The organism is Lutibacter sp. (assembly GCF_021647475.1).
In the GTDB taxonomy this organism is placed as follows: domain Bacteria; phylum Bacteroidota; class Bacteroidia; order Flavobacteriales; family Flavobacteriaceae; genus Lutibacter.
Map to the genome: position 1 here is coordinate 1 of NZ_JAKIUR010000004.1, position 57,671 is coordinate 57,671.

At 28.6% G+C, this 57,671-nt stretch carries 55 protein-coding genes and 1 pseudogene (1 of these 56 running past the window's edge); 28 read left to right on the forward strand and 28 right to left on the reverse strand.

What is annotated here, in order from left to right:
• Nucleotides 1-120: 120 nt before the first annotated feature.
• The 3 genes and pseudogenes from L3J60_RS13435 to L3J60_RS01550 form a co-directional block, all read left to right on the forward strand.
• Nucleotides 121-201 (forward strand): annotated as a pseudogene (locus tag L3J60_RS13435) (two-component regulator propeller domain-containing protein); the annotation flags it as partial.
• A 243-nt stretch (nt 202-444) separates the two neighbouring features.
• Entirely contained in the window at nt 445-2,703 is a 2,259-nt protein-coding gene (locus L3J60_RS01545) for a sensor histidine kinase (protein ID WP_291973670.1), read from the forward strand.
• Between the two features lies 1 nt (nt 2,704).
• A complete protein-coding gene (locus L3J60_RS01550; protein ID WP_291973672.1) occupies nt 2,705-3,466 on the forward strand; it encodes a LytTR family DNA-binding domain-containing protein in 762 nt (253 codons plus the stop codon).
• Here L3J60_RS01550 and L3J60_RS01555 read toward each other — a convergent pair.
• On the reverse strand, nt 3,455-5,878 hold the full coding sequence (locus L3J60_RS01555) for a YfhO family protein (RefSeq protein WP_291973674.1): 2,424 nt from the start codon (nt 5,876-5,878) through the stop codon (nt 3,455-3,457). The two genes, L3J60_RS01550 and L3J60_RS01555, sit on opposite strands and share 12 nt — an antisense overlap.
• Nucleotides 5,879-5,880: 2 nt before the next feature.
• The gene (locus L3J60_RS01560; protein ID WP_291973676.1) at nt 5,881-6,156 is read right to left on the reverse strand and encodes a DUF4834 domain-containing protein; all 276 of its coding nucleotides are present in this window, start codon (nt 6,154-6,156) and stop codon (nt 5,881-5,883) included.
• A 73-nt stretch (nt 6,157-6,229) separates the two neighbouring features.
• Here L3J60_RS01560 and L3J60_RS01565 point away from each other — a divergent pair, with 73 nt between their 5' ends.
• From L3J60_RS01565 to L3J60_RS01590, 6 genes are all read left to right on the forward strand, one after another.
• Nucleotides 6,230-7,204 (forward strand): transporter, encoded by a 975-nt coding sequence (locus L3J60_RS01565; protein ID WP_291973678.1) that lies wholly within the window; start codon nt 6,230-6,232, stop codon nt 7,202-7,204.
• A 12-nt stretch (nt 7,205-7,216) separates the two neighbouring features.
• Complete coding sequence (locus L3J60_RS01570; protein WP_291973679.1) at nt 7,217-8,335, forward strand: GNAT family N-acetyltransferase; 1,119 nt, start codon at nt 7,217-7,219, stop codon at nt 8,333-8,335.
• Complete coding sequence (locus L3J60_RS01575; protein ID WP_291973681.1) at nt 8,336-9,043, forward strand: 16S rRNA (uracil(1498)-N(3))-methyltransferase; 708 nt, start codon at nt 8,336-8,338, stop codon at nt 9,041-9,043.
• A gap of 4 nt (nt 9,044-9,047) precedes the next feature.
• Nucleotides 9,048-9,740, forward strand: coding sequence for a DUF4159 domain-containing protein (locus L3J60_RS01580; protein WP_291973682.1), 693 nt, complete (start codon nt 9,048-9,050; stop codon nt 9,738-9,740).
• Between the two features lies 1 nt (nt 9,741).
• Nucleotides 9,742-10,647, forward strand: a complete 906-nt coding sequence (locus tag L3J60_RS01585) for a bile acid:sodium symporter family protein (RefSeq protein ID WP_291973683.1) — start codon at nt 9,742-9,744, stop codon at nt 10,645-10,647.
• A 133-nt stretch (nt 10,648-10,780) separates the two neighbouring features.
• Nucleotides 10,781-11,863, forward strand: coding sequence for a lysophospholipid acyltransferase family protein (locus L3J60_RS01590; RefSeq protein WP_291973686.1), 1,083 nt, complete (start codon nt 10,781-10,783; stop codon nt 11,861-11,863).
• On the opposite strand, the gene L3J60_RS01595 is transcribed toward L3J60_RS01590, so the two are convergent.
• The 9 genes from L3J60_RS01595 to L3J60_RS01635 all read right to left on the reverse strand — a co-directional run bounded on the left by L3J60_RS01595 (nt 11,856) and on the right by L3J60_RS01635 (nt 22,031).
• Nucleotides 11,856-14,780, reverse strand: coding sequence for a glycoside hydrolase family 3 N-terminal domain-containing protein (locus tag L3J60_RS01595; protein WP_291973687.1), 2,925 nt, complete (start codon nt 14,778-14,780; stop codon nt 11,856-11,858). The two genes, L3J60_RS01590 and L3J60_RS01595, sit on opposite strands and share 8 nt — an antisense overlap.
• Nucleotides 14,781-14,809: 29 nt before the next feature.
• The gene (locus L3J60_RS01600) at nt 14,810-15,295 is read right to left on the reverse strand and encodes an ABC transporter ATPase (RefSeq protein WP_291973689.1); all 486 of its coding nucleotides are present in this window, start codon (nt 15,293-15,295) and stop codon (nt 14,810-14,812) included.
• A gap of 2 nt (nt 15,296-15,297) precedes the next feature.
• Nucleotides 15,298-16,116: a 3'-5' exonuclease gene (locus tag L3J60_RS01605; protein WP_291973690.1), complete on the reverse strand. Its 819-nt coding sequence runs from the start codon at nt 16,114-16,116 to the stop codon at nt 15,298-15,300.
• Between the two features lie 71 nt (nt 16,117-16,187).
• Complete coding sequence (locus tag L3J60_RS01610) at nt 16,188-17,036, reverse strand: PPK2 family polyphosphate kinase (protein ID WP_291973691.1); 849 nt, start codon at nt 17,034-17,036, stop codon at nt 16,188-16,190.
• Between the two features lie 3 nt (nt 17,037-17,039).
• Nucleotides 17,040-18,203 (reverse strand): sigma-54 dependent transcriptional regulator, encoded by a 1,164-nt coding sequence (locus L3J60_RS01615; RefSeq protein ID WP_291973692.1) that lies wholly within the window; start codon nt 18,201-18,203, stop codon nt 17,040-17,042.
• Nucleotide 18,204: 1 nt separating this feature from the next.
• Nucleotides 18,205-19,035: a mechanosensitive ion channel domain-containing protein gene (locus tag L3J60_RS01620; protein WP_291973694.1), complete on the reverse strand. Its 831-nt coding sequence runs from the start codon at nt 19,033-19,035 to the stop codon at nt 18,205-18,207.
• Between the two features lie 3 nt (nt 19,036-19,038).
• On the reverse strand, nt 19,039-20,349 hold the full coding sequence (locus L3J60_RS01625; RefSeq protein WP_291973697.1) for an ABC transporter permease: 1,311 nt from the start codon (nt 20,347-20,349) through the stop codon (nt 19,039-19,041).
• On the reverse strand, nt 20,342-21,268 hold the full coding sequence (locus tag L3J60_RS01630; RefSeq protein ID WP_291973699.1) for an ABC transporter ATP-binding protein: 927 nt from the start codon (nt 21,266-21,268) through the stop codon (nt 20,342-20,344). Before L3J60_RS01630 ends, L3J60_RS01625 begins: the two co-directional genes overlap by 8 nt.
• A 70-nt stretch (nt 21,269-21,338) precedes the next feature.
• Complete coding sequence (locus L3J60_RS01635; protein ID WP_291973701.1) at nt 21,339-22,031, reverse strand: hypothetical protein; 693 nt, start codon at nt 22,029-22,031, stop codon at nt 21,339-21,341.
• A 126-nt stretch (nt 22,032-22,157) separates the two neighbouring features.
• Between L3J60_RS01635 and L3J60_RS01640 the strand changes: the two genes are divergently transcribed.
• From L3J60_RS01640 to L3J60_RS01665, 6 genes are all read left to right on the forward strand, one after another.
• Nucleotides 22,158-22,598: a MarR family transcriptional regulator gene (locus tag L3J60_RS01640; protein WP_291973703.1), complete on the forward strand. Its 441-nt coding sequence runs from the start codon at nt 22,158-22,160 to the stop codon at nt 22,596-22,598.
• A 44-nt stretch (nt 22,599-22,642) separates the two neighbouring features.
• A complete protein-coding gene (locus tag L3J60_RS01645) occupies nt 22,643-25,042 on the forward strand; it encodes a 3-hydroxyacyl-CoA dehydrogenase/enoyl-CoA hydratase family protein (protein WP_291973705.1) in 2,400 nt (799 codons plus the stop codon).
• Between the two features lie 36 nt (nt 25,043-25,078).
• Nucleotides 25,079-25,459, forward strand: coding sequence for a four helix bundle protein (locus L3J60_RS01650; RefSeq protein WP_291973706.1), 381 nt, complete (start codon nt 25,079-25,081; stop codon nt 25,457-25,459).
• Nucleotides 25,460-25,472: 13 nt separating this feature from the next.
• Nucleotides 25,473-26,657, forward strand: a complete 1,185-nt coding sequence (locus L3J60_RS01655) for an acetyl-CoA C-acyltransferase (protein WP_291973707.1) — start codon at nt 25,473-25,475, stop codon at nt 26,655-26,657.
• 30 nt (nt 26,658-26,687) lie between these two features.
• Nucleotides 26,688-28,481, forward strand: a complete 1,794-nt coding sequence (locus tag L3J60_RS01660) for an acyl-CoA dehydrogenase family protein (RefSeq protein WP_291973708.1) — start codon at nt 26,688-26,690, stop codon at nt 28,479-28,481.
• Nucleotides 28,482-28,617: 136 nt separating this feature from the next.
• Nucleotides 28,618-29,034 carry a hypothetical protein gene (locus tag L3J60_RS01665; protein ID WP_291973709.1) on the forward strand — a complete coding sequence of 139 codons (417 nt, stop codon included), beginning with the start codon at nt 28,618-28,620 and terminating at the stop codon, nt 29,032-29,034.
• On the opposite strand, the gene L3J60_RS01670 is transcribed toward L3J60_RS01665, so the two are convergent.
• Nucleotides 29,024-30,295 (reverse strand): DUF2851 family protein, encoded by a 1,272-nt coding sequence (locus tag L3J60_RS01670; RefSeq protein ID WP_291973712.1) that lies wholly within the window; start codon nt 30,293-30,295, stop codon nt 29,024-29,026. The two genes, L3J60_RS01665 and L3J60_RS01670, sit on opposite strands and share 11 nt — an antisense overlap.
• 115 nt (nt 30,296-30,410) lie before the next feature.
• Here L3J60_RS01670 and L3J60_RS01675 point away from each other — a divergent pair, with 115 nt between their 5' ends.
• The 9 genes from L3J60_RS01675 (at nt 30,411) to L3J60_RS01715 (ending at nt 38,120) form a co-directional block, all read left to right on the forward strand.
• Nucleotides 30,411-31,043 carry an NAD(P)H-dependent oxidoreductase gene (locus L3J60_RS01675; protein WP_291973714.1) on the forward strand — a complete coding sequence of 211 codons (633 nt, stop codon included), beginning with the start codon at nt 30,411-30,413 and terminating at the stop codon, nt 31,041-31,043.
• Between the two features lie 21 nt (nt 31,044-31,064).
• Nucleotides 31,065-32,522, forward strand: coding sequence for an aminoacyl-histidine dipeptidase (locus tag L3J60_RS01680; protein WP_291973716.1), 1,458 nt, complete (start codon nt 31,065-31,067; stop codon nt 32,520-32,522).
• 124 nt (nt 32,523-32,646) lie between these two features.
• Nucleotides 32,647-33,411, forward strand: a complete 765-nt coding sequence (locus tag L3J60_RS01685; RefSeq protein ID WP_291973718.1) for a ParA family protein — start codon at nt 32,647-32,649, stop codon at nt 33,409-33,411.
• Between the two features lies 1 nt (nt 33,412).
• Nucleotides 33,413-34,312, forward strand: coding sequence for a ParB/RepB/Spo0J family partition protein (locus tag L3J60_RS01690; protein ID WP_291973720.1), 900 nt, complete (start codon nt 33,413-33,415; stop codon nt 34,310-34,312).
• Nucleotides 34,312-34,890, forward strand: coding sequence for a DUF5683 domain-containing protein (locus tag L3J60_RS01695; RefSeq protein WP_291973722.1), 579 nt, complete (start codon nt 34,312-34,314; stop codon nt 34,888-34,890). The genes L3J60_RS01690 and L3J60_RS01695 overlap by 1 nt, the downstream gene beginning before the upstream one ends.
• 2 nt (nt 34,891-34,892) lie before the next feature.
• Nucleotides 34,893-35,597 carry a 4-hydroxy-tetrahydrodipicolinate reductase gene (dapB, locus tag L3J60_RS01700; RefSeq protein WP_291973725.1) on the forward strand — a complete coding sequence of 235 codons (705 nt, stop codon included), beginning with the start codon at nt 34,893-34,895 and terminating at the stop codon, nt 35,595-35,597.
• A 17-nt stretch (nt 35,598-35,614) separates the two neighbouring features.
• Nucleotides 35,615-37,153, forward strand: a complete 1,539-nt coding sequence (gene lepB / locus L3J60_RS01705) for a signal peptidase I (protein WP_291973727.1) — start codon at nt 35,615-35,617, stop codon at nt 37,151-37,153.
• A 28-nt stretch (nt 37,154-37,181) separates the two neighbouring features.
• Nucleotides 37,182-37,799, forward strand: a complete 618-nt coding sequence (locus L3J60_RS01710; protein WP_291973728.1) for a WbqC family protein — start codon at nt 37,182-37,184, stop codon at nt 37,797-37,799.
• Nucleotides 37,800-37,802: 3 nt separating this feature from the next.
• On the forward strand, nt 37,803-38,120 hold the full coding sequence (locus L3J60_RS01715) for a DUF6122 family protein (protein WP_291973731.1): 318 nt from the start codon (nt 37,803-37,805) through the stop codon (nt 38,118-38,120).
• On the opposite strand, the gene L3J60_RS01720 is transcribed toward L3J60_RS01715, so the two are convergent.
• From L3J60_RS01720 to L3J60_RS01740, 5 genes are all read right to left on the reverse strand, one after another.
• On the reverse strand, nt 38,117-38,284 hold the full coding sequence (locus tag L3J60_RS01720; protein WP_291973732.1) for a hypothetical protein: 168 nt from the start codon (nt 38,282-38,284) through the stop codon (nt 38,117-38,119). The genes L3J60_RS01715 and L3J60_RS01720 overlap by 4 nt on opposite strands.
• Nucleotides 38,285-38,344: 60 nt before the next feature.
• On the reverse strand, nt 38,345-40,036 hold the full coding sequence (gene ettA / locus L3J60_RS01725; RefSeq protein ID WP_291973735.1) for an energy-dependent translational throttle protein EttA: 1,692 nt from the start codon (nt 40,034-40,036) through the stop codon (nt 38,345-38,347).
• Between the two features lie 74 nt (nt 40,037-40,110).
• Nucleotides 40,111-40,287, reverse strand: coding sequence for a CAL67264 family membrane protein (locus L3J60_RS01730; protein ID WP_291973737.1), 177 nt, complete (start codon nt 40,285-40,287; stop codon nt 40,111-40,113).
• Between the two features lie 175 nt (nt 40,288-40,462).
• The gene (locus L3J60_RS01735) at nt 40,463-40,900 is read right to left on the reverse strand and encodes a MarR family transcriptional regulator (protein WP_291973739.1); all 438 of its coding nucleotides are present in this window, start codon (nt 40,898-40,900) and stop codon (nt 40,463-40,465) included.
• A gap of 1 nt (nt 40,901) precedes the next feature.
• Complete coding sequence (locus L3J60_RS01740) at nt 40,902-41,432, reverse strand: NAD(P)H-dependent oxidoreductase (protein ID WP_291973741.1); 531 nt, start codon at nt 41,430-41,432, stop codon at nt 40,902-40,904.
• 132 nt (nt 41,433-41,564) lie between these two features.
• Between L3J60_RS01740 and L3J60_RS01745 the strand changes: the two genes are divergently transcribed.
• Together L3J60_RS01745 and L3J60_RS01750 are read left to right on the forward strand one after the other, a co-directional pair.
• Complete coding sequence (locus L3J60_RS01745) at nt 41,565-43,193, forward strand: carboxyl transferase domain-containing protein (RefSeq protein WP_291973743.1); 1,629 nt, start codon at nt 41,565-41,567, stop codon at nt 43,191-43,193.
• A gap of 19 nt (nt 43,194-43,212) precedes the next feature.
• The gene (locus L3J60_RS01750) at nt 43,213-44,634 is read left to right on the forward strand and encodes an MATE family efflux transporter (RefSeq protein WP_291973745.1); all 1,422 of its coding nucleotides are present in this window, start codon (nt 43,213-43,215) and stop codon (nt 44,632-44,634) included.
• A gap of 283 nt (nt 44,635-44,917) precedes the next feature.
• On the opposite strand, the gene L3J60_RS01755 is transcribed toward L3J60_RS01750, so the two are convergent.
• The gene (locus tag L3J60_RS01755; protein ID WP_291973747.1) at nt 44,918-46,096 is read right to left on the reverse strand and encodes an MFS transporter; all 1,179 of its coding nucleotides are present in this window, start codon (nt 46,094-46,096) and stop codon (nt 44,918-44,920) included.
• Nucleotides 46,097-46,704: 608 nt separating this feature from the next.
• Here L3J60_RS01755 and L3J60_RS01760 point away from each other — a divergent pair.
• On the forward strand, nt 46,705-47,421 hold the full coding sequence (locus tag L3J60_RS01760) for a YebC/PmpR family DNA-binding transcriptional regulator (protein WP_291973748.1): 717 nt from the start codon (nt 46,705-46,707) through the stop codon (nt 47,419-47,421).
• On the opposite strand, the gene L3J60_RS01765 is transcribed toward L3J60_RS01760, so the two are convergent.
• The 3 genes from L3J60_RS01765 to L3J60_RS01775 form a co-directional block, all read right to left on the reverse strand.
• The gene (locus L3J60_RS01765; protein ID WP_291973750.1) at nt 47,408-48,496 is read right to left on the reverse strand and encodes an AMP-binding protein; all 1,089 of its coding nucleotides are present in this window, start codon (nt 48,494-48,496) and stop codon (nt 47,408-47,410) included. The genes L3J60_RS01760 and L3J60_RS01765 overlap by 14 nt on opposite strands.
• Nucleotides 48,497-48,563: 67 nt before the next feature.
• A complete protein-coding gene (locus L3J60_RS01770; protein ID WP_291973752.1) occupies nt 48,564-49,523 on the reverse strand; it encodes a CPBP family intramembrane glutamic endopeptidase in 960 nt (319 codons plus the stop codon).
• 49 nt (nt 49,524-49,572) lie between these two features.
• Nucleotides 49,573-50,613: an o-succinylbenzoate synthase gene (locus L3J60_RS01775; protein WP_291973754.1), complete on the reverse strand. Its 1,041-nt coding sequence runs from the start codon at nt 50,611-50,613 to the stop codon at nt 49,573-49,575.
• Between the two features lie 69 nt (nt 50,614-50,682).
• Here L3J60_RS01775 and L3J60_RS01780 point away from each other — a divergent pair, with 69 nt between their 5' ends.
• The gene (locus L3J60_RS01780; protein WP_291973757.1) at nt 50,683-51,594 is read left to right on the forward strand and encodes a sterol desaturase family protein; all 912 of its coding nucleotides are present in this window, start codon (nt 50,683-50,685) and stop codon (nt 51,592-51,594) included.
• A 93-nt stretch (nt 51,595-51,687) separates the two neighbouring features.
• On the opposite strand, the gene L3J60_RS01785 is transcribed toward L3J60_RS01780, so the two are convergent.
• From L3J60_RS01785 to L3J60_RS01815, 7 genes are all read right to left on the reverse strand, one after another.
• Entirely contained in the window at nt 51,688-52,368 is a 681-nt protein-coding gene (locus L3J60_RS01785) for a metal-dependent hydrolase (protein WP_291973759.1), read from the reverse strand.
• Between the two features lie 107 nt (nt 52,369-52,475).
• Complete coding sequence (locus L3J60_RS01790) at nt 52,476-54,746, reverse strand: TonB-dependent receptor (protein ID WP_291973761.1); 2,271 nt, start codon at nt 54,744-54,746, stop codon at nt 52,476-52,478.
• 130 nt (nt 54,747-54,876) lie between these two features.
• A complete protein-coding gene (locus L3J60_RS01795; protein ID WP_291973763.1) occupies nt 54,877-55,257 on the reverse strand; it encodes a hypothetical protein in 381 nt (126 codons plus the stop codon).
• Between the two features lie 66 nt (nt 55,258-55,323).
• Complete coding sequence (locus L3J60_RS01800) at nt 55,324-56,229, reverse strand: 1,4-dihydroxy-2-naphthoate polyprenyltransferase (protein WP_291973766.1); 906 nt, start codon at nt 56,227-56,229, stop codon at nt 55,324-55,326.
• Nucleotides 56,230-56,259: 30 nt separating this feature from the next.
• A complete protein-coding gene (locus L3J60_RS01805; protein ID WP_291973768.1) occupies nt 56,260-57,039 on the reverse strand; it encodes a (Fe-S)-binding protein in 780 nt (259 codons plus the stop codon).
• An 18-nt stretch (nt 57,040-57,057) separates the two neighbouring features.
• Nucleotides 57,058-57,504 carry a phosphoheptose isomerase gene (locus L3J60_RS01810; protein WP_291973770.1) on the reverse strand — a complete coding sequence of 149 codons (447 nt, stop codon included), beginning with the start codon at nt 57,502-57,504 and terminating at the stop codon, nt 57,058-57,060.
• A gap of 20 nt (nt 57,505-57,524) precedes the next feature.
• On the reverse strand, nt 57,525-57,671 hold the end of the coding sequence (locus L3J60_RS01815; protein WP_291973772.1) for a (Fe-S)-binding protein. It continues 1,158 nt past the right edge of the window; only the last 147 of its 1,305 coding nucleotides appear in the window; its start codon lies beyond the right edge, outside the window; the stop codon is at nt 57,525-57,527.

A 57,671-nucleotide genomic window follows, 5' to 3' on the forward strand; every position in this document is an offset into this window, starting at 1 on the left:
GGTCTTGTTTTCTTGTAATAATGTTTCTATTACAACACGTTCTTTTAACGTTAATCGTACATATTTATTTACTTTCATACAACAAATCTAAGATTATGATTTGTTGCGTTAAGTTCTTGAATTCAGGCCTTTTTAAAAAAACTAGATTTTAACGGTTTTGTTCGTGATATCTATGAAGATTCTAACGGAAATCTTTGGTTTTGTAGAAGTTATAAAAGGATAAAAAAATTAGATAAAAATTTAAACATTGAAACCTTCAATTTTAATAAAGAAAATATTCCTAAGCTTACACCGTGTATTATTGAGGATAAAAACAACAATGTATTTTTATTTTCATATTATACTGCTAATAAAAAACTATTTTTAGTTACCAAACAACTTAATAAAAGTTATAAAACCAACAGTTGGCAACCATTTATTTATAAAAATTTCGATTCAAAATCAATGATTTCTCTTGAAAAAAATTTTGGTTTTTTATTAAAAAATGTAAATGATACTATTAAAAATATATATTCTAAATCTTCTAAACAAACCTTAAACTATTTAGCAAAAATTTATACTATTGACAACAGTTATTGGATAACTAATTTAAATCAAGGTGTACAAATTTATAATAAAGACAAACTAAATAAACCTTTAAAAATAATACTTCCAACTGTAAGAACCACTAGAGCTTTTGTGGATAATGAGAATAATATTTGGATTGGGAGCACTTCTAACGGATTGTATTTTTTTCCTAATTTGAATATTAATGGTATTCAGTTTAAGGATAAAGAAAAAAATAATTTATATACTATCAATTTTTTTGAAAATAAAATTATTATTGGAAATGAAAAAAGTGAACTTCTTATTTTAAATCCAGAAACACTAAGTACTGAACTCACATTGATTACCTCAAATACTTCTGAACGGATACGGCAGCTTAAACAACATAATAACAGCTTATATGTGGTTAGTGATTTAAGTTTAAAAACGTTAAATCCTCAATTTAAATTAGAGAATGTTAAGGAAATATCTAATCCAAGTTCTTCAATACCTCGATTAACTAATTTTAAGGATGTAACTTTTAACAATAAAAATTTATTCACAGCAAATGCTAACGGGGTAACTAAAATAAGTAGTAATACTCATAAGTTCATAAAGTTATGGGATAACCGAAGTACTTCTGTATATTATAAAAATGACAGCTTATGGATAGGCACCACTAATGGTATTTTTGTAAATGCTAAAAATACCATTAAAAAGTTCGATATAGGAGTTGAATTTAATAAAAGTATTATTTATGCTATAGAAAATTCCCCTTTTGGTTTGTTAATTGGTTCTAATTCTTATGGATTAGGAATTTTGAATAACGGAAAATTTACAAGTATATCCACAAAAAATGGATTGTTAAGTAACTATATCAAAAACATATTTGTAGATACTAAAAATAATATTTGGCTCTCCACTAATTTTGGATTAAATAAATTAGTTTTAAATAAAAATCTTTCCATTAAAAGCATAAAAAGCTACACCATTTCCGATGGTTTATATAGCAATGATGTCCGTGCATGTTATGTTAAAAACAATAAAGTATATGTTGCCACTTCAAACGGTTTAAACGTTATTGATTTAAGTAAAAAAACTAATACTACATTACCGCCTAAAGTCCATATCAATCAAATTTCTGTAAATAACCAAATAATTAAAAACATTAAAAAAAATACTTTCAATTATAAGAACAATAATATTCAATTTAATTTTTCTGGAATTTCATTTAAAAGTTTAGGAAATATTCATTTTAAATATCGCCTAAAAGGATTAGAAAAGGAATGGATTAAAACCACTAACCGCACTGTAAGATATTCTGCTTTACCCGCTGGAAAATATAGTTTTGAAATAAAATCCATCTCTAAAAGTAATATTGAAAGTCAAAAAACGGCAAGTTATTCATTCATAATTCATCCTGTTTTTTATACAACTTTGGGGTTTAGAATACTAATTCTATTTATATTTTTAAGTTTTATTGCTCTTATTTTTTATGCTAGATCTCAAAAACTAAAAAGAAAACATGCAATAAATGAGAAAATTACAACGCTAAAATATCAAGCATTAAATGCACAAATGAATCCACATTTTATGAATAATTTGTTGGTTAACATTAATGATTTAATAGTAAAAGGTTCTTTTGATTTAGCTCAAAAAAGCTTACATAATTTTGGACAATTAGTAAATTTAACTTTGCAAGCTACCAAATCAAATTTAATACGATTAGCTGACGAAATTGAAATGACTCGGTTATATTTAGAATTACAAAAAATTCGTTTTAATAAAAATTTGATATTTAATATTGATGTTTCTAAAATAGAAAATGATTTAGATTTTATAATGGTTCCACCAATGATTATTCAACCAATTGTTGAAAACTCATTACGGCACGGATTTAAAAACGGAGCTAAAGAAAACAGAATAAACCTCAATTTTACCATTGAAAATAACGAATTTTTAATTTGTGAAATAACAGATAATGGCATTGGAATTCAACAAAATAATACAAAAACAAGCGGTACTGGAATCTCTATAAAAAATATTAAGGAAAGGTTACAATACCTTAATGAAAATTCATCCAAAGAAAAATTTATAATTATTAGTAATATCAAAGATGAATTTAATACCTTGGTTGGTGCAAAAGTAACACTTAAAATTCCTTTAATTAATATTTAATATGTCGTCTCAAATAGTAACCGCAATTATAATAGAAGATGAAATTGCTGCATATAATCACTTACATCAATTAATAATAAATTCGTTTTCTGATAAAATTAAAATTGTTGGGAATGCAACCAGTGTTAAAGATGGAATTCATTTAATTAACCACTTAAAACCTACCTTAGTTTTTTTAGATATTCAGCTAGAAGATGGTGATGGATTTGAAATATTAGACAATGTAAAAACTTCTGAATTTGAAGTAATATTTACAACAGGATCAGCAGATTATAGAGAAAAAGCAATGGATTATTTTGCTTTTTATTTTTTAAATAAACCCATTTTAGAAACACAATTTATAACCGTAATAACTAAATTTTTAGAAAAACAAACCTCTTTTGATTTAGAAAAATATTTGGCTTTTAAAAATCAAATTGAACATAAACACCAAAACATTTCTTTACCTATAAAAAACGGATTTGAAATTGTAGCTTTAGATAAATTAATTTATTGTGAAGCTGAAGGAAGTTACACTTATTTTTATACTACTTCCAATAAAAAATATATGACTTCAAACAACTTAAAAAAAATTGAAAGTTTGTTACAACAAGCAACTTTTTTTAGAATACACCGATCTATTTTAGTGAATTTAAAACATATTGTAAAATATGAAAACTCAGGTAAAGTACATTTAACTAATGGCAAAGAATTAGTAGTTGCAGCACGTAACAAAAAAAACTTTTTACGTATTATTAAATTAATGAGTTTCTCAATTAGTTAATCTTTTCCTTCTTAAAAAATAGAATCCAATAACAATTAAAATTAATAAAGTATAAGAAACTACCATAATAATTGTTCCTGTTTTTATAACGGTTGGTTCAAATTTAAAAGTAATATTATGTTTCCCTTTTGGAATTTCCATTCCTCTTAAAACGTAATCTACACGATAATATTTAGCTAACTTTCCATCCAAATACGCATTCCAACCATTTTTATAATATATTTCTGAGAAAACAGTAAATTGTTTTTTATTTGCTTCACTTCTATAATTTAACTCATTTAATTTATGAAAAATTAATTTAATACTTGCAGTAGTATCTATTTTATACGTATTTAATAAATTTTCTTTAATAAATCGTTTATCTAAAATTGCTTCACTTTTAGTCCGTAAACTATCTAATCCTAAAATTTCATCATTAGCGTTGGTTACAAATTTTAAATGATGTACAAACCAAACATTTCCATTCGCATTTTTATTAGGTTGATAAACTTCTTGACCATTATCATTTGTAAATATAAAATACTTAGTATTTAGCATATTAAGCACTTCCATATTGTTTTTAGCAATTTGATAATCAAATAATTCCTGATAACGTCCTAATTTTGCTGCGTGATAACCACCAATAGACTTATGAAAATAAGACGTACTGCCATCATTCATTAAACTAGCAGCATAATTTGCAACTCTATAATAACTGGTATCTTTTAAAATTTCTTTATCAATTTCAGAAGCTATAAAAGGATGATTTATTTTTCTAGCAGATAAAAAATCATCATTATTCACATATTTTTTATCTACTGAAACTAAATCAAAAAGAATAAGTACTCCAAGTATAATTACAGATATATTTTTACTTAATTTTTCTTTTATAAAGAAGAATAAAACACTTGCAGCAAGTACAACTAATACTAAAGTCCTTAAGCTATCGCTAAAAAATATAGCTTTTCTATCGGCTATAATAGCATCTAATAATCCTGGAATTAATTTAGCGTAACCGCTATCATTTAATCCTTCAAAAGCAAACAAATTACTTCCAAACAAAACGAAAATTAATGCTAACCCACCCGTAATAAATAAACTTTTCTTTAAGGCTTTTAATTTGATATCCACAGCTATTTTATCAGAGAAAAAATCCTTTAAAGCTAAAATTCCTAACAACGGAATGGCTAATTCCGCAAGTACTTGAATAGAAGATACTGCCCTAAATTTGTTATACAAAGGCACATAATCAATAAAAAAGTTGGTTAAAAAATCTAAATTTTTACCCCAGCTTAACAAAATGGAAAATATAACTACGCCAACTAACCATTTTTTTAGTTTCCCTTTTACTAAAAATAATCCTAGCACAAATAAAAATATAAGAATAGCTCCAATATAAGCAGGTGCTTCCACTATTGGCTGTTTTCCCCAATACATAGGTGCATTTTCGGTAAATTGTTTTGCTTGAGATGGATTAACTTTTCCTTTTAAAAATTTATAAATATTAGAATCGAATCCTAAATTTTCACGATTTCCACCTCCCATAAAACGTGGAATAAACAAATCAAAAGTTTCCAAAATTCCGTAACTATACGTGGTAATATAATCTTTACTTAATCCGTTAGAAGCTATTTTTTTACTTCCATTTGTATTAATAGTTAATTCACTTTTACCTCGCGTACTGTATTTTGCATATTCTTTGGTAGCCAATAAGCTTGTAGCGTTAGTTCCAACGGCTAAAATAACCGCAGCAATTAAAACGATAATACTTTTAGAAAAGGACTTTAGTTGATGCTCTTTAAAAGCATCTATAGCATAAATTATTCCTAAAATAAGTACTGCAAACAGTAAATAATAAGTCATTTGAGGATGACTGGCATTTATTTCTAAAGACATTGCTAAAGCAGTCAACACAAAACCTAAATATCTCTTTTTTTGCAACACTAATAAAATACCTGCCAAAACCAATGGCATATAACCAATAGCATGAGCTTTTGCATTATGTCCAACGCCTAAAATAATGATATAATAGGTTGAAAACCCGAAAGCTAAAGCTCCTAAAATAGCTAGTTTATAGTCAATCTTTAAAACAATTAATAGTATAAAAAAGCTTAAAAAATATAGAAATAAATAATCTGCAGGACGAGGTAAAAACCGAATAATTTTATCTACTTTTTTAATATAATCATGTGGATATAAAGCACTTAAATTATAGGTTGGCATTCCACTAAATGCTGCATCAGTCCAATAAGGTTCGGTATGGTATTCCGCTCTAAAATCATTAATAGCTTTTGCCATTCCGATAAATTGTTTTATATCATTTTGATATAATTTTTTACCTTCTAAAACAGGAGAAAAATAAGCTACGGAAACTATAATAAAAATACCAATTGCAATGATAAACGGAATAATACTTTTAAAAATTTCTTTCATAATTATTCGTCAGTTACGTCTTCATAATCTACATAATCTCCTACGCTTTTGTTACTCTCTTTAACTTTTGGTGGTTTTTTTTCAATTATAGTTTCTCCAACTTTTCCTTCAGGTTTTTGTTGTTCTTGTTGCTGTTTATATTTTTTTTCTACATTACTAATTACCTTTTTAATAAATATTGGCATTATGTACCTGCCAATAAATTTAATTGCATAGTAAATTATAATAAAAATTGCTATTGTTCTTAACAAACCCATTTCAATAATTTTAATTTTCAAAAATAACAATTTGAACATAACTAAAACGTTTATTTATATAAAATCTTATATTTGAACAATATTCTATTTTAATATGAAAAAAGCCCTTTTACTGATTATACTATTTTTAAATATTCAATTAACAACTGCACAATACACGGAAATAATAAATTCAAAGCGACCAGGTTTTTCTGAAAGTCCGTATAGTATTGGCACTAATGTATATCAGTTTGAAACTGGTTTGTTTTACAGATCAAGTAACAATACCGAAATTAATGGTATTCCTAAAAGTTTTGGTGGAGATTTATTTTTTAGATATGGAAAATTTTCAGAAAAACTAGAATTCAATGCAAAAATAGCTTATCAAAAAGATCAATTTCTTGAATTTAATAATAATTCAACAGTACAAAAAACTAATATAAGTGGAATTAGTCATTTAACTATTGGAGCAAAATATTTATTTTATCAACAAAAATATACCGATAAAACTAAAGAAATAAGAAGTTGGAAACGTAAAATGGCATTTGATAAAAAACGTTTAATTCCTTCAGTTGGAGTTTATGCTGGAGTTAACACTAATTTTTTAAGTTCTGATTTTAAAGACGACGGCATTAGTTATAAAGCCGCTCTTTTACTTCAAAATGACTTTTCCGATAGATTGGTGGTGCTTACTAATATAATAGCAGACAAAATTACTTCCGATTTTAATTATTACTCCTATATTATCAGTATGACTTATGCTATTAGCAATAAATGGTCGTACTTTATTGAAAATCAAGGTTTATTTAACAAACGAAATGCTCCTAAATATAATTTTGGCTCGGGTGCAGCCTATTTATATTCTGATGATATTCAACTAGATGCTTCCATCAGAACTAATTTTTTTGATAATTATTCTTTTGTTTACGCTAGTGTTGGCGTGGCTTGGAGAATAGATAAGCATGAAGAAAAAATAAAAGAAAATTCTACATTATCAAAAAAATTAAAAACTAGAAAAAGAAATAACATAAAGCGAAAAAAAAGAAAAAGAGGAAATATATTCAATCGAATTTTTAAAAAACGACATTAATCAACTATTATAATGATTACCATAAAAGAAATGACCTCGAAAAAGGGAATGAAAGCCTTTGTGCAGTTTCCTTTTGAATTATATAAAAATAATAAGTATTGGGTTCCTCCTATTATAAAAGACGAACTAGAATCGTTTAATAAAAAGAAAAATCCCGTTTTTAAGCATGCCAATGCTCGTTTTTTTGTTGCCGTTAAAAACCATAAAATTGTTGGTAGAATTGCTACCATTATAAACTTTTTAGAAATTAATGAACAACGAATAAAAAAAATGCGTTTTGGATGGTTTGATTTTATTGATGATTATGAAGTTTCTAAATTATTAATTGAAAAAGTTAAAGAAATTGGTAATCAACATCAACTAGAATTTATGGAAGGACCTGTAGGTTTTTCAAATTTAGATAAAGTTGGCGTTTTAACAGAAGGATTTAACCATATTGGTACTATGATTACGTGGTATAATTATCCTTATTATAAAAATCATTATGAAAAATTTGGGTTCAAAGTAGAAAAAGAATACTTAGAAACTAAAATTCTTTTTAAAAATATAAATCCAAAATATTTTTCAAAAGCTAGTACCTTAATTAAAAAACGATACCAACTTAAAAAAATTAATTTTACAAAAACAAAAGACATTTTTCCTTATATAGATGAAATGTTTGATTTATTTAATTCAAGTTATGCATCTTTAGAATCATTTGTTCCAATTTCTGATATTCAAAAAGAATATTTTAAAAAAAAATACATCAGCTTCATTAATCCTGAGTACATTCAGTTTGTTTTAGATAAAGAAGATAAAATGGTTGCTTTTGCTATTACCATGCCTTCATTTTCAAAAGCATTACAAAAAGCTAAAGGCAAACTTTTCCCTTTTGGATTATTCCATTTATTGCAAGCCAAAAATAAAAGTAAAGACATTATTTTGTATTTAATTGGTGTACATCCTGATTATCAAAATAAAGGAGTTCACGCTATAATTTTTGAGGAATATTATAATACTTTTAAAGAAAAAGGAATTGAAAATTGTTACAGAACACCTGAATTAGCAACTAATACTGCAATTGCTGCCCTTTGGAAAAATTTCAAACCTGAACTTTACAAAAAACGTTGTACTTACCGAAAAGAACTATAAATGCAATTATTTTATAATCCAACCATTTCAAAAATTACTAAAAAAGTAATTTTCGACAAAACTGAAAGCAGACATATTGTTCGTGTGCTTCGTAAAAAAGAAGGTGATTTTGTTTTTATTACCAATGGATTAGGCTTGTTATTTACCGCAAAAGTAATCTTAGCAAACGATAAAAAATGTTTAGTTGAAGTTATCAAAATAGAAAACAAACCAACTGAGAGAAACTATTATTTACATATTGCCATAGCACCAACGAAATTAAACGACAGATTTGAATGGTTTTTAGAAAAAGCTACAGAAATTGGCGTTGATGAAATAACTCCTATTATTTGTGAACATTCTGAACGTAAGGTAGTTAAAATAGAGCGATTGGAAAAAATAATACATGCAGCAGCAAAGCAATCCTTAAAATTTTATTTTCCAAAAATTAATGAACCAACTACTTTTAAAAAATTTATAACAATTCCTTTTGACGGAAAAAAATTAATAGCACATTGTGAAAAAACAGAAAAAACCAGTTTAAAATCTATACTAAAAAAGCAGAATAAAACGCTTATTTTAATTGGTCCTGAAGGCGATTTTTCTCTTAATGAAATCCAGCAAAGTTTGGAACATAACTATATTCCTGTATCTTTGGGAAAAAGCAGATTACGAACTGAAACTGCAGGTATTACTGCTGTGCATAGTGTGGCTTTTATTAATGAATAACTAAATGATATTTTTAAAAAAATCATACTTTAAAAATTGTATAATTAGTAGAAATAAGTTTTTATTTCTTTTTCCCTTTATCCTTTTTCCTTTTTCCTTTATTCATGCCCAACAAGTTGCCAGTTTAAAATATAATGGTGGTGGCGATTGGTATGCGAATCCAACTTCAGTTCCAGATTTAATAACTTTTTGCAACAAAAATATCAATACTAAAATAGATAAAAAACTTATAAATGTTGAAGTTGGAAGTCCAGCTATTTTTAATTATCCTATTGTATTTATGACAGGTCATGGCAATGTTTTATTCTCAAATGAAGATGCTGAAAATCTCAGAAATTACCTTATTTCAGGTGGATTTTTAGAAATCTCAGATAATTATGGATTAGACAAATACATTAGACGAGAAATGAAAAAAGTATTTCCTAATTTAGAATTTCAAGAAATTCCGTTAAATCATCCTATATATCATCAAACTTTTATATTTGAAAATGGATTGCCAAAAATACATGAACACAATGGTAAACCTGCACAGGCTTTTGGAATTTTCTACAAAGGAAGATTAGTTTGCTTTTACGATTATGAATCAGATTTAAGTGATGGTTGGGAAAATAAAGAAGTGCATCATGATCCACAACAAATTAGAGAAAAAGCCTTAAAAATGGGTGCAAATATTGTAGAATACGCTTTCAAAAATTGATATGATTGAAAATTTAGATTCCTTAAAAATAAATTTTGATACTGAAGGGTTATGGGTTTTAAATATTACACTAGCAATTATAATGTTTGGTGTTGCCTTAGGTGTTAGCATAAATGATTTTAAAAGACTCCTAAAAAATCCGAAATTACTAATTGTTGGTATAATTTCTCAATTCATTTTATTGCCTTTAATGACTTTTATTTTTATAAAATTAGTAAACCCAATGCCAAGTATTGCATTAGGTTTAATGATGGTTGCTGCTTGCCCCGGTGGAAATATTTCTAATTTTATAACACAAATGGCTAAAGGAAATGCAGCATTATCTGTAAGTTTAACTGCTTTTGCAACGCTAATATCTTTAGTTATGACTCCTTTTAATTTGGAATTTTGGGGAAACATGTATGCTCCAACCGCTCAAATATTAAAAAGAGTTGAACTAAATCCGTGGGAATTGGCTAAATTGGTAACATTAATATTAGGAATTCCTTTAATTTTAGGGATGCTGGTTAGAAGCTACAATCCTATTTTATCAAATAAATTAGCTAAAATTCTTAAACCTATTTCACTTTCTATATTTTTAATATTTATAATTTTAGCATTTGCCAAAAACTTTGATATTTTTATTAATTATGTTCAATATGTATTAATATTGGTAATTGCTCACAACGGTTTAGCAATTTTAACCGGATTTTATTTTGCTAAGGTTATGAAACTCTCTTATAAAAATCAAAAAACGTTGGCTATAGAAACCGGAATTCAAAATTCTGGATTAGGACTTTTATTAATTTTTAGTTTTTTTAACGGTTTAGGCGGAATGGCTTTGCTAGTTGCGTTTTGGGCTATTTGGGATATAATTTCAGGATTATTAATTGCAACATATTGGTCTAAACAAAAAGTAAAAATCTAAATTGATTGTCCGTAATTAATCATAAAATGTTCGTCACCCTGAACTTGTTTCAGGGTCTCATCAATATAAATCGGTGATTAGTAAAAACTATGAGATGTTGAAACAAGTTCAACATGACGTATAAATATGAAATATGACACAAAACGAATATACATTAAATCTAATATTGAAAACTATTTGGTATCATATTATTAAATGTTATGTAAACCTTGGTTTATTTTTCACTTTAAAAAAAATTAAAGTAGTTGGTAAAGAAAATATTCCTAAAAAAGGAGCTATTATCTTTATTGGAAATCATCAAAATGCTTTAATTGATCCTTTGTTAATTCCTATAACTAACCATAGAAATACTTATTTTTTAACGCGAGCAAGTGCCTTTGTAAATAAATTTGTTGAATTTTTACTTTTTAGTGTAAATATGATTCCTGTTTATAGGATAAGAGACGGTATTAAAACCATCAAAAAAAATGTAGTAACATTTGAAAATTGTAGTAAAATTTTAAAAAAAGAGCAAACTCTAGTTATTTTTGCTGAAGGTAAACATCATTTAAAAAGAAAAGTGCTTCCCCTAAAAAAAGGTTTTGCAAGAATTATTTTAGCTACGCTTCAAAAATATCCTGAGTTACCAATACAAATAATTCCTGTTGGTATAAATTATGACAATCCTATAAAATACCCTTGCAGTGTTTCTTTGCATTATGGAAAACCTATTTTAGCGAATGAATTTATTAATACTAGTAATATTGATTTTAAATTTACAGATTTAATAAATAAAGTACATTCTTCACTAAAAAAGTTAACTACGCATATTGAAGATATAGAACAATATGATGAAATAATAAATCAACTAAATAAAAAACAGGTGGATTTTTTAAATCCTATAAAAATAAATGAACTTATTATAAATAAAGATAAATTAAATCTTAGAAAAAGCTATAACTCAAAGGAAATAAATTGGTTTGCTCCTATTCATTTTATTGCAAAAATCAATAGTATTTTACCATTATTAATATGGAAATCTATTAAAACTAAGATAAAAGATGAAATTTTTAATAACACTTACCGGTTTGCACTAATTTCAACCTTATTTCCTGTTTTCTACCTAATACAAACTTGGTTAGTAAATTATTTTTTTAGTTTAAAAATTGCAATTATATATTTAATAAGCGCTATTATTCTAGGTTTAATAACTACTAAAACAACAAAAATTACTTAATAATTGCATCCTGAATTATTTGCTGGATATTGGTTCTAATATCTTTATAAATCAATTCTTTATTTTTCATTGTTGGGTAAACTCTGTTGGACAAAAATACATATACAATTCCGCTTTTAGGATCTGCCCAAGTATAAGTTCCTGTAAATCCACTATGTCCAAAACTTGCATTTGAAACACAACCACAAGTTGCTTTTTCAATTTCCTTTATCTGAGGTTTATCAAAACCAACACCTCTTCTTACATTATCATTTGCATAATACCGATGATTGAATGTAGAAATTGTTTTAGACTTAAAATAGCGTTTACCTCCATAATATCCATTTTGCAAATACATTTGCATTATTTTAGCAATATCATTTGCGTTGGTAAATAAACCTGCATGACCTCCTATTCCACCCAACATAGCAGCACCCATATCATGCACATAACCTTGTAACAATTGATTGCGATAATACGTATCTTTTTCAGTAGGAACTATGCTGTTTTTTTTAAACTTATTTAGGGGTAAATAACTTGTTCTATTTGCTCCTAAAGATTTGTAAAAATGTTGTTGACTTAACTCATTTAAGTTTTTATGATAATAGTTTTCCAAATATTCTTTAAACAAATAGTAGGATAAATCGCTGTATTTATAACCACTTTTTTCTCTTTGGTCAACTTCTGCAATTCTTATATAAATAGAATCTTTATAATCTCTTCGTAAAAATAAATTTTCAGCAACTTTAATACTAAATTTTTTAGATTTTTTTGTCCGATAATATTTTTTTGATGGTTTACCCGTAATACTGTCAAGCGTTTTTAAATAAAAAGGAATCCAAGCTTTTAATCTACCAACATGAGAAAGCACTTCTTTTACCGTTAAAGTATCCTTATTTGTATTTTTTAAATTTGGCAACAGCTTTCCCATAGTAGTATCTAAATTTAAGACTCCTTGCTGTTGAAGTTCCATAATCAAAGGTAAGGTTGCTAATATTTTGGTAAGTGAAGCTACATCGTACACATCACTGTTTTTAACCTTAATTTTATCTTGATAAGTATGATATCCAAAACTTTTATTATAAACTACTTTACCGTATCTGGCAACTAAAACCTGTAATCCTGGAGCCATTTTTTGTTTAATTACTTCTTTTGCAACAGAATCAATTTTATTTAATTTAATACTGCTTAAACTAACATCTTCTGGAATTGAATAAGCCAATCTTTTTAATGAAGTTGACCAAATACCGTAACCTTCATCAAATTCATTTCTAATAGAAACCGGCAATTTTCCTTTTACATTAATGGCTCCAAAAATAGCTTGTGCACTTAATTCTTGTGCAATTTTACTATTTTGATAAGATATAATTAAGCCTTCAATATTTTCAAAAGTTTTAAGTTGTAATAAACTATACGGACTTGCAAAAATATCTAAAATAATAGTATTAGTTCTAGCCAATTCCTGCAACCAAACCAGTTCTTTATTAGTGAATTTATAACTTTTCCAAGGGTTTTTATTCGATTTGTGAAAACCAATAATTACTAAATTATATGATTTTAATTTGGTAATAAGTTCATCTAAATTTTCACTAGAAACAACATCTACTTTAGTATAATTTTTAAGCATTTTTACAAAAAAAGAGTTTGGTGCATCTCCTAATTTTACGTAGGCAACTTTTTTAGTTTCTAAATTTTGAATAGGTAGTATATTCTTTTTACTTTTTAATAACGTAAGAGAATTTTGAACTAATTTTCGGTTTAAAAATTTATTTTCCGTTGTATGCAAATCATTTTGCAAATTATTTAAACTTATATATTGATAGTTATTTAAACCTGCCCAATATTTTGCCATCAATATTTTTTTTACAGAAAAATTTAAACGTTCTTCAGTAACTATACTATCTAACACAGCTTTTTTAATATTAGCAATTGCTGATTTTACATCTTCAGGAAACAATAAAATATCGTTACCTGCCAAAAAAGCATCTAATTCTAATGCTCCAGGTTTTGCAAAATTAGAAGCTCCTTTCATATTTAATGCATCAGTAATTATCAACCCTTTAAATTTTAATTGATTTTGCAATAAATCAGTAACTACATTATAAGATAATGAAGTTGGCAAATTAGGGTTTGGTTCTAATGCTTTTACGCTTAAATGAGCAACCATTATACTTGTCAACTTTGTATGAACTAGTTTTTTATAAGGATATAACTCTATAGAATCTAATCTATTACGATTAAAACCTAAAACGGGTAACGAGGTATGAGAATCTGAAGAAGTATCTCCGTGCCCAGGAAAATGTTTAGCACAAGCCAACACCTTTTCACTTTGTAAACCTTTTATAAAAGCGGTTGCTTTATTGGTTACGTTTACTCTATTTTCTCCGAATGATCGATTACCAATAATTGGATTATCAGGATTAGTATTGATATCAACCACTGGAGCAAAATTTATATTTACCCCAATTCGCTTACATTGTTGAGCTAATTGTTTTCCAAATTGCTCAATTAATTGATTATTACGAATAGCTCCCAACGTCATATTCCAAGGAAACCGAAACATATTTTTTAATCTCATATCCAAACCCCATTCGGCATCTTGACCAATAAGTAAAGGTATTTTTGAAATAGATTGATATTTATTGGTGAGTTTGGCTTGTTTTAATGCGGTACCTTGCATAAAAATAAGTCCTCCAATATGCTGTTTTTCAATTAGATTTTCAATAGCGGCATAATGTTTTTCATCTTTATTAGAATATGCCTGTACCATAAATAATTGCCCTATTTTTTCATCTAAGGACATCAAATTCATAGTAGAATCTACCCATTTTTGCTGAGCTAAAGAATCCTTTGTTTGTAAAGGAAACGGTTTCTTTACCTGTGCATAGTTTAAAAAAGGAATACTAATAAAATATAAAAAAAATAATTTTTTAATCATTTAATAAGAAAAAGTTAAAGAAACTTTTATTAAGCAAAAAATCGTTTATGCCAACTATTAATTGCAGGCACTTCCCAATTTAATTCAAAATCTGCTTTTGTTGTAACCAGATTATTAAATACAACTGTATTTTTTGTTATTTTTCGTTGTTTTACAAAGTTTTTAAAATCTAGTAAACTAACTACATTTATGTTATTGTTATCTTTAAAAGAAACCTTCAATTTATTGGTTAAATCTAATTTTAAACTTTGTTCTAATTTTAAAATTAAATTAACAGAAGCATCAATGGAACAACCTGAAACTTCATTATAATCTTCATCAACTGCAATAACAATAAATTGATGATATTTAATTTGATATGATGCTTTTAAATCTTTGCCATGTACTTGCCAAGAAGTTATAAAATTTTCAATTTTAGCTACAATTTCTTCTTCTTCACTAGTAGAAAATACTCTATTTGCTTGGTACACCCAAACTCTTGAAGTATCTTCTAAACTATCAAAATCAACTAACATATTTATAATTTTTTATTGAATTTCTTTTGTAAATCTTCTAAAGTGTTTTCTTTTTTATTATGCAACACACGTTCTTTAATTCCTTTTAATATTTTTTTGGTGTATAATGGGAAATCGGCATTTTGAATCCAAGAAAAATAACCTTTATCTTTTAATAAAACATCTTCAACTTTTTGATTTTTATATTTTCCGAAAGTAAAAATTTCTTCATTTTCATCATTAAATAAAACAAAACCGGCAAAATCTGCACGTTTATGATATCTTGAATATTCACTTAAAAAATCAACATTATTTTCTAAATCGTCATATTTTTCAAGTTGAGCTTTCAAAATTTCATAAGTTGCTGTGGTATCTACCATAGCTGAATGTGCATTTTCCAAATCTTCACCACAATAGAATTTATAACCTGCACTTAAAGTCCGCTCTTCTTTTTTATGAAAAATAACCTGTACATCAATGGCAACTCTGTCATTCATATCAAAATTCACCTTGGCACGAATCATTTCCTCAGCTAAAAGAGGAATATCAAATCTATTTGAGTTAAATCCTGACAAATCACAACCATCAATAATTTTACTTATTTCCGGTGCTAATTCTTTAAAAGTTGGTTCATTTACAACTTGTTCATTGGTTATTCCATGAATAGCTGTGGTTTCTTTTGGTATCTCTATTTCAGGATTTACCAACCAAGTTTTACTTTCTTTATTTCCGTTAGGATATACTTTTAGCAAGGCTATTTCTACAATTCTATCTGTTGCTATGTTAATTCCTGTTGTTTCCAAATCGAAAAATACGATTGGTTTTGTTAATTTTAATTCCATTAGGTTAATTTATTTATTGCCGTTAAACTACATTGAAATGCCATTTTATACAGCTCTCTTTAGTCAATTTATTATTCGTTTTTAAGTTGTTTCTCATAATTACCAAGTTCTTTTTCGTATTTTTCAGGTAATTCAGGTTCTTGAAAGTTATATTTTTTTAAAGTATCTAAAATAGTTTGTGCAACAATTAATCTGGCTGTTGGTTTATCGTCTGCTGGAATAATGAACCACGGTGCTTTTTCTGTAGAAGTTCTATTTAGTAAATCTTGATAACAATAGTGGTATTTATCCCACATTTTACGCTCTTTTAAATCGGCAGGTGAAAATTTCCAATTTTTTTGTTTTAATTCTAAACGACGTAATAATCTGTTTTTTTGTTCTTCTTTAGAAAGGTTTAAAAAGAATTTTAAAATAATGGTTCCATTAGCTACTAAATTACCTTCAAAATTATTAATAGCCTCCATTCGTTGATGGTAAAAATCATCATTAATTTGATCAACATTGGTTATTTTAGGAATATTTTCACCTAAAATATATTCAGGATGCACACGTGTAACCAATACATTTTCATAATGCGTTCTATTAAAAACACCTATTTTACCTCGTTCTGGCAATACAATATAATGTCTCCATAAAAAATCATGTTTTAGTTCTCGCTCCGATGGAACTTTAAAACTGTGTACCTCAACTCCTGAAGCATTTACATCTTTAAATACTTCTCTAATTAAACTATCTTTACCTGAAGTATCCATGCCTTGCAAACAAATTAATGTAGCATAATTAGCTTCAGCGTACATTTTACTTTGCAATTTACTTAATTCTTTTCTTAATTTTTTAAGCTTTTTTTTCGCTTTAACAATAACTTCTTTTGTTTCTGTCTTTTTTAAGTCAATACTGTTTGTAACTTGATATTTTTTCATGATTTATTTACTTGCAAATAGTTGTACATCTTTTTCGGTTATTTCTTTTTCGCCTAATATTATCAATCGTTCTACAATGTTTCTAAGTTCTCTAATATTTCCTGTCCAATCATAATTTTGCAATAATTTTATGGCTTTTTCTGAAAATAATTTTACCACAGTACCTTGTTCATTGGCAATTTGATTTGTGAAAAATGAAATTAGCAAAGGTATATCTTCTCTCCGCTCATTTAAACTAGGAACCCTAATTAAAATTACGGCTAATCTATGATATAAATCTTCTCTAAATTTCCCTTTTGCTATTTCTTCTTTTAAATTTTTATTAGTAGCAGCAATTATACGAACATTTACTTTAATATCTCTATCGCTACCCACTCTTGAAATTTTATTTTCTTGTAAAGCTCTTAAAACTTTTGCCTGAGCAGAAAGACTCATATCTCCAATTTCATCTAAAAAAATAGTACCTCCATTAGCAGCTTCAAATTTACCTGCCCTATCTTTATTAGCACCTGTAAATGAACCTTTTACATGCCCAAACAATTCACTTTCAATAAGTTCCGAAGGAATTGCCGCACAATTTACTTCAATCATAGGGGCTTTTGTTCGTTCGCTTTTTTCGTGTAACCAATGGGCTACTAATTCTTTTCCTGTTCCATTTTCACCTGTAATTAAAACTCTTGCATCAGTGGGTGCTACTTTTTCAATGATAGTTTTAATCTGCAAAATAGGTTCACTATCACCAATCATTTCATATTTTTTACTTACCTTTTTTTTAAGGATTGTGTTTTCAACAACTAATTCTTTCCTGTCCAAGGCATTACGAACTGTATTTAAAAGTCTGTTTAAATCTGGTGGTTTTGAAATATAATCAAAAGCACCTAAACGCATTGTATTTACTGCTGTATCTAAATCACCATGCCCTGAAAGCATTACAATAGGAATTTCTGGTTTTAGCTTTTTTACCTTCTCAAGCACCTCTACACCATCCATTTTAGGCATTTTAATATCACACAAAATTAAATCATAATCAAATTTTGTAATCATATTGATTCCTATTAAACCGTCTTCTGCTTCTTCCACTTCATAATTATCATTTTCTTCAGAAATAATTTTTTTTAGTACTCTGCGAATTGTCGCTTCATCTTCAATTAATAAAATTTTTGACATGCTATTTTTTGTTTTCTATAATATGAATATCTCTTTGTGGAAAAGGAATTTGTATCTTATTTTCTCTAAATTTTTTATCAATGGCAAAACGTAATTCGCTTTTAATAATAGGTAAAATAAAACTTTGTTTGGTAGAAAATCTCAAAATAAATTCTAAGGAACTATCTCCAAAATTATTAAATAATACAGTTGGTTTTTTAATTTTAGCTACTTTTGGATTTTCAAGAGCTGCTTCAATTAATAATTCTTTTACCTTTTCTACATCCGATCCATAAGCAACACCAACACTAACCGATTCAACAATTGATCTTCCATTTTGAGTCCAATTATACAACTCATTAGTTAAAAATATATGGTTTGGTATAATTACTACTTTATCATCTAAAGTGTAAGCTCTTGTTGTTCGTAGGTTTATTTCAAAAACTTTACCAATTTTATTATCAACTTCAATAATATCATTTAATTGAATGGTTTTATCTAGCAACATAAAAATACCTGAAATAATATCTTGAAACAAGGTTTGCAACCCTAAACCTAAACCAACTAACAACGCTGCAGAACCAGCTAATAACACACTTATTTTAATACCTAATGAGTCTAAAGCTATGATAGTTACCAAGATGTAAATAAAGTATTTTAGAAATGAAAATAACGAATTAAACTTATCTTTATCCTCAGTATCTAGTTTCTTATTCGTAAATTTTTTAATTAGTTTTATGAGTTTACTTGTTATAAAAAACACAACAGTTAACACTAAAATTTCTTTAATAGAAATTTGAATTTTATCACTAAAACTAAAGGTATAATCTAGTATTTTATGTAACGTTTCCAATTGCTAATATTTTAACCATTTATACAATTCTTTATAGCTTGGTTTTTTGCCATACATTAAAATACCTACTCTATATATTTTTGCTGCAAACCAGACAATACCTATAAAGGTAACAATTAATAACAACATAGAAACTGCTATTTGCCACCATGGCACACCAAATGGAATTCTCATTAACATCACTATTGGCGAGGTTAGTGGGAATATAGAAAACCCAACTGCAATTGGACCATGTGGATTTTCAATAATAGAAAAACCTACATAAATAGCAATTACTAATGGCATTAAAACTGGCATCATAAATTGTTGCGTATCTGTTTCACTATCAACTGCTGCTCCAATGGCTGCATAGATAGAACTGTAGATTAAATAACCTCCAAAGAAATAAACTAGAAAAGAGAAAAATATAGTTAAAATTGGTAAGTTTTTTATTTCTTGAAGCACCAATTGAATATTATTATTTGAAGCTTCTTGTACTTGATGCACAACATCAGGAGTCATTGGCATTCCGTTGGTTGAATTTACAGCTTCTGGGCCTAAATAAATTGTTATAGCAAACAAAATTGCTCCACCAATAATCATCCAAATAATAAATTGTAATAAACCTGCAAATGCATTTCCCAATATTTTACCTAACATTAATTGAAATGGTTTTACTGAGGATATTATTATTTCAATTATTCTACTTGTTTTTTCTTCAATTACACTTCTCATTACAGAGGTTCCATAAATAATGATAAACATAAAAATTAAGTAACCAAAACCTCCACCGGCAAGCATTCGTAAAATACTTCCAATTTTAGAAGATTTTTCGCCTGTAAAATTTTCGGTAGCAATACTAATACTGGTTTCTGTTTCCTTTAATATTGAGACATCGATATTTAATTTTTCTATTTTTAAATCTCTTATCTTTTTATCTAACCCACTTTCAATAGAGCTTATTAAACTCAGACCTGGCGTTTCCTGTGAATAAAATTTTATACCTTTAGAGAGTTGATTTAAACTATCTATTTTAGGAATATATATTAAGCCATAGTAATCTTTTTCTGCAATAATTTTGGCTTCTTTAAAACCTAATTTAGTTAAATCTACATATTTTAGTGTTTTTGTACTTGTAAAAGCAGAAGCTAATTGACTGGTTTCATCTACATAGGCTACTTTTCTAACATCTTCACTATTTTTTTCACCCAAATAAAATATTAACGCTCCTAAAGCAACTACTAAAAATGGACTTAAAATAGTTAAAATAATAAAGGATTTATTTTTAACCTTAGCGTAAAATTCTCTTTTTATAATTAATAAAGTTTTATTCATGATTAGCAACGGATTTTAAAAAGATGTCATTCGCAGATGGAATAATTTCAGAAAAATGATTGATTTGAGCTTTACTGTTTAAATACTTAATTAAATCTTTAGTAGTGTCACCATTATTTAAAGTAACTATCATTCGTTGTTCATTATTTTCAGAATCTTTACTTAGGCTGGTTACTTCAAATTTTTCTTGCATTTCATTAATCAGATTCTCATTTTCACTAATTAAACCCACTTCAAATTTATTCTCTTTAAATTGATGTTTTATATCACTTAATTTTCCGTCCAATATTTTATTTGATTTGTTAATTAACGCAATATAATCACACATTTCTTCTACAGATTCCATGCGGTGCGTTGAAAAAATAATACTTGCTCCCTGATCTCTTAATTTTAGAATTTCATCTTTAATTAAATTTGCATTTATAGGGTCAAACCCACTAAATGGTTCATCAAAAATCAATAATTTTGGTTCGTGCATTACCGTTACAATAAATTGTACTTTCTGTGCCATTCCTTTAGATAATTCTTGAATTTTTTTATTCCACCAATCATTTATTCCAAATTTTTCAAACCACATTTGCAATTTTTGTTTAGCTTCTTGCTTACTCATTCCTTTAAGTTGTGCTAAATAAATTGCTTGTTCACCTACTTTCATGCTTTTATACAATCCTCTTTCTTCTGGTAAATAGCCAATATCTTGAATGTGATTTGGTTGCAATGGTTTCCCATCTATATAAATGGTTCCGCTATCAGGTAATGTAATTTGATTTATAATTCTAATTAGTGAAGTTTTTCCTGCTCCATTAGGACCTAATAAACCGAAAATACTTCCTTTAGGTATTGCAATTGATACCTTATTTAAAGCTGTAAAGTTACCATAGGTTTTAGTTATATTTTCAACCGTTAAAACATCTTTCATTGTAAAGTTTTTGATTTCCGGTACGAAAATATAGTTATTTTATTGAAATTTGGTTAATCTTTTAATAAAGTTATTCTAATTTTTTAAGATATTTTTCTTTAATAGTTTTTAGCATCTCTAAAGATATTTTTGGTCTATACACACGTAATATTTCAGTAATGCCACCATTATGGTAAAAAATACCTAAAGCGATATCAAAATTTTTATCTGCTATATTATTTTTTATTTCATAAGTCATCGTTCTAAAATCATCCCAATCTATGTGTTTTGGAATTTCAATAAAATAGGCATTTTCTTCTGTTCCTGAATGATAGAAGCCTTCATCTATTTTTTCAATATTCATAAATCTATTAATCCTTATTAAGGCTTCAACATCCTCAAATTTTTCACTTTTTGCAAAAACAAAACCCGCATCTTTATAATATTGCTGAATTTGTGGTATATCACTAAATCTATTTATTCCTCGTACTCTTATTCCATTAATTTTTCTTTTATTAATAGATACCTCACATTTGGCAGCTAGCAAATCTAAATTATAGGCCGTATTAATTTCACTTGTGGTTCTCAAAATATTTTCAAACGAATTTGGCGTTTTAGTTACAAATATTATAGACGAAGGTTTATGAATATGTGTAAATCTATTATAATATGATTTATAGGGATCAGGGATGTTAATTACAAAAGTATTTGGCAACTTGTTTTGATCAATAGATGAAATATTTTCTTGTTTAATAATCTTACCAATAACCTCTTTTGTTTTCATAATATTTAAAATTTTATATAATGTTTTAAACTTATCGCTTTTTTTTATAAAAAACAAGTAAAATAATTTAACAAAAGATTTTATTATTTTATTATGCATGCATAGTATTTTTTTATATATTTGAGAATGCAAAAAAATAATACCATTGACCATGTTTTAAGAGCCACTTGGCAAGCTGTTGCAAAAATGTATAATGAACAGGCTGCAAAACATAACAGTACCATGTCTATGGCTTTTGTATTATTAAATATTGATAGTAAACATGGAACACCCTCAACTGCTTTGGGACCACAAATGGGCATGGAACCAACTAGTTTGTCTAGAATTTTAAAAAAAATGGAAGATAACGGACAAATTTTTAGAGAAAAAAACCCAAATGACGGTAGAGGAGTTCTTATTAAACTTACTGAATTTGGAACAGAAAAACGTGAAATATCAAAACAACATGTACTTCAGTTTAATAAAACTGTAAAACAACATATTTCTAAAGAACAGTTCGCTAATTTTTGTGAAGTAACCGAAATAATCAATTATTTAATAAACACAAAACAAATTTTCAACAAATAATTAAAGTTTTCTAACATAAACTCGACTATATAAAAATTAATACAATGAAAAGACCAATAAAAAAAGTAGCAGTTATAGGTTCCGGTATTATGGGATCAGGAATTGCATGTCATTTTGCCAACATTGGTGTAGAAGTTTTGCTGCTCGACATTGTTCCTCGTGAATTAAATGCTGTAGAAAAAGCAAAAGGGCTTACGCTTGAAAATCCAATGGTACGGAACAGAATTGTTAATGATAGCCTAAAAGCTTCATTAAAATCAAAACCTTCTCCTATTTATAATAAAAAGTTTGCTAGTAGAATTACTACTGGAAATTTAGATGATGATTTACCAAAAATTAAAGATGTAGATTGGATTATTGAAGTTGTTGTTGAACGCTTAGATATTAAACAACAAGTTTTTGAGAAAATTGAAAAATATCGTACACCTGGAACGCTAGTTTCTTCTAATACTTCAGGTATTCCTATCAAATTCATGAATAAAGGCAGAAGTGAAGATTTCCAACAACATTTTGCGGTAACTCACTTTTTTAACCCACCACGTTATTTAAAATTATTTGAAGTAGTTCCCGGTCCAAATTGTAAACAAGAAGTTACTGACTTTTTAATGATGTATGGCGAAAAATTTTTAGGAAAAACTTCAGTTTTAGCCAAAGACACTCCTGCTTTTATTGGAAATAGAGTTGGTATTTTTGGAATTATGAGCTTATTTCACCAAGTAAAAGAGCTAGGTTTAACTGTTGAAGAAGTTGATAAACTTACCGGTCCTGTTATTGGCCGCCCAAAATCTGCCACTTTTAGAACGGTAGATGTGGTTGGTTTAGATACTTTAGTTCATGTAGCAAACGGATTGTATGACAACTGTCCTAATGATGAAGCTCATGAACTATTTAAACTGCCAGATTTTATCAATAAAATGATGGAAAACAAATGGCTGGGAAGTAAAACTAAACAAGGTTTTTACAAAAGAGTTGTTGAAAATGGCAAAAAATCTATTTTAGCTTTAGATCTAAATACTCTGGAATACAGACCAAGTAAAAAAGCAAAATTCGCAACACTTGAAATGACCAAAACTATTGATAATGTTATTGATAGATTTAAAGTTTTAGTAAAAGGAAAAGACAAAGCTGGTGAGTTTTACAGAAAGAATTTTGCTGCAATGTTTGGCTACGTTCAAAATAGAATTCCTGAAATTTCTGATGAATTATACCGAATTGATGATGCCATGAAAGCTGGCTTTGGTTGGGGACACGGACCTTTCCAAATTTGGGATGCTATTGGTGTTGAAGAAGGAATTAAATTGATGCAAGATGAAAATATTCCTATTGCTAAATGGGTTACTGAAATGCTTGAAAGTGGCAACAAATCTTTCTATACTATAAAAGATGGAGCTAAATATTACTATGCTATTCCATCAAAAAAACAAGAAAAAATACCCGGACAAGATAGTTTTATTATCCTTGATAATATTAGAGAAGCTAAAACAATTTGGAGTAATTCAGAAGCTGCAATTCAACATTTAGGTGACGGTATTTTAAACGTAGAATTCCGTTCAAAAATGAATACTATTGGTAGCGGCGTAATTCAAGCTATTAATAAAGGAATTGATTTAGCTGAACAAGAATACGAAGCTGTTATTATTGGTAATCAAGCACCTAATTTTTCTGTAGGTGCTAATTTGGCTATGGTATTTATGACTGCTGTTGAACAAGAATATGATGAGCTTGGTTTTGCCATTAAATCTTTCCAAGATACCGTAATGCGTTTGCGTTATTCAAGTGTGCCAACCATTGTTGCCCCTCACGGAATGACACTTGGAGGTGGTTGCGAAATGACTTTGCATGCAGATAAAGTTGTAGCAGCTGCTGAATCATACATTGGTTTGGTTGAATTTGGTGTAGGCCTATTACCCGGCGGAGCAGGAACAAAAGAAATGACTTTAAGAGCTGCTCAAACATTTAAAGATGGTGATGTTCAATTAAACAGGTTAAGAGAACACTTTTTAGCTATTGCAATGGCAAAGGTGAGTACTTCTGCTTATGAAGCATTTGATTTAGATATTCTAAAACCCGGAAAAGATTTAGTAGTTGTTAACAGAGATAGGCAAATTGCAACTGCAAAACGTTACGCGTTGCAAATGGTTAAAGATGGCTATACGCAACCTGCACCACAAAAAGTGAAAGTGTTAGGTAAACAATCACTAGGTATGTTTTTGGTTGGAACTGATGCCATGGAAAAAGGATTTTATATTTCAGAACACGATAAATTAATTGGTAATAAAATTGCCTACGTAATGTCTGGTGGAGATTTATCTGAACCAACTTATGTTTCTGAACAATATCTACTCGATTTAGAACGTGAAGCTTTTCTTTCATTATTAACTGAGAAAAAAACACTACAACGAATTGAGCATACGCTAAAAACAGGTAAACCATTACGTAATTAGTATTGAGAATAAAGTATTTAGTAATTAGAAGTAGTTATGCATAAAATTGAAGAATTAAAAATTTGGAAAAAATCGATAAAATTAACCATGTTAGTTTATCAGCTTGTTTCTGCTCTTCCTTCTGATGAAAAATATGGGTTAATTTCTCAAATTAAAAGGAGTTCTGTTTCAATACCTTCAAATATTGCTGAAGGTGCAGGAAGGAATTCAAATAAAGAATTTAAACATTTTTTGAGTATCGCAAATGGATCTGCATATGAACTTCATACCCAATTAATTTTAACTATAGAACTTGGTCTAATTACAAAAGAGATAGTTCAACCAGTTATAGATTTAATTGTTGAAGTTCAAAAAATGAACTATTCATTTCAAAAAAGTCTTGAAACTAAAATCTCAATACTCAATACTCAATCCTAAAATCTAATATAAAATGAAAACAGCATATATAGTAAAAGGATATAGAACCGCAGTAGGTAAAGCACCTAGAGGTGTTTTCAGATTTAAAAGATCTGATGATTTAGCTACAGAAACCATTCAATATTTATTAAAACAAGTGCCTCAACTTGACATTTCAAGAATTGATGATGTTATGGTGGGTTGTGCAATGCCTGAAGGTGCTCAAGGTTTAAATATGGGACGTTTAATTTCCTTAATGGGATTAAATTCTGTAGATATTCCTGGAGTTACCGTAAATCGTTTTTGCTCTTCTGGAATTGAAACCATTGCTATGGCTTCAGCTAAAATATCAGCAGGTATGGCAGATTGTATTATTGCAGGTGGAGCAGAAAGTATGAGTTCAGTGCCAATGGGAGGCTACAAACCAGAATTAAATTATGAAATTGTAAAAGCGGGTCATGAAGATTATTACTGGGGAATGGGAACAACAGCTGAAGCAGTGGCTAATAAATACAATGTTTCCCGTGAAGATCAAGATGTTTTTTCATTCAATTCACATCAAAAAGCATTAAAAGCAATAAAGGAAGGAACTTTTAAAGATGATATTGTTCCTATAACAGTTAATCAAACTTATGTAGATTCAAACGGTAAGCGTAAAGAAAAAAGTTATGTTGTTGATACCGATGAAGGTCCTCGTAAAGGAACTTCTATTGAAGCTTTGGCTAAACTTAGACCAGTTTTTGCACAAGGTGGAAGTGTTACTGCGGGTAATTCATCTCAAATGAGTGACGGAGCTTCTTTTGTACTAGTTATGAGTGAAGCCATGGTTAAAGAATTAAATTTAGAACCAATTGCTCGTTTATTAGCCTATACAGCAGTTGGTGTTGAACCAAGTATTATGGGAATTGGACCTATGCACGCTGTTCCAAAAGTTCTAAAACAAGCAGGTTTAACTTTAAAAGATATTGATTTAATTGAGCTTAATGAAGCATTTGCTTCTCAATCTTTAGCGGTAATTAGAGGATTAAAACTTAACCCTGATATTGTTAATGTAAATGGTGGAGCTATCGCTTTAGGACACCCACTTGGATGTACAGGAGCTAAATTATCAGTACAACTTTTCAATGAAATGAGAAGAAGAAAAAATAAATACGGTATTGTAACTATGTGCGTTGGTACTGGTCAAGGTGCTGCAGGTATTTATGAATTTTTAAAATAAAACATCTAACAATTTAAATAGTAATTTAAAATGGCAACAATAAAAGGAGGAGAATTCCTAATCAAAGAAATTAAATCTGAAGATATTTTTGTATCTGAAGAATTTAATGAAGAACAAAAAATGATGAAAGAGGCTGTTCAAGATTTTATAAATCGTGAAGTTTGGCCTTTGAAAGAGAGATTTGAAAGTAAAGATTACGCTTTAACTGAAGAAGTGATGCGTAAAGCTGGTGAAATGGGATTTTTAGGAGTTTCTATCCCTGAAGAATATGGTGGAATTGGAATGGGATTTGTTTCAACAATGCTAGTAACTGATTATATATCAGCTGCAACAGGATCTTTAGGAACTGCTTTTGGTGCACATACCGGAATTGGTACTATGCCAATTTTCTTATATGGAACTGAAGAGCAAAAACAAAAATATTTACCCGCCTTAACTTCTGGAGAAAAATTTGGTGCATATTGTTTAACCGAACCTAGTGCAGGTAGTGATGCAAATTCAGGTAAAACAACTGCAGAACTTACTGAAGATGGTAAACATTACAAAATTAACGGACAAAAAATGTGGATTTCAAATGCTGGTTTTGCTGAGATTTTTATTGTTTTTGGACGTATAGAAGATGATAAAAATATCACTGCATTTATTTTAGAGTTTGACAAAAACAATCCTAATGGCGTTACACTTGGTGAAGAAGAACACAAACTAGGAATTGTTTCATCTTCAACTCGTCAGGTATTTTTTAATGATACATTAATCCCTGTTGAAAACATGTTAGCCAAACGTGGTCAAGGATTTAAAATTGCATTAAACTCTCTAAATGTTGGTCGTATAAAATTAGGAGCGGCTTGTTTAGACGCAAGTAGAAGAATTATTACGGAATCTGTTAAATATGGAAACGAACGTAAACAATTTAAAACTGCCATTTCTAATTTTGGTGCTATCCAAAAAAAATATGCTGAAATGAGTGCAAAAACATTTGCCTTAGATGCTGGTTCTTACAGAGCTGCAAAAGACATTCAAAATATGATTGACTCCTTATTAGCCGATGGCAAATCGCACCAAGATGCAGAATTAACTGCTTTTAGTGAATATGCTATTGAGTGTGCTATCATTAAGGTTTATGGTTCAGAAGTTTCTCAATATGTATCTGATGAAGGTATCCAAATATTTGGCGGAATGGGATTCTCAAAAGATATGCCAATGGAAAGTGCTTGGAGAGATGCTCGTATTACCAGAATTTATGAAGGTACAAATGAAATTAATCGTTTATTAACCGTTGGAATGTTGCTAAAAAAAGCAATGAAAGGTAAAATTGATTTAATAACACCTGCTATGGAAGTTGGCAATAGTTTACTTGGAATTCCTTCTTTTGATACGCCCGATTTTTCTGAAACATTATCAGAAGAAAAAGCAATGATATCAAAATTGAAAAAAGCTTTTTTAATGATTTCAGGAAAAGCAGTACAAAAATATGGTGCAGACTTAGACAACCATCAGCAATTAATTTTAGCTGCTGCTGAAATAATGATTGAAATTTATATGGCTGAATCTACCATTTTAAAAGCTGAAAAAATTATCAATTTAACTTCTGAAAAAGAAGCTGAAAGTCAAATTGCAATGGCTAAATTAAATTTATACAACGCCGTTGAAAAAATAAATAGTTTTGGTAAAGAAGCTATTTTCTATTTTGCTGAAGGAGATGAGCAAAGAATGATGCTTATGGGATTGAAACGCTTTACTAAATATGTAAATAACCCTAACCCTATTGCACTTAGAAAAGTAATTGCAGAAAAAATTATAGCTGAAAATAGTTATTGTTTTTAATTAAATCTTAAATTTTTAAATAAAAAGTTGTCATTTAGTTATGATAGCTTTTTTATTTTAATTTATTTTGTATTTTTAAGGTAGTACAAACATTAACAAAGTTAACCTCAAAGTTTATAACTTTAATTCTATAAATATGTCAAAAAATGCAGGAGTTTGGATAGATACAAAAAGAGCAATTATTATTACTGTAATTGAAAATAAACCTACTACTAGTAAAACTATTGAATCAACCATTGAAACACGGGTACGAATTCAAGGTGAAACTAAAAAATTTGGAAGATTTGGAAACCAATACCTTACTTTAGAGAAAAAACGTAGAAATAGACGAGATGAACAAATTTCTACATTTTTTAAAAACATCTTAAAAGAACTAACTCTTTATGATAAATTTGTTGTTTTTGGACCTTCAAAAATGAAAAATCTACTAGAAAAAGAAATTTTTTTAAGCCCAAAATTACTGCCTAAATTTAAAGGTATTCATACTTCCGATAAACTTACTAAAAATCAAAAAGTGGCTTGGGTTTTAGATTATTTTAAAGCTAACGCTTAAGTATTTCTTTTCCAATTGCACATTGTAAACATAATTTATTATTACAATAATTATTTTTTAACTGCAATAAAGCTTGAGTTTGAAAGGCGTTTTCACTAGTAAATTTTAACGATTCAAAATTTGATATTATCTTGTTTTTTTCTGGTTTAATTTCACCTAATAAATTAAATAATTCATCAAACTCAATATTGCCTAAAGTTTTTAAATAAGTGAATTTTAAAGGAATAATAGTATTAATCAACAATAAATCTATAAAAGATTTGGTTAACTTTTTTACACTTTTTTTAGAGGTAGCCTCAAAAGTATAATGAGTTTCCCAAAATATTGAAGTTTGAACTAAAAATAATTTATAATAATCTTCCAAAACAGTTGCTTCCATAATTTTAGAAAACATATTTTGTTGTTTTGAAAATAACATAGCCAACTGAGATAAACGAATTGTAGGAAAATTTGCTGGGCGTAACCTAAAAAATTGCATTGAATTTTTTATAAGAGGTGATAATCTAAATTTATGAGATAAATACTGGTATTCCTTTTGTAAATTTCTAAAATAAGTAGCTTCTTTAATTCCCGTTAACAAACCTGCCTGTCCAAAAAAGAAAGCTTCCATTTCAAAAGGGTGCTCTCCTACTTTCCTAACTATTGAAAAATCAAATGAAGTCGCAAATTGTAAAAACGCATCACCATTAACTTTTAATCCAAAGTTTTTTGCCAACAAAATAAATAAAGTTGCTTCCCAATCTGAATTTGTGCTTTTTAAAATCTTATTAATAAAAATCGATTTTGCTTCTAATCGATCTAAATACAATCGTTCTATCCAATTTTTTTTAGTAAAATCATCAATATACTTTAATTCATTTTCACAATTAATCCATTTCTTATTAGAATTAAAAAGAACTCTATAATTTATAACCAATTTATTATCAATACTATTTTTCAACACTAAAGTTTCAATACTTTCATTAGTATTTCTAAAAACAGCTATGTCATGTTCCCAAACCACATGTAGAATTACCGCATCATAATTGCTGTCTTTTTGGTGATGATGAGCATACCAATCTGACGATAAAACATGAATTTCTACATTTCCTGACCAAAGTTGATTATCTAAAACAATTTTAGCATTTAAAAAATCTGGTCCCGAATTATAATTATGCGTTCCTGTAGAAATAATTTCTATTTTTTTTCCGCTAGCAGTTATCAAGTTATTCGTTGAAAATAATTTTAGTTTCCAAATAAAGTGCAATAAATTTTCTTTCATAGCTATAAATACTTCGGTAAGGTAAAAATTAACTTTTAGTTATAAAAATTGAAAGCTTTTTTTAACTATTTTTAACCAAAATTAACTTAATTTTGTAGTTAATAATATACCATATATGAACATTATTGATTGCTTAAATTGGCGTTATGCCACCAAAAAATTTGATAGCTCAAAAAAACTTTCTACACAACAACTAGATACTTTAAAACAAGCGTTTAATTTAACGGCTACTTCTTTTGGCTTGCAACCTATTAAATTAATAATTGTTAGCAACCAAGAATTAAAAGAAAAGATGATCCCCCTATGTTATTACCAAGAACAGATTGCACAAGCATCCCATGTTTTAGCAATTTGTATTGAAAAAAATACTTCAGAAGATGATATAAATGCCTATTTTGATTTAGAAAAACAAATTAGAGGTACTAAAGAAGAAGTAATTTCAAAGTTTAGAAGTCAGCTAATTGATATGTACAAAAACAAATCTCTTGAAGAAATTGAACAATCAGCAATTTATCAAACGTATATTGTACTTGGTAATTTAATGACGGTTTGTGCTATTGAAAAAATTGATGCATGCCCAATGGAAGGATTTATTCCTAAAAAGATTGATGAACTTTTAAATTTATCAGAAAAAAATCTGAAATCAGTTTTATTATTACCCGTTGGCTTTAGAGCAAATGATGATATTATGAACGGACTTAAAAAAGTACGAAAACCATTAAACAAAACTATTATAGAAATAAGTTAATATACTTAAACAAACATAATTATGAGTGAAGAAGTAAGAGCCTTAGAACCAAAAACATTATGGAATAATTTTTCCGATTTAAATGCGGTTCCAAGAGGTTCAAAAAAAGAAGAAAGAGTTCGACAATTTATGGTCGATTTTGGCAATAAGTTAAATTTAGAAACTATTGTTGATCCAATAGGAAATGTTATTATAAAAAAGCCTGCTTCCAAAGGAATGGAAAACCGTAAACCTGTGGTGTTACAAGGACACTTAGATATGGTTCACCAAAAAAATTCAGATTCAGATTTTAATTTTGATACTGATGGTATTAAAATGAAAGTTGATGGCGATTGGGTACGTGCTGAAGGAACTACCTTAGGAGCGGATAATGGTTTAGGAGTTGCTGCTATTATGAGTGTTTTGGAATCTAAAGAAGTTCTACATCCTGCTCTTGAAGCACTATTTACCATAGATGAAGAAACTGGTATGACAGGTGCTATGGGATTAGAAGCTGGCTATTTAAATGGTGAAATTTTATTAAACCTAGATACCGAAGAAGATGACGAAATTGATATAGGTTGTGCTGGTGGCATTGATATTACTGTTGAAAGTGATTATCATAAAGTAAGTGCTCCTGTAAATAGCATTGGTTATTCTATTTCTGTAACAGGTTTAAATGGTGGACATTCTGGTATGGATATTCATAAAGGATTAGGTAATGCTAATAAAATTATGAATCGTGTTTTATATGGTATTCAAGATATGATGCGTATATCAGAAATAAACGGCGGTAGTTTACGTAATGCAATTCCAAGAGAAAGTTTTGCGAAATTAGCTGTTTATCACGCTTCAAAATCTAGCTTTTTAAAAACTATAAAAAAAGTTACTAAAGAAATAAAAAAGGAATTAAAAACAGTTGACCCAAATTTAACCATTGAAGTTACCGAAATTGAAACACCTAAAAGAGTAATGACTTTAATCAGTCAAAATACATTAATTGCTGCAATTTATGCTGCTCACAATGGCGTTTATAGAATGAGTAATGATATGGAAGATTTAGTTGAAACTTCAAACAACGTGGCTCGTGTTACTGTAAAAGATGGTAATATTACTATTTTATGCTTAACAAGATCTTCAGTAGAAACTTCAAAATTTGATTTAGCAAATGCGTTAAAATCTACGTTTGAGTTAGCAGGCTATAAAGTTTCTTTAGCAGGTTCATATCCTGGATGGAAACCAAATGTTAATTCACCTATTTTAGAAATTTTATCTAAAACCTATGAAAAATTATTTAATAGCAAACCAAGTGTGGTTGCTTGCCATGCTGGTTTAGAATGTGGAATTTTAGGTACAAATTACCCTGAAATGGATATGATTTCTTTTGGTCCAACCATACAAGGTGCTCACTCACCTGACGAAAAAGCCAACATAAAATCTTCACAAAAATTTTGGAAATTTTTATTAACAATTTTAGAAAATATTCCTTTCAAAAATTAACACAAAGTCAAAGAGGTTGAGCTTTCAACCTCTTTTTTATTTTTAAGGGTATGTTAACATTATTATCTTTTAAAAACGGCAAATAATTGTATTTTTACATCTTAAAAATAATTCAGTTTATTTAATGGGAAAAATAATTGCAATTGCCAATCAAAAAGGTGGTGTAGGTAAAACCACAACTACAGTAAATTTAGCTGCTGCTTTAGGCGTTTTAGAAAAAAAAGTGCTATTAATTGATGCCGATCCTCAAGCCAATGCTTCATCAGCTCTTGGTATTAATGTTGAAGAAGTTGAATTAGGAAGCTATCAATTATTAGAGCATGCTATTTCAGCATCGGAAGCTATTACATCAACAAGTTCCCCAAATGTTTCTATTATTCCTGCACATATCGATTTAGTAGCTATTGAAATTGAATTGGTTGACAAAAATAATAGAGAATATATGTTAAGGGAATCGTTACAAGAAATTAAAAACGATTATGATTATATTTTAATTGATTGTGCACCTTCTCTAGGTTTAATAACATTAAATGCCTTGGTAGCTGCCGACTCTGTAATTATTCCCATACAATGTGAATATTTTGCTTTAGAAGGATTAGGGAAATTGCTAAATACCATAAAAAGCATTCAAAACATTCATAACGCAGAATTAGATATTGAAGGATTATTATTAACCATGTACGATTCTCGTTTACGATTATCAAATCAGGTAGTAGAGGAAGTAAAAAAACATTTTCAAAATATGGTATTTAAAACCATTATTCAACGGAATGTTAGATTAAGTGAAGCCCCAAGTTACGGTGAAAGTATTATTGCCTATGATGCTACAAGTAAAGGTGCCGTAAATTATATTAACTTAGCCAACGAAATATTAAAAAATAATAAATAATATGGCAAAAGCAACTAAAAAACAAGCATTAGGAAGAGGATTATCTGCTTTATTAAACGATTCTTCCACTGCTATAAATTCTGCAAGTGATAAAAATGCCGATAAAGTTGTTGGAAATATTATTGAAATTGATTTAGATAATATTGAAGTAAATCCTTATCAACCAAGAACTCATTTTAATGAAGAAACCTTAAGAGAATTAGCAAGTTCCATTAAAGAATTAGGAGTCATTCAACCTATTACTTTACGGAAAACTAAAAATAACACCTTTCAATTAGTTTCAGGTGAACGCCGTTTAAGAGCTTCTAAGTTAATAGGTAACACAACCATCCCAGCTTATATTAGACTGGCAAATGACCAAGAAATGCTAGAAATGGCGTTGGTTGAAAATATACAACGAAAAGATTTAGACCCTATTGAAGTTGCTTTAACCTACCAACGTTTAATTGAAGAAATTGATTTAACTCAAGAAGAAATGAGTAAACGTGTTGGTAAAAAGCGTTCAACCATTAGCAATTATTTACGTTTACTAAAATTAGATCCAATTATTCAAACCGGTATGCGTGACGGATTTTTATCTATGGGACACGGGAGAGCACTTATAAATATTGAAAATATTGGAGAACAATTAACCATTTATGAAAAAATAATTCAACAAAAATTATCTGTTCGTCAAACCGAAGAATTAGTAAAAAGTTTAAAAGAAGGAAACCAACCTCAGCAAAAAACGGTAAATACAAAACCCGAAATTCCAAAATTTGTTTCCAAAGGGTTAAAAACCATAAGTGATTATTTTGGACATAAAATTGATGTAAAATTAGCTGGAAAAAACAAAGGGAAAATTATTATCCCCTTTCATTCCGAAGAAGATTTTAATCGAATAAAAAAACTATTACAATAGTGCAAAATAAGTTCTTTCATATCTTTTTAATTTTAGGTTTGCTTTGCGTATTTCAAAGTTATTCTCAAAAAAAAGGCAACCTTATAATAAAAGATACTATTGTAGATAATAATTATAAATATAATCCTTTATCACCTGCGAAAGCAGCTTTTTATTCTGCTATATTACCTGGGCTAGGTCAGGCTTACAACAAAAAGTATTGGAAAATTCCTTTTGTATATGCAGCCTTGGGTTCAGGTATCTATTTTTACAGTGCAAATAACACTAATTATAACAGAGTTAGAGAAGCTTACAAACTTCGAATTTCAGATAAACCAGATGAATTTGATGGTACAAATGGCAATCCTTTTTTATCTAAAGACGCATTAATATCAGCACAAAAATCATATAAAAAAGATAGAGATTTATCACTTTTAGTAACGGTTGGTTTATATGTTTTACAAATAGTTGAAGCCAGTACAAATGCACATTTATTGCAGTATAATGTAGATAATAAGTTAACTGTACACCCAAAATTAATAAAGCATTTCAATTCAAATAAAGCTATTGTTGGAGCTCAAATAAATTTTAACTTTTAACTATGAAAATTGCATTACTTGGATACGGAAAAATGGGCAAAATCATTGAAAAAATCGCCTTAGAACGAGGTCATGAAATTATATTAAAAGTGGATAAAGATGATTTAAATTACGAGCTTTCTAATACAGATATTGCTATTGATTTTAGCGTTCCAACCGCAGCTTTTAATAATATTAAAAATTGTATAGAGAATAATGTTCCCGTTATAAGTGGCACCACAGGTTGGTTAAAAGAATATAATGAAATTGTTGATTTCTGTAAACAAAAAAACGGAGCTTTTATTTATGCTAGTAATTTTAGCTTAGGAGTAAATATCTTCTTTGAATTAAATAAAAATTTAGCCAAAATGATGCAGAATTTAAATCAATACAACGTTGTTTTAGAAGAAATTCATCACACAAAAAAATTAGATGCTCCAAGTGGAACTGCAATTACTTTGGCTGAAGATATTATAAAAAACTCCGCTAAACAAAGTTGGATATTAAATGTAACAACCAATTCAAATGAAATACCAATAGTAGCAAAACGAATTCCAGATGTTCCGGGTACTCATATAGTTTCTTATCAATCAGAAGTTGATACTATAGAAATAAAACATACGGCACATAGCCGAGAAGGTTTTGCTTTAGGAGCTGTTGTAGCGGCTGAATGGCTTGTAAATAAAAAAGGAGTTTATACAATGAAAGACGTTTTAAACTTAAAATAATATTTAAATTACCAATTATGACAATGACTCAATGGTTTATATTTTTCTTACTGATTCAAGTAATACACTTTTTAGGAACTTGGAAATTATATAAAAAAGCAGGCAGGAAATCGTGGGAAGCAATTATACCAATTTATAATGCTGTAGTTTTAATGCGTATTATAAACCGACCAGTTTGGTGGATATTTTTACTATTTATTCCTATCATAAATTTATTGATGTTTCCTGTAGTTTGGGTAGAAACCAGTAGAAGTTTTGGTAAAAATAAAAGTATTGATACCATTTTGGCTATAGTTTTACTTGGTTTTTATAATTTCTATTTGAATTATTTTGCAAAAGTTTCTTACGTTGAAAATAGAAGTTTAAAAACAAGAACTGAATGGGGAGAATGGGTAAGTTCTATTATTTTTGCTATTGTGGCTGCAACTTTAGTACACACTTATTTTATGCAACCTTATACTATTCCTACTTCCTCATTGGAAAAAACATTATTAGTAGGCGACTTTTTATTTGTAAGTAAATTTCATTATGGTGCACGAACACCTATGACCGTTGTTGCTGCACCAATGGTACATGATACGTTGCCTTTGATAAAATTAAGATCTTATTTAAAAAAACCTCAACTCCCTTATTTTAGATTACCAGGATTTGAGGATATTAAACGAAATGAAATTGTAGTATTTAATTGGCCAGCAGATACTGTTCGTTTTTTTAGAGATCATTCTAAAATTCATGTGGATAAACCTATTGATAAAAAATCGAATTATGTAAAACGATGTGTTGGTATTCCTGGTGATACCTTAGAAATTAAAAACGGCTATATTTTTATAAACGGTAAACAAACGGTATTACCTGATAGAGCCAAACCACAATATATTAATAAAGTGGTTACCGATGGACAACAACTTAGTACTGCTACTTTAAAAAGATACAATGTTACTGAAGGTCGTAATTTTGGTAGCTATTATACACTTAATTTAACTGATAAAAATGCGAAAAGGTTAGCAAATAATCCTTTAATTAAAAGTGTAACAAAACAAATTACACCAAAAGGAACTTACGATAAATCTATTTTCCCTCACAGCCCATTATATCCTTGGTCTGTTGATAACTACGGACCAATTTATATTCCTGAGGCTGGAAAAACAGTTGCACTAAATTTAAAAACGCTACCTTTTTACAAACGAATTATTAAAGTTTATGAACACAATAATTTAACGGTCAATGGAAATAAAATTTATATTAACGGAAAGCTAGCAAATACCTACACCTTTAAACAAAATTATTACTGGATGATGGGTGATAATCGTGATAATTCAGAAGATGCTCGTTATTGGGGTTATGTTCCGTATGATCATGTCGTTGGTAAACCTGTGTTTATTTGGTTTAGTTGGGATACTAACGGTAAAGGTTTAGCTAATAAAATTAGATGGAAACGTGTTTTTACAACCGTTAATGGTAGTGGAGAACCTGTTTCTTATCTTTATCCATTTTTGGGAGTTTTGGCTCTTTGGTTTGGAATTAGTTATTATAGAAAACGCAAAAAATCAGCATAATGTTTGTCATTTTTTAATATTATTTGAAATGACCTTACTTCAACCAACCTATTTTTCAACTATTGCACAATATGTAGCTATTGCTAAATCGAATAAAATAATTTTTGAAGTAGAAGATAATTGGCAAAAACAAACCTATAGAAATCGTTGCTATATTAATACTGCAAACGGAAAACAATTATTGAATGTTCCTATTCAGCATCAAAAAGGAATTAAGCAAAAAACAAAGGATATTAAAATAGATTATAAAGATAATTGGCAAAAACAACACTTAAAAACCTTAAAAACAGCTTATAGTTCTTCTCCTTTTTTTGAGTTTTATATAGATGATTTGCTTCCTTTATTTGAGAAAAAAGTTTCATTTTTACTAGATTTGAATTTTAAATGTCACGAATTTATTATGGAAGCTTTGCAACTTGAAATTCCTTATAAAAAGACTAAAAAATTCAGCAAGGAAACAACCTCTATTTTAGACGTAAGGAATTTAGCTATAGATAAAAGCCATACTTTCTATAACTTAGAACGTTATATTCAAGTGTTTGAACAAAAAAATGGTTTTATTTCAAATTTAAGTATCTTAGATTTGTTATTTATGGAAGGTCCAAATACCTTAAATTATTTAGAAAAACAAAACTTAATATTATAATTTTTGGAATATATTAGATTTATAACGCATTACGGAATGCATTTTTTAGTTCCAGGAATTATTGCCTATGTATTTTATAAATCGCAATGGAAAAAAGTTTGGCTTATATTTATACTAACCATGTTTGTTGATGTAGATCATTTATTTGCCATACCCATTTTTAATCCAAATCGTTGTAGTATTAATTTTCATCCATTACATACTTATTATGCAATATTGGTGTATTTTTTATTATTAATTCCTAAAAAAACAAGAATTATTGCCATAGCATTATTGTTTCACATGTTTACCGATGCAATAGACTGCTTATGGATTTCTTAACTTTTAAAACTATTAAAAACCCAAGCAATAATAAAAAATCCTACGCCTGTAATAATTGGAGGTAATATAACTTTTGGAGCGTAGAAACCTCCAATATAAATCATAGCAACACCCAAAATTATTAGTAACACTGCTGAAATAGCAAATACTTTATTTTTATCCATCGTTAAAAAATTTAAAATGATATTTTTCTAAAATTAGGTTAACTACTCGAAATAAAAAAGTTAACGAATTAGTTTTTTATATTTAATCCTCTTCGGAATTAAATCACCTCCCAAACGTTTCTTTTTATTTTCTTCATATTCAGAAAAAGAACCTTCAAAGAAATAGACTTCTGAATTTCCTTCAAAAGCTAAAATATGTGTACAAATCCGATCTAAAAACCATCTATCGTGGCTTATAACTACCGCACAACCCGCAAAGTTTTCTAATCCTTCTTCTAACGCTCGTAACGTATTAATATCTAAATCATTAGTTGGTTCATCTAATAATAAAATATTTCCTTCTTCACGCAAAGTCATTGCTAAATGTAATCTATTTCGCTCTCCACCAGATAAAGCACTTACTTTTTTATTTTGCTCACTTCCTGAGAAATTAAAACGACTTAAATACGCTCTCGAATTAACTTGTTTACCACCCATTAAAATCAGTTCTTGCTCATCAGAAAAATTTTGCCAAATAGATTTTTCAGGATCAATATTAGAGTGACGTTGATCTACATAGGCAATTTTAGCGGTGTCTCCTACTTTAAATTCTCCCTTATCGGAGGTTTCTTCACCCATTATCATTTTAAAAATAGTAGTTTTTCCAGCACCATTTGGACCAATAACTCCAACTATACCAGCTTGAGGTAATTTAAATTCTAAATTTTCATATAATAATTTATCTCCAAAGGCCTTAGAAACGCCTTTAGCTTCAATCACATTAGTTCCTAATCGAGGTCCATTTGGAATATAAATTTCCAGCTTTTCATCTAATTTATTTTGATCTTGGCTCATTAATTTATCATAATTTGCCAAACGTGCTTTAGATTTTGCATGCCTTCCTTTTGGTGCCATTTTAACCCATTCCAATTCTCGTTCTAACGTTTTTTGACGTTTAGATGCTTGTTTGGATTCTTTAGCCATTCTTTCCGATTTTTGAGCTAACCAAGAGGAATAATTTCCTTTCCAAGGAATACCCTCACCTCTATCCAACTCTAAAATCCAACCTGCAACATTATCTAAAAAATACCTATCGTGCGTTACGGCAATTACCGTTCCTTTATATTGTTGTAAATGATGTTCCAACCAATGTACAGATTCGGCATCTAAATGGTTGGTGGGTTCATCTAATAATAAAACATCAGGTTCTTGTAGTAATAATCTACACAAAGCAACTCTTCTACGTTCACCTCCTGACAAGTTTTTAATAGGTGTATCGCCAGCCGGAGTTCGTAAAGCATCCATGGCTATTTCTAATTTAGTGTCTAATTCCCAAGCATTGGAAGCATCAATTTTATCTTGTAATTCTGCCTGACGAGCCATTAACTTATCCATTTTATCTGCATCAGAATATACTTCTTCCAATCCAAACTGATCATTAATTTTGTGGTACTCTTCTAAAACGTTAACAATTTCTGAAACGCCTTCTTTTACAATATCTAAAACTGTTTTGTCATCGTCTAATTGTGGTTCTTGCGATAAATAACCAACTGAATATCCGGGAGAAAAAACCACATCACCTTGATAATTTTTTTCTAAACCAGCAATTATTTTTAGCAAGGTAGATTTACCAGAACCGTTAAGCCCCAAAATACCTATTTTAGCTCCGTAGAAAAAGCTTAAATAAATATTTTTTAAAACTTGTTTATTTGCACTTTGATAAGTTTTACTTACCCCAGACATTGAAAAAATTACTTTATTATCGTCAGCCATTGTAAACTTTTAATAGTTATAAAAAGAAAAGAGTTAAAATTTGTAGATGCAAAAAATGTAGTATTTAATATAACTTAAACCCTTCCTTTTAAAGCATTAAATACCCAAGCAACAGCGAAAAATCCAACTCCAACAGCAGCAAATCCCCATCCGGCAACATCATCATATCTAAAAGCGCCTAATGCAATTAATCCTAATCCTACAAAAATCATAATTAATGTTGCGTATCCTAAAACTGTATTTTTATTCATTTAACTAGTTATTTGATTGTTTTAATTTTAAACAGGATACAAATATCGTAATTTTTTACGGGAGTACATAAGAAAACACACTTTTAGAAGTGTGTTTATTGCTAATTTTATTTTAATTTTTTGTTAAAATTTTGTAAGAACTTCAATAAAAATAATTCAGAATTTGTTTAACCACTTATCTTATTTTATCTAGAATTTCATTTAAAATTTTTGCTTCTTTTTCAGTTATAGCATCCATTTGATTATCAAACTCTTTAATGTTAATTTGATTCAATAATTCCAATCCTTTTTCAGTAATTTTAACATAAACTATTCTTCTATCTTTTTCACAACGAGCTCTTTCAATCAATTTTTTATCACATAATTTATCCATTAATCGCGTTGTATTTGGCGATTTTTGAATCATTCTGTCTTTAACTGTATTTACCGTAATTTTCTCATCTGCACCTCTTAAAATTCGTAAAATATTGTATTGCTGTACTGAAATTTGAAAAGGTTTTAATAAATTATTTCCAATAGTATCCAGCCAATTAGCCGTATATTTAATATTAATTAACGCTTTAACTCGCTCATTAGGAAACTTAGAATTAATATCTTTAGAAATATTCCCCATTTTATAACGCTTTTTCTAAATCACTTACCAAATTCAAAAGTTTAGATTTTAATTGAGAATTAACTATTTTACCATTGATAAAATTATCATTAAAAGATGGAAATGCTAAGCTACCAACAATATTTCCTCCCATATATGGAAATCTACCTAAAGCAGCATCTAGCACTGTTTGTCCGCCTCGTTCACCAGGTGAAGTACTTAATAAAAGCATTGGTTTATTTCTCCAAACCTTACCATTTATTCTAGAAAGCCAATCAAAAGCATTTTTAAAAGCTGCGGAATAAGTTCCGTTATGCTCCGCTAAGGAAATTACAAATCCATCTGCTTTTTCAAAAATATTATTTAATTCTTTTGCAGCTTCAGCTATTCCAAATTCACTTTCAATATCTACTGAAAATAAAGGTAAATTAAAATCATTTAAATCAATTTTAATAAGTTCGACTCCTTTTATTAAGCTTCCTGTGTACTCCGCCAATGTTTTGTTGATTGAAGTTTTACTATTGCTACCTCCAAGTGTTATAATTTTTTTCATTTTTTTAGTTTAAATTAGATTACAAATATACAAAAATTATTCAATAATTACCTAGGTATTTATTTCCACGATATTTATTAAAGAAAATTCATATTCATTTTGTACTTTAGCATCACTAAATACATTATTTATATGAATTTAAACTTCAATAAAAACGAAGATTTTAATAAACTACAATCCACCGAATTAAAGAAAAAACTTTTAAAAGTTTATAAAGGTGGCGGAAAAGATAAAATAGAAAAACATAAAGCCAAGGGAAAATTAACTGCACGTGAACGAATAAATTATTTATTTGACAAAAACAGTAATTCCATAGAAATTGGAGCTTTAGCTGGAGACCAAATGTATCAAGAACACGGTGGATGCCCTTCTGGTGGTGTAATTGTTAAAATTGGGTATATTCAAAACAAACAATGTATAGTAGTGGCAAACGATGCTACGGTAAAAGCTGGAGCCTGGTTTCCTATTACTGGAAAAAAGAATTTAAGAGCTCAAGAAATTGCCATTGAAAATAAAATTCCTATCATTTATTTAGTAGATAGTGCAGGTGTTTATTTGCCAATGCAAGATGAAATTTTTCCTGATAAAGAACATTTTGGACGAATTTTTAGAAATAATGCTATTATGAGTAGTATGGGAATTACTCAAATTTCAGCAGTTATGGGAAGTTGTGTAGCAGGCGGAGCTTATTTACCAATTATGAGTGATGAAGCTTTGATTGTTGACAAAACAGGAAGTATTTTTTTAGCAGGAAGCTATTTGGTAAAGGCTGCTATAGGAGAAAATATTGATAATGAAACCTTAGGTGGAGCAACAACTCATTGTGAAATTAGTGGAGTTACTGATTATAAATCTAAAGATGATTATGATGCTTTAGATAAAATTAAAAATATAGTTAATAAAATTGGTGATTATAATAAAGCTGGTTTTAATAGAATTCAAGCTAAAAAGCCTACTGAAAAAGAAGATGATATCTTTGGAATTTTACCAATTTCTAGAACCGATCAATATGATATGCACGAAATTATTAAGCGTATTGTAGATAATTCAGAATTAGAAGAATATAAAAAAGAGTATGGTAAAACTATTATTTGTGGCTATGCCAGAATTGATGGGTGGGCTGTTGGAATTGTAGCTAACCAACGAAAAGTAGTTAAAAATGCAAATAAAGAAATGCAATTTGGTGGCGTTATTTATTCAGATTCTGCAGATAAAGCTACTCGATTTATAGCTAATTGTAATCAGAAAAAAATTCCGTTAGTATTTTTACAAGATGTTACCGGATTTATGGTTGGAAGCAAAAGTGAACACGGTGGTATTATTAAAGATGGTGCAAAAATGGTAAATGCAGTTAGCAATTCGGTAGTGCCAAAATTTACGGTTATTATAGGAAACTCTTATGGTGCAGGAAATTATGCAATGTGTGGTAAAGCCTATGACCCAAGGTTAATTGTGGCTTGGCCTTCTGCCAGACTTGCTGTTATGGGCGGTGAACAGGCAGCGAAAGTTTTATTACAAATTGAAACAGCTTCCTTAAAAAAACAAGGAGTTAAAATCTCAGCAAAAAAAGAAAAAGAAATTTTAGATTCAATTAAACAACGATATGATACACAAACTTCTCCATATTATGCTGCAGCACGTTTATGGACCGATGCAGTTATAAATCCGTTAAATACCAGAAAATGGATTAGTATGGGAATTGAAGCTGCCAACCACGCTCCTATTGAAAAACAATTTAACTTAGGAATAATTCAAGTTTAAAAATTTATTTTTAACTCCTGTGAAAAATAAAATTAATTTAACTGAAGGATCCATCTTAAAATCGATAATTGCATTATCTGTTCCTATAGTTTTTGCTAATTTTTTACAAACTGCTTATCAATTAACAGATACCTTTTGGGTTGGAAGACTGGGAACTAGTGCTATTGCAGCGGTTTCAATTAGTTTTCCAATCATTTTTTTTATGGTTTCATTAGGAGGAGGTTTAGCTATGGCAGGAACTATTCTTGTTTCTCAATATAAGGGAAAAGGAGATCAAAAGGCTATTAATCACATTACTTCCCAAACATTATTATTGGTTATTCTTATTTCTATTATTCTAGCAGCTATTGGATATTTTTCATCTTCGCATATTATCCGTTTAATGGGTACAGAAAAAGATGTTTTTTTAAGTGCCGTATCATATATGAAGATTTCATTTTTAGGAATGGTATTTATGTTTACCTATATGGTTTTCCAATCACTGATGAGAGGTGTTGGTAATGTTAAAACACCTGCATTAATTGTTTTGGGGACTGTTTTACTAAATCTTTTTCTTGACCCTTTATTTATTTTTGGCTACCGTTTTATTCCAGCTTATGGAGTTACTGGAGCAGCTATTGCTACAATTTCTACACAAGGAATTTCTGCTATTATTGGTATATTTATTCTACTAAAAGGAAAACGACAAATAAAACTTTATCCAAATGATTTAAAACCTGACTTTCCTTTATTAAAAAAAATGTTTAAACTAGGTTTTCCTACTTCAATAGAACAATCTACAAGAGCATTAGGTATAACAGGAATGACTTTTTTGGTTGCTCAATTTGGAACACTTACCATTGCTGCTTTTGGTATTGGCAGCCGAATATTAAGTTTTATTATAATTCCCGCCATTGGATTATCAATGGCCACCTCTACATTAGTTGGTCAAAATTTGGGTGCAGGCAAAACAATTAGGGCTGAAAAAATTGTAAAACTAAGTTCTTTAGCTGGCTTTATTTTTTTAACCATTATTGGAATTATCACCTTTATATTTGCAAAAGAAATTGCTACAATATTTATTCCAGGAGAACTAGAAACAATTAAATCTAGTACTTTATTCATTAAAATAATGTCCTTAACTTTTGGGTTTATTGGAATACAAATGGCTTTAAACGGAGCTTTTAGAGGCTCTGGAAACACTATGATTTCAATGGTATTATCAATTATTTCATTATGGATTTTAAGAATTCCACTGGCTTATATTCTTTCAAAATACACCGATTTTAAAACTGTTGGCTTATGGTTAGCTTTTCCTATTTCAAATATAATTGCAGCAATTATAACTATAATTTGGTTTGCCAAAGGAACTTGGAAAAAGAAAAAAATTACAGAAGAAATAAAACTTAAAAGAGATACAACTAAAGAAACCATTATTGAAGAAGGATTAAACTCATTATAATATTAAATATTATTTTATCTGATTGTCCGTAATCTTACATAACGTTCGTCACCCTGAACCTGCCAGTAGCAGGGGGACTTGTTTCAGGGTCGTATTCAATAAAACACTGATTATCAAACGGAAATGAGATGCTGAAACGAGCCTGCCTTGCCGACAGGCAGGTTCAGCATGACGTTGTTTTTTATTATTACTAATTACGGACATACAATTATTTTAAAAATGAGTAGAAAAATTATAAACTGTATTTCAATATTAAGATTTTACTACATTAAAAATCAAATGTTTAAAATAATTTAGTCTTTAATTTAACACCAAAAATTATATAAAAAATAACAACTATTGTAGCAATTCCTGTTATCAAAAATGTAGTAGATGCTCCAAATTGAAACCAAATTATTCCTGCCAATGAACTTGCAATCATAGCACAGATACTTTGAAAACCTGTAAACGTTCCTATAGCTGTTGCCACATTTTTTTTATCAACTAAATTGCTAATCCAAGCTTTTGAAATTCCTTCTGTTGCAGCCGCATAAATACCATAAAGCAGAAAAAATAATGCTATAACATAGCTATTAGAAGTTAAACTCATTCCAAAATAAACAATAGCAAAAATAAAAAGACCAAATACAAACATTTTTTTCAATCCTATTTTATCAGCCAAAACACCTAGTGGAAATGAAGTTAAAGCATAAATAAAATTGTAAAAAATATAAACTCCAATTACCCAAGTATCACTAAGCCCAACTTCTTTGGCTTTTAACAATAAAAAAACATCTGAACTATTAAATAAAGTAAATGCTAAAAGTCCAATTACTACTTTTTTATATTCAACTGGACTAGTTTTCCAATATTTTAAGAATAAAAATAACGTTGTTTTTTTCTTAGCTACTAAATTTTTTTCTTTTTTATCTTTAAGGTAAAACGTAGCATAAATGGCTAAAACTCCAGGGATGAAAGCAATATAAAAGAGATTTTTATAATCTTTTGGATAAAAATATAAATAAAGTAATGCCAAAAGTGGCCCTAATACCGCCCCCAAAGTATCCATAGAACGATGAAATCCAAATACTTTCCCTTTAGTTGAATTCGTTGCTTCATCAGATAACATGGCATCTCTTGCTCCTGTTCTAATTCCTTTTCCAAATCTATCTAAGGTACGTGCAAAGAAAATCCAAATGGGATATATAAAAACCGCCATCATTGGTTTTGAAATGGCACTTAAAGTATATCCTAACTGAACAAAAGGAACTCGTTTTCCCAAATTATCAGAACGTTTGCCAAAATAACCTTTACTTAATCCAGCAACTGCTTCTGCTACACCTTCAAGAATTCCAATAAGAACTATGGAAAAACCTATTTCTTTTAAATAAATAGGCATTATTGGGTAAAGCATTTCACTAGCGGTATCTGTAAATAGGCTTACTAATGATAATATCCAAACTGTTCTAGTAATCTGTTTCAATTGTATATTTAATTATTCATAATATGTTTAATGTATATCCGTTTTTAATCATATAGTTAATACGTCACCCTAAACCTTCTTGCCAGCAGGCAAGTTTATTTCAGGGTCTCAATTTATTATATTTATTTACAAGCATTATAAGATTCTGAAACAAGTTCAGAATGACGAACTTTATAAATTTATGAACTTTTACGGATATACAATATGTTTATGTTAAACAAATAATAACCCGTTGTGCATTATAACTTTTTAAACTTACTGTTACGTCAGTTCGAGTAATTTTTGATAAAAAATTGTATCGAGAACGGCTGTTTTTAAATAAAAAACCTATTCTCGATACTAATTTTAAGCCTAAAAAGGCTAAAATTCACTCGAATTGACGAAATTTTATCATAATGCACAACGGGTAAATAATGATTCACTTTTATTTGAAAAATAAAGGTTTTATAAAGATAATCAAATTCATTATAACTAATAAAAACTAACTTAATTCAAAAAATTAGTAATGAATATTAAAATTAATGTTGAATTAAACTAATCTAGTTTAAAATAATTGTAAAAGAGCAACGATATTTTTATATTTGCTTCGCTAAAAATAACAGATAATTATGGGAAGAGCCTTTGAGTTTAGAAAAGCACGAAAATTAAAACGTTGGTCAAAAATGGCTAAAACCTTTACTAAAATTGGTAAAAACATTGTAATGGCGGTTAAAGCTGGCGGACCAAATCCTGAAACTAATGCACATCTAAGAGCTGTAATTCAAAATGCAAAAGCAGCTAACATGCCCAAAGACAATGTTGAAAGGGCAATAAAAAAAGCTATTGATAAAGATACTGCCAATTATAAGGAAGTTATTTTTGAAGGACATGCACCACACGGAATTGCTGTTTTGGTAGAAACTGCTACAGATAATAACAATAGAACTGTTGCCAATGTACGTGCAGTTTTTACTAAATGTGATGGTAATTTAGGCACGTCAGGCTCTGTAATTTTTATGTTTGACCATACGTGTAATTTTACCATTAAAAAAGAAGATTTAAAAATTGATTTAGAAGAATTTGAATTAGAAGTTATTGATTTTGATGTTGAAGAAATTTTTGAAGATGAAGAAGGAATTCATATTTATGCTCCTTTTGAGCAATTTGGTGCTATTCAAAAATATTTAGAAGATAATGCAATTGAAATTTTATCTTCTGATTTTGAGCGAATTCCAACTACTACAACTAAACTTTCAGAAAAAGCACAGGCCGATGTTGAAAAATTATTGGAACGATTAGAAGATGAAGATGATGTACAAAACGTGTATCATTCTATGGAAATGTAACTATTTTCTTTAATGTTTCTTTTCTATTAATTTTTTCAGTTGGTGTTTTTACTAATTTATCAACAAAAAAGATTTCTTTAGGTTTTTGATATTTATCAAGTGTTTTTAATGAATTAATTTGATTGAAAATAAATTCTTTAGTGCTATTTTGATTTGAATTTTCAATAACCAAAATTAATTTTTCACCTAATTTTTCATCTTTAATTCCGGCTACAAAAAATTCATTTTTAATACATTTACTTAATTTACTTTCTATTTCTTCAGGAAATAACTTTACACCACCAGAATTTATAATAGTATCTAAACGGCCAATCCATTTAAATTCAGTTGAAGAAATTATTTCTACAATATCATTAGTTACTATTTTAGTATCTGAAATATTTGGAGCATTAATTACCAAACAATTTCTATCATCTTTTGAAATTTTGATGTTTGGGAGTGCTTGATAAAGAGATTGCTTCGTTTCACTCGCAATGACGGTTTTAAAATTATTCAATCTTTTAACAGCAATATGTGTAATGGTTTCTGTCATTCCGTACGTTGCAAAAACTGTTGTATCAATATTTTGAAGTTGCTTTAATAAATGGTTTGAAACTGGAGCTCCGCCCACTATTATTTTTTTAACATTAGAAAGGTTATCCAACGAATTTTCTAATTGCAACGGCACCATGGCCAAAAAATCATATTTTTTAATATTATTTTTTAAAGGATTAGAAATAGGCTCTATAAAATCTAAATTCCAACCTAAAGTAAGTGCTCTCACCAACATCATTTTACCAGCAATATAATTAACTGATAAACAAAGTAATGCATTGGTATTTTCAGAAAGATTAAAAAATTCACCTGTAGCTAAAGCACTATTTACCATATACTGTTTTTTAAGCAAAATGCTTTTTGGCTTACCTGTAGAACCCGAAGTTTGCACTTTAACAACATCATTTTTATCAAACCATTTTTCTAAAAAATTAAAAACAGTTACAGACAAATCTTTAGAAAAATTCAATAATTCTTCAACTGATTTAAAGGATTTTCCTTGCAATTTAAATGCTCTATGAAATTTTTGTTCTTTGTTCAAATCTTAATTTATTCTTTCAAAATTATAAAATTCCTGCCTATGCAGAAATGACTATTTTTTATTATTTCTACGCTATAAACTCATTTTCATTTAACTCAATAGGTTTTCTAATAGTTCCCATTAATTTTTCTTGCCAATTAGTCCAGTTATATTTCTTTGAAAATATATACAATATAATTGGATATAAAATTAAAACCGGCACAAACATTTCCCATCCAACAGAAGGTTCGGAAGTATCAATAAATAAAGCATCGGTTTGAAAAACAGTCCAATTTGCAGTAACTAAAACAGCGGCGGTAATATTATTTGCGGCGTGAAACCCAAGTGATAATTCTGTACCTTCATCCATCAACGTAAAAATTCCTAAAACCAAACCTGTACCAATATAATATACCATACTTATGTATCCTAATTTTTGAACTTCAGGATTTAATCCGTGTAATAAGCCGAAAATTACCGATGTTAAAATTAATGCAACTGCCGATTTTTTAAACCAAGTACCAAAACCCTGCATTAAATAACCTCTAAAAAGTAACTCTTCCATACTTGTTTGAATGGGTAATAAAAAGAAAGAAACCAATACTAATATGATAAAAGATATTGGCTTAAAATTCCAAACAAAATCTTTTGGTGAAATAGCATAACTGATGATTAACATTATTATTCCTATACTTCCCCAAACAAAAAAAGAATAAAAAAATCGACTCCAATCTACTTTTTCACGACTTGTAATTAAACTTGTAATTGTACGTTTATGAATAAATTTTATTCCGGCAAATAAACTTAAAAGCCCAAATAAAAAGGAAATGATAATTAAAACCAAATACAAATTAGAGTTAATGCCTAATGTTGCAAAATTATCATTGGCAGCAATTAAAAATTCATTCATATTACCTGAATAATAATATGCTACACCAACCAATGGTAAAACTCCAACAAACTGCCACCCAATAAACAGAAATATTAATGTTACCAAATACGCCCACCAATCGTTATTTCCAGTATATGCTTTTTGTATAAATTTCATTCCTTTTATTTTAAATTTGTAAAAGTGCTTAGACAAATTCAGTACTTAATTATTTTAATAAACTTAAATCCCAATTAATTGTATTGTTATAATGTAATTTTCCACTTTTAACTTCTAACGGACTTGCAATATTATTGGTAAATAAACTTCCGGTTCCTAAACCTTGTGGCATTTTTGTTTGTAAATTATACGTCCATTGTGCAATGGCATTTAAACCTATATTGCTCTCTAAAGCCGAGGTAATCCACCAACCAACTTGTTGATTTTCAGCTAAATTAATCCATTCCTCACTACCTTTAAATCCACTAACTAAACTTGGTTTTAAAATTATGTATTGCGGATTTATTATTTGTAGCATTTCTTGCTTTTTTGTTACATCAAAAACCCCAATTAATTCTTCATCCAACGCAATTGGAATAGGTGTTTTTTCACATAATGCTGCCATTTCATCAAACTGTCCTTGTTTTATTGGTTGTTCAATAGAATGAATTTCGAAATCAGCTAAAATTTTTAATTTTTCTAAAGCATTTTTTGGTGAAAAAGCTCCGTTAGCATCAACACGCAATTCAATTTCATTTGAAGAATATTCTTTTCTAATATTTCTAAGCAAAGCTATTTCAGTATCAAAATCAATAGCACCAATTTTCATTTTAATTACGGTAAATCCTGCATTTAATTTAGCTGCAATTTGTTGTTTCATAAAAGATTTATCGCCCATCCAAATTAATCCATTAATTGAAATTGCATCTTCAGATTGTGTAAATTTAGAAGGAAATAATTCAAAATGATTTTTACTTTGTAAAGACAATAATGCCTGTTCCAACCCAAATTGAATAGAAGGAAACGCTGTTAATTCTTGTAATAAAAAGTTACTATTTTCATTGATATGATTACAAAGCCAGTGTAATTTTTGTTTGTAGTTTGGAACATCATCATAACTCAATCCTTTAAAAACAGCACATTCTCCTATTCCTATCTTGTTTCCATCAGTAATTTTTAAAAAATAAGTTTCTTTGATTCGTAAAATTCCTCTTGATGTACCACTTGCTTGTTTAAATTGTAATCTATATTTTTGATAAGTTGCTTTCATTTTTAATTCAAATCCGAAATGTACAACTAATAACTAATTTATTTAAATGATAAAACTATAAAATTAGCCATGACTATTCCGCAAATACCTAATTTAATACTTTATGCAATTCCATTTTTTATTGTTAGCGTTATTGTGGAGGGATTTATTATTTACAAAAAGAAACCTGACTCTTATAATTTAAAAGATTCCATAGCTTCAATTACTATGGGAATTGGGAATTTAGTTTCTAACTTACTCAGTAAAATATGGGTAGTTTTTATTTTTATTTATTTATATGAAAATTTTAGAATTTTTACCATTCCGTTTGCTTGGTGGAGCTGGATATTGATTTTGTTTGCTGATGATTTTTGTTATTATTGGTTTCATAGAATAAGTCATGAAAGTCGGTTTTTTTGGGCATCGCATATTGTACACCATTCTTCTCAAAAATATAATTTAAGTACTGCATTGCGTCAAACTTGGACTGGTGGTTTTTTTAGCTTTATTTTTTATTTGGCACTTCCCATTTTAGGTTTTCATCCTTTAATGATATTTACTCAAATGAGTATTAATTTGCTATATCAATATTGGATTCATACCGAATTAATACATAAAATGCCAAAATGGTTTGAAGCAGTATTTAATACGCCATCACACCACCGAGTTCATCATGGTTCAAATCCAATATATTTAGATAGAAATTATGCAGGAATTTTTATAATATGGGATAAATTATTTGGCACATTTCAGCCAGAATTAGCAAATGAGAAAGTGAATTATGGATTAACGACAAACATAAATACATTTAATCCTTTTACGATTGCATTTCATGAATGGATTTCCGTTTTTAAAGAAGCTTTTATTTCTAAAACTTCATTGATAAATAAACTAAATTATTTTATTAAACCACCTGGTTGGAAGGATGATGGCACTGGAAAAATGGCAACAGATTTACGTGAAGAATGGATAAAAAATAATATTGAGAATAGCTCTTTTTAAATAAAAAAACCTATTCTAGATACTAATTTTAAGCCTAAAAAGGCTTAAAATCACTCGAATTGACGTAATTTATCAAAATACACAACGGGTTAATTACAATTTGATATTAGCTCCAATTGGTAATAAAAACAACTCTTTTTTTGCTTTAGAAAATTTTTCAATTGCTTTTTTGTGATCAATTTTAATATATCCAAAAGTATCATAATGATAACCTAAAATTTTATTGCAATTTAAAAATGCACTTGCTTTTATGGCTTCATCAACACCCATAGTAAAATTATCGCCTATTGGTAAAATAGCTAAATCTAGCTCACCTATTACTTCCGGAATTAATTTCATATCATAACTTAATGCTGTATCACCAGCAATATATAACCTGTGATGGTTGGTTTCAAGTACAAAACCACCAGGTTGTCCACCATAACTACCATCAGGAAACGAGCTAGAATGAATAGCGTTGATATAATGTACCGTACCAAAATCAAATTTCCATTTTCCGCCGTGATTCATTGGGTGACCTTCTATTCCTTTTTCTTCAAAATGAGTTACAATTTCAAAATTAGAGATTACTTTTGCTCCAGTTCTTTTTGCGATAGCTTCCACATCTAAAATATGATCTTGATGTGCGTGAGTTACTAAAATATAATCTGCTTGTAATTTATCAATATTAATTTTTTTGGCTAATTCATTTCCAGAAATAAATGGATCAATTAGTAATGTTTTATCTTTAGTTTCAATACTTAAACTTGCGTGGCCTAAATAGGTTATTTTCATGGTAAGTTGCGTTTAGATGGTTTACTGCAATTTACTAAATAAAATTCATAAAAAAAACCACGATTTTTTTTACTTTCGTGGTTTATCAAACAACAATTGCTACCTACTTAAAATTTATATTTAATGTAGGTAGTAAAATTTCTACCCGGTTCTAATATTTTACCTGATAATGTATTTGAACCTTTAAATGAATAATTTAAATGTTCATAATAGGCTTTATCAAAAATATTTAATGCTGCAAAACCTACTGTTAAATTATGAATTGGCTCAAATCCTGCTCTAAAATCCATAGTTCCAAAACCAGGAGATTCCGTTTCCATAAAAGAACTTGAAATTCTGTTTTGTTTAGCAACCAATCTTGAATTTAGTGCAAACCAAAATTTAGAAGTTTCATATTTTGCACCAAGTATTGCCATAAAAGGAGGAATTTGTGGTAAAGGTTCATTTAAATCCTTATTTTCAGCTCTTGTATAAGAAATACTTGAAGTAAATTCTAGATTTTGAGAAGCCTTATAATCCATATTAAATTCAAATCCTACTTGCGAAGCTTTATTTAAATTTACAAATTGTCTTGTATAAATAGGTGGTGTTGTTGGCATAAATTTACGAGGAATATTAGCATTTACTTCTGCTGAAATATAATCTTCTAAGAACGAATAAAAAACAGTTCCGCTTAATTTAAATGCAGTCAATTGTTTACTAAACGACCATTCTATTTGATTATTAACTTCAGGTTTTAAATTTGGATTACCAACATATTCGTAAGGATCAACTCCTACATTAAAATGATTAATATAACGTTCAATCATAGAAGCAGTTTTTACACCTCTACCAAAAGCTAGTTGTGTTTGAAATCCATTATGTTGGTATTTAAATGAAATATTTCCACTTATATTAACTTCATTATCACTTGGTATTGTTCCTCCATAAAGTACCTCAAAATCTGTTGCAGCATCATCAATAAAAGTGTTTATAAAATCAGCTCTAATTCCTGAAGATATAGAAAAGTAATTATTGATTTTAAATTTGCCTTGTGTAAAAATACCAATATCATTTAAACTAGCATCTTGCCAAACTTTATCTACAAATGTTTTTGGAGTAGGAAGCGTCATTCCATTCATCTTTTTAACAACTCTAGTTCTATTTCCTTTTCTGTCAATTAAATTTGCATCAGCACCTACAAAAAGTTTAGATTGATTTGCAATTTTAATTGTAAACTCAGCCTTCCCCCCGTAAACCCAGGAATTAACTGGTGTTCTAGCTTCAACCATCATGAAATTTGGGCGATGTTCATTTGTCATTAAATGATCTACATACGAGTAAAAAGTTTTAAATGTGAAACTATTTATTTTGCTAGTTAAATCTGTAATTTTATAATCTAAACCTACTAATAAACTGTTATCAAAAGGAGAATCCATAGGTAAACCTGCGTGATCAATATCGCTACCAAAAGATTGTCTCCAAGTTAATTGAATACGTTGTTTATTGGTGGGATTCATACCAACTTTAACAGAATAATCATTTGTTCTAAAAGAAGAAGGAACTTCTGTTCCGTTTCCATCGGTATAATTACTAAAATCACGATGCGAACCATTTAATTGCACATCAAATTTTTCATTGGCATAAAATAAATTAACTCCGTTTACAAAATTGCTTCCGTTGGTTTCATAACCACCCTCGACACTTCCATGAAAACCATATTGATTTTTTGAAGGATTTTTGGTGACTAAATTTATGATTCCTCCAAAATTAGAACCAAACCGAACGGTAAAAGGTCCTTTTACTATTTCAATTTTTTCTATTTCTTCAGGAATTACATGAGTTGTAATAGGATCCATTCTATTTGGACAAGCATTTACTATTTTCATACCTCCATCATATTGAACGTTTAATTGTTCATATTTAAAAGCCCTAAATACGGGTTCCGAAGCATAAGCTCCTCGTTTTACAATACCAAATCCATTAATATCTTTAAATAAACTACCCACACTTCTTGGCTGACTTATTCTTTTTTCAGCATCGTTTATTACGGTAGATTGTGATATATCATCTAACGGATTTGCAGTAACTAAAATTTCATTAAGTTCTATTTGAGCAGGTTGAAGTGCTATAACTTGGTGGTTTATAATAGTTACTGTTTTAGATTTAAAACCTAAATGTGAGATTAATATTTTACTGTTTGAATTGGCTTCTACTGAGAATTCTCCATTCCTATTGGTTACCGTATAAGTATTAGTCTTAATAACTTTTATTGAAGCATTTTCTATTGGGTTATTCGTGTTTTCTGCTATTATCTTTCCTTTAAAGGTTGATAATTGAGCAAAAGTTATAGTGCTTATAAGCACAAACAATAGGGTAAATAATTGTTGTTTTTTCATTATTGTGTGTAATATAAAATTGCAAACACAAGTATATATGTATCTGTTAATTAATAAATTAAAATGATTATTTGTTGAATTTAGATAGCTATTAAATCAATAGTATTTCAACAGAAAAAATTAAGAAAGTTTAAGCTATTTTTGGCGGTTTTAAAACTGATTGGTAGACTTCTAACGGAATACAATTCTTATCATTTTTAATGATTAAATGACTATTTTTCAAAGTTTTAAATGAATAGTCTATTTGAACAATTAATATTACTGGAAAATTGTCAAAATTAATTTTTGGCACGTTAGATTCATGATTTTGATCATCATGGTTTACTTTATTTAATTCTTTAGCTAAATAACATTTTCCATTACATTCCAAAAAGGGTTTGTCTTTGTTTTCGCATAACTCCGTTACAATATAGTTGTAGTTAGCATAATATTCCACAATAGGAATTAACGGTTTTACCATGGCTAACAGATACAGCAAATAAAAAAATATGGCTAACGTTTTTACTTTCAATATTATAATTTTATTATAAAAGACAAAATTATCTTTTTATCTTTATTAAAAAAATGATAAAAATCATTAAATCGATGGCAAAAGTAAACTAATTCCAAATAAAATTGCAAATAAAAAAGTACTTAATGCTAATTTTTTTAATTCTGGATCTAATAATTTTGGTATTTTATTATGATAAACAACCAACATATGTTTTAAAATAGGTATAAAAGCAATTACAAATAAGAATTGAAAAAAGTTTTGAAAATTTAAAACAACATAAATAATTGCTGTTATAAATGCCGTTACTAACAAAAAATAATGATAATTTTTAGCTGAATGTTCTCCAATTTTAACAACCAAAGTGTTTTTATTTGAAGCTATGTCAGAATCTCTATCTCTCATATTATTTAAATTTAAAACGCCTACACTTAAACATCCAATGGAAATAGCAGGTAAAAGCAATTCGAAATTTAATTGCTTAGTATATAAATAATAACTACCAACCACACTAAGTAAACCGAAAAACAAGAACACAAAAATATCGCCTAAACCACTATATCCGTATGCTTTTTTTCCAACAGTGTACTTAATGGCTGCAACTATACTTGCAATGCCTAAAATTAAAAAGATAGCAATGTTAAGTAAATCTTCCTTTTTAAAGGATATATAAATTAGTAAAATTGCAATTATAAAAGTAATAGCTATGGACACCTTAATAGCTGTTAGCATTTGCTTTGGAGAAATAACGCCACTTTGAATAGCACGTTTTGGGCCTACTCTATCATTATTATCTGTTCCTTTAATACCATCACCATAATCATTGGCAAAATTTGATATTATTTGAAAACCAACGGTTGTTAATAAAGCTAGAATGCATATTAGCCAATTAAAATAGCCTTGAGATGCTGCTATAAAACTACCTACAATAATACCTGAAATAGATAAAGGTAACGTCCGTAAACGAGCAGCTTCAATGTAGTGTTTAATCATATAAAGTAAAATGGTGTTCAGATTGCTAATTTACAAATCTTCTGCATTTGCAATAAGTTCAGCAATATCTAATACTTCAATTTCATTTTCTTTATCAGCAGCTTTTATACCATCAGTCATCATTGTATTACAGAATGGACAACCGGTAGCAATAATATTTGGATTAGTTTTTAATGCGTCTTCAGTGCGTTCAATATTAATATCTTTATTCCCTTTTTCGGCATCTTTAAACATTTGAGCTCCACCTGCACCACAACAAAGTCCTTTTGCTCTACTGCGTTTCATTTCAACAAGTTCACTATCTAATTTTTTTATTAAATCGCGTGGAGCTTCATAAATATCATTTGCTCTTCCTAAATAACAAGGATCATGAAAAGTTATTTTCTTCCCTTTAAATTTTCCTCCTTCAATAGTAAGTCTTCCTTCATCTAATAATGATTTTAAAAATTCAGTATGATGATATACTTGATATTTACCACCTAACTCTGGATATTCATTTTTAAAAGTATTAAAACAATGCGGGCAAGCGGTTACAATTTTTTTAACCTCATAGCCATTTAAAACCTCAATATTAGTCATTGCTTGCATTTGAAATAAAAATTCATTTCCAGCTCTTTTAGCTGGATCGCCAGTACAACTTTCTTCGGTACCTAACACAGCAAAGTCAACGTTTGCTTTATTTAATATTTTAACAAAAGCTTTGGTTATTTTTTTTGCTCTATCATCAAAGCTTCCTGCACATCCTACCCAAAATAAAACTTCTGGTTGTTTTCCTTGAGCCATCATTTCGGCCATTGTTGGTACATTCATATTAAATTTATTTATATTTTAATTATGTTTTTCGTCATCAAATACTTCAATAACAACTGATTTTGAAACTAAATCTGTAAATTTCCCATTATATCGAGTTGCTTTTACTAAATGATTATCAATCCAATGATAATTTCCTCCTCTAGGTTTTCCCATCAGCAAACTATGATATCTAAATCCGTGTTTTTTTAACCAAGTTTCTGTATTTGCTCGGTGAATTTCTGTTCTGGAAGTAAAAAAACAGATCATATGCCCATCATCAAACCATTTATTTAATGTTTTTAAAGCATCTGGATATACTTCAGCAGTTAACATTCGTTCAGGTTCTTCATTTGGAATATCATCACAAATGGTTCCATCAATATCTATTAAATAATTTTTAACTCCTTTTGGTAAAACAGGACTAATATGTAATCCTTTTTCAACTTTTTCACTTAACAATTTAGAAACCTCTTCTTTATTCACTTTTTGATATTTTTAGTAGTTTATTCGTCTTTCCAATTTAATCTGTCCATTTGACTATATTGCCAAGGTGCTCCGTTATTTTCAATATTAGTCATCATCATATTTAATTCTTGTGGTGCTGCAGATTGTTCTAAAACTAGGTATCTACGAATATCCATAATGATAGA

Excerpts from the sequence above, each read along its gene's own strand:
- L3J60_RS01595 (WP_291973687.1), bottom strand. The coding sequence starts at position 14,780 with ATGATTAAAAAATTATTTTTTTTATATTTTATTAGTATTCCTTTTTTA.
- L3J60_RS01760 (WP_291973748.1), top strand. The coding sequence starts at position 46,705 with ATGGGAAGAGCCTTTGAGTTTAGAAAAGCACGAAAATTAAAACGTTGG.
- L3J60_RS01655 (WP_291973707.1), top strand. The coding sequence starts at position 25,473 with ATGAAAACAGCATATATAGTAAAAGGATATAGAACCGCAGTAGGTAAA.
- L3J60_RS01790 (WP_291973761.1), bottom strand. The coding sequence starts at position 54,746 with ATGAAAAAACAACAATTATTTACCCTATTGTTTGTGCTTATAAGCACT.
- L3J60_RS01730 (WP_291973737.1), bottom strand. The coding sequence starts at position 40,287 with ATGAATAAAAATACAGTTTTAGGATACGCAACATTAATTATGATTTTT.
- L3J60_RS01625 (WP_291973697.1), bottom strand. The coding sequence starts at position 20,349 with ATGAATAAAACTTTATTAATTATAAAAAGAGAATTTTACGCTAAGGTT.
- L3J60_RS01630 (WP_291973699.1), bottom strand. The coding sequence starts at position 21,268 with ATGAAAGATGTTTTAACGGTTGAAAATATAACTAAAACCTATGGTAAC.
- L3J60_RS01740 (WP_291973741.1), bottom strand. The coding sequence starts at position 41,432 with ATGAAAAAAATTATAACACTTGGAGGTAGCAATAGTAAAACTTCAATC.
- L3J60_RS01575 (WP_291973681.1), top strand. The coding sequence starts at position 8,336 with ATGCAATTATTTTATAATCCAACCATTTCAAAAATTACTAAAAAAGTA.
- L3J60_RS01585 (WP_291973683.1), top strand. The coding sequence starts at position 9,742 with ATGATTGAAAATTTAGATTCCTTAAAAATAAATTTTGATACTGAAGGG.
- L3J60_RS01550 (WP_291973672.1), top strand. The coding sequence starts at position 2,705 with ATGTCGTCTCAAATAGTAACCGCAATTATAATAGAAGATGAAATTGCT.
- L3J60_RS01590 (WP_291973686.1), top strand. The coding sequence starts at position 10,781 with ATGACACAAAACGAATATACATTAAATCTAATATTGAAAACTATTTGG.
- L3J60_RS01800 (WP_291973766.1), bottom strand. The coding sequence starts at position 56,229 with ATGATTAAACACTACATTGAAGCTGCTCGTTTACGGACGTTACCTTTA.
- L3J60_RS01605 (WP_291973690.1), bottom strand. The coding sequence starts at position 16,116 with ATGGAATTAAAATTAACAAAACCAATCGTATTTTTCGATTTGGAAACA.
- L3J60_RS01570 (WP_291973679.1), top strand. The coding sequence starts at position 7,217 with ATGATTACCATAAAAGAAATGACCTCGAAAAAGGGAATGAAAGCCTTT.
- L3J60_RS01635 (WP_291973701.1), bottom strand. The coding sequence starts at position 22,031 with ATGAAAACAAAAGAGGTTATTGGTAAGATTATTAAACAAGAAAATATT.
- L3J60_RS01805 (WP_291973768.1), bottom strand. The coding sequence starts at position 57,039 with ATGAATGTACCAACAATGGCCGAAATGATGGCTCAAGGAAAACAACCA.
- L3J60_RS01610 (WP_291973691.1), bottom strand. The coding sequence starts at position 17,036 with ATGAAAAAATATCAAGTTACAAACAGTATTGACTTAAAAAAGACAGAA.
- L3J60_RS01555 (WP_291973674.1), bottom strand. The coding sequence starts at position 5,878 with ATGAAAGAAATTTTTAAAAGTATTATTCCGTTTATCATTGCAATTGGT.
- L3J60_RS01565 (WP_291973678.1), top strand. The coding sequence starts at position 6,230 with ATGAAAAAAGCCCTTTTACTGATTATACTATTTTTAAATATTCAATTA.
- L3J60_RS01545 (WP_291973670.1), top strand. The coding sequence starts at position 445 with ATGATTTCTCTTGAAAAAAATTTTGGTTTTTTATTAAAAAATGTAAAT.
- L3J60_RS01615 (WP_291973692.1), bottom strand. The coding sequence starts at position 18,203 with ATGTCAAAAATTTTATTAATTGAAGATGAAGCGACAATTCGCAGAGTA.
- L3J60_RS01640 (WP_291973703.1), top strand. The coding sequence starts at position 22,158 with ATGCAAAAAAATAATACCATTGACCATGTTTTAAGAGCCACTTGGCAA.
- L3J60_RS01670 (WP_291973712.1), bottom strand. The coding sequence starts at position 30,295 with ATGAAAGAAAATTTATTGCACTTTATTTGGAAACTAAAATTATTTTCA.
- L3J60_RS01690 (WP_291973720.1), top strand. The coding sequence starts at position 33,413 with ATGGCAAAAGCAACTAAAAAACAAGCATTAGGAAGAGGATTATCTGCT.
- lepB (WP_291973727.1), top strand. The coding sequence starts at position 35,615 with ATGACAATGACTCAATGGTTTATATTTTTCTTACTGATTCAAGTAATA.
- L3J60_RS01780 (WP_291973757.1), top strand. The coding sequence starts at position 50,683 with ATGACTATTCCGCAAATACCTAATTTAATACTTTATGCAATTCCATTT.
- L3J60_RS01580 (WP_291973682.1), top strand. The coding sequence starts at position 9,048 with ATGATATTTTTAAAAAAATCATACTTTAAAAATTGTATAATTAGTAGA.
- L3J60_RS01680 (WP_291973716.1), top strand. The coding sequence starts at position 31,065 with ATGAGTGAAGAAGTAAGAGCCTTAGAACCAAAAACATTATGGAATAAT.
- L3J60_RS01775 (WP_291973754.1), bottom strand. The coding sequence starts at position 50,613 with ATGAAAGCAACTTATCAAAAATATAGATTACAATTTAAACAAGCAAGT.
- L3J60_RS01685 (WP_291973718.1), top strand. The coding sequence starts at position 32,647 with ATGGGAAAAATAATTGCAATTGCCAATCAAAAAGGTGGTGTAGGTAAA.
- L3J60_RS01720 (WP_291973732.1), bottom strand. The coding sequence starts at position 38,284 with ATGGATAAAAATAAAGTATTTGCTATTTCAGCAGTGTTACTAATAATT.
- L3J60_RS01650 (WP_291973706.1), top strand. The coding sequence starts at position 25,079 with ATGCATAAAATTGAAGAATTAAAAATTTGGAAAAAATCGATAAAATTA.
- ettA (WP_291973735.1), bottom strand. The coding sequence starts at position 40,036 with ATGGCTGACGATAATAAAGTAATTTTTTCAATGTCTGGGGTAAGTAAA.
- L3J60_RS01745 (WP_291973743.1), top strand. The coding sequence starts at position 41,565 with ATGAATTTAAACTTCAATAAAAACGAAGATTTTAATAAACTACAATCC.
- L3J60_RS01770 (WP_291973752.1), bottom strand. The coding sequence starts at position 49,523 with ATGAAATTTATACAAAAAGCATATACTGGAAATAACGATTGGTGGGCG.
- L3J60_RS01710 (WP_291973728.1), top strand. The coding sequence starts at position 37,182 with ATGACCTTACTTCAACCAACCTATTTTTCAACTATTGCACAATATGTA.
- L3J60_RS01735 (WP_291973739.1), bottom strand. The coding sequence starts at position 40,900 with ATGGGGAATATTTCTAAAGATATTAATTCTAAGTTTCCTAATGAGCGA.
- L3J60_RS01600 (WP_291973689.1), bottom strand. The coding sequence starts at position 15,295 with ATGTTAGTTGATTTTGATAGTTTAGAAGATACTTCAAGAGTTTGGGTG.
- L3J60_RS01660 (WP_291973708.1), top strand. The coding sequence starts at position 26,688 with ATGGCAACAATAAAAGGAGGAGAATTCCTAATCAAAGAAATTAAATCT.
- L3J60_RS01645 (WP_291973705.1), top strand. The coding sequence starts at position 22,643 with ATGAAAAGACCAATAAAAAAAGTAGCAGTTATAGGTTCCGGTATTATG.
- L3J60_RS01785 (WP_291973759.1), bottom strand. The coding sequence starts at position 52,368 with ATGAAAATAACCTATTTAGGCCACGCAAGTTTAAGTATTGAAACTAAA.
- L3J60_RS01665 (WP_291973709.1), top strand. The coding sequence starts at position 28,618 with ATGTCAAAAAATGCAGGAGTTTGGATAGATACAAAAAGAGCAATTATT.
- dapB (WP_291973725.1), top strand. The coding sequence starts at position 34,893 with ATGAAAATTGCATTACTTGGATACGGAAAAATGGGCAAAATCATTGAA.
- L3J60_RS01675 (WP_291973714.1), top strand. The coding sequence starts at position 30,411 with ATGAACATTATTGATTGCTTAAATTGGCGTTATGCCACCAAAAAATTT.